This window comes from Alteromonas sp. WD8-37, from assembly GCF_055326825.1.
Genome location: NZ_JBUZOV010000007.1, coordinates 57,672 through 114,808 on the forward strand (window position 1 = coordinate 57,672; position 57,137 = coordinate 114,808).

Here is a 57,137-nt window from a genome sequence, read left to right on the forward strand (position 1 = left end):
GACCGCAACTAGTCTGGCTTGTTTACTGGCTTAGCATCAGTAACGCGCCGCCTACCATAAATAAGTTTTCAGTGAGTGACACAAAGCCTAACGGCACATTGCTATCGCCACCCACGCAGGCGCATTTGAGCGAGCGCTTATCGATATACACCGCTTTAAACACCGACACAGCCCCGATGGTCCCAATGAATAAGCCCACTGGTGCCACCAGCCAGGCTGGCCAGGCAGCTACCATGCCCAAGCCGGCGTAGGCTTCTGCAAACGGGTACACATAGCCGTATCGCACATGGCGCATGGCCAGCAAATCATAGGTGATAAACGAATTTAAAAAGCTGTCCAGGTCACGCAGTTTTTGCACGGCCAGCAGCACCATTGCCATCCCGATAAACAGCATCAGACTGCGGACGCTGATAATTGCCCCACCAATACCAAACTGCACCGCCAGGGCCAATAATAACGCCACTGCAAAGATCACCAGCACTGGCGTATAAGTGGTGCCGCTCTGGCCTGCTTGGCCTTTATTAAAATACTCGCGCAAGGCGTCGTAGCCCCCCACGCGCTCGCCATCAATAAAGGTTTGCGGCGTAGTTTTGACCCCGTGTTTTTCTTTAAAGGTGTCAACTTCGTCACGGCTGGTGAGGGTGTGATCTTCCACCGTGAAGCCGTTACGCTCAAGCAGATCCTTGGAGCGCAGCCCAAACGGGCAAATATGATCGTGCATGGACATGCGATACAGTTTTGCGGTTTTTGCCATTGTCGCCTCCTGTGCTGGGTAAGTTTTAAGCTGGGATGCTGTGTTTTAAACCAAGCCATTGTAGAATCAGATCATTACTGAGCACAGTCGGGCATAAAATGCTGTCTCAAAAGCTGTGCTCTAGCATTTTTCAATAAGGTAAAAACAACGGAATGAAAAAAGATATTGCCCCGCAAACCGTGTCGGCCACCGAGCGCCGCTTTGAGCATTTTTTATGGAGCGCCCGGCTGCTGGTGATGCTGGCGGTGGTGCCCAGCCTGTTTGGCGCATTGCTGTTATTTGTGATTGGCACCGTGGATATCATCTCGGTGATGATGACCTCGGTCAAATATTACTTTTTCGACGGCGCAATCGACATTCACGATACCGTGGTGCCTAATATTATTATCGCCATTGATATTTATCTGATTGCTGTCGTTTTGCTGATTTTTGGCACCGGCATTTACCGGCTGTTTGTGTCGCCCATTGACCAGGCGGAGGAACATGCGCCTTCACACCCGTTTAATGTGCATTCCTTTGACCAACTTAAAGACAAAATTGCCCGGGTGGTGATTTTGGCGGTGATCATCGAATTTTTCCGCGCAGTGGTTGATATCAGCTTTCAAACCCCGCTGGATGCTATCTACCTGGCTGTATCAATTTTAGCCTTGGCGGCGGGCTTATACCTGATGAGCCATGCCCATCGCAATAATGATCACTGACGGTTAAGGCCGCCTTAGCGGGTGCATTCATAACCAACTCGGTTTACAATACTGGCTATGTGTACAGGTAAGGTAAGCCCTGGTGCGTAAAATCATTCATGTGGACATGGATTGCTTCTATGCCGCGGTGGAGATGCGGGACAATCCCAAGCTGCGTGATGTGCCACTGGCCATCGGCGGCAGTTCAGACCGTCGTGGGGTGATTTCGACCTGTAATTATCCGGCGCGCCAGTATGGCGTGCGCTCAGCCATGGCCACCGCCTACGCCCTTCGCCTGTGCCCCAACCTGGTGATGGTGCGCGGGCGCATGGAACTGTATGTTAAAGAATCGCAGCGCATTCGTGAGATTTTTGCCGATTACACCGATCTGATAGAGCCGCTGTCACTGGATGAGGCCTACCTGGATGTTACTGACTCTACGCTGTTCAATGGCAGCGCGACCCTGATCGCCCAAGATATTCGCCAGCGCATCGCCCGTGAAACCGGGTTAACGGCCTCAGCGGGCGTAGCGCCGTGTAAATTTGTGGCCAAGGTGGCCAGCGATGAAAACAAGCCCGACGGGCAGTGTGTGGTCCCGCCCGATCAGGTGGATGAGTTTGTGCGCGCCATGGCGTTGGAAAAAATCCCCGGGGTCGGTAAAGTTACGCTGCAAAAGCTGCACCGGATGGGCCTGACCACTTGCCAGGAAGTGCGCGAATATCCGTTTGAGCGTATTCAAAAAGCGCTGGGCAAATTTGGCACTGTATTGTGGGACCGGGCCCACGGCATTGATGAGCGGCCGGTCAATGTAACTCGCGAGCGCAAGTCTATCGGCGTGGAACGCACCCTGCACGAAGATATTCATAGTCTTGCCGAATGCCAGGAGATATTGCCACGGCTGCTGGAAAAACTGCAGGAACGGATTGAGGCACACCAGGTCAAACACACCCAGGGCAAGCCGGTGCGGATCCGCAGCCAAGGGGTTAAACTTAAATTCAGCGATTTTCAGCTGACCACGGTCGAACATCGCCATCATCAGCTGGACAGTGCCTTTTTTGATGAGCTACTGCGCGAAGCCTTTTTACGTGCCGATGGCCGGGGGATCCGGCTGGTCGGTGTGCACATCGGGCTGGCTGAAGCCAGCCCGGTGGAACAATTACGATTACCCTTTGAGGAGTAGCTTATGACAGCGACTGTAGAGCCGGGGATTTATTTGCATTATAAAGGCCGTTATTACCATGTGTATGATGTGGCCCGTCATTCCGAGGATGAAAGCGACTATGTGGTCTACCGGCCGGACTATGGCGACCAGAGGCTATGGGTGCGGCCGGTGAGCATGTTTAGCGAAACCGTACAGGTCAATGGTGAAACATTACCCCGTTTTAAGTATATCGGCCCGCTGCCGGCAGAGCACCAAACTGATCTGAACCTTCCTAACACGCATACTGGTTAAATCGACTCTGATACAGGTACTGCGAACGTGAACAAAGGATGGGTGACGCCGCTGATAGGCGGGCTGGTAAGCATGGGCTTAAGTATCAACGTCATGGCACAGGATCGTTTTGCCGATGTGAAAATAAGCCATACCGCGCTGTCGGGCTCGGTGCACATGCTGCAAGGGCAGGGCGGTAATATCGGCGTGTCGGCGGGCGATGATGGTATTCTGATCATCGATGATCAGTTTGAGCCTCTGGCAGAAAAAATTGCTGCTGCCCTGGGCGAATTGGGCAGCAAGAAGCCTAAATTTATTATCAACACCCATTTTCACGGCGACCATACCGGCAGTAATGCCTGGTTTCACGAGCATGCCGACAGCACCATTCTGGCACATCAAAATGTCCGAGTGCGGCTGGCCGGCGATGATCAGCAGCCGGCTTCTGCACTGCCGGTAATCACCTACCAGGATGGCATCAACATTCATTTTAACGATGAAACATTGCATGTGTGGCATTTAGGCAGTGGCCATACCGATGGGGATTCGGTGGTGTGGTTTGAACAGCCAGATATTTTGCATACTGGCGATTTATTTTTTAACGAACGCTTTCCGTTTATTGACCTTCAATCCGGCGGCACGGTGGATGGCTATATCAAGGCGGTAAAAAGCTTATTGGATAAAGTCAGTGACACCACCACCATCATTCCCGGGCACGGGCCGCTGGCCAGCAAGCAGGATTATCAGGCGTTTTTGGATATGATTGAAACCACCCGCGCATTTGTGCTGGAGCATAAAAACCAGGGTAAACCGGTGGACGCCATTATCAGCCAGGGCCTGCCGGCTGAATTTAAATCCTGGAGCTGGGGCTTTATCGACGAAGCCAAGTGGATCCGTACACTGTATAACGGATAACCGCGGATGCAGTGGCTGGCCTGCCGGGGCGGTGAATGAGAGCCTTGTGGATTGTGGCACTGGTGGTGCTAAGTCTGGTCGGCGCGGGCTGGGTGCTGAATCAGTGGCTGGTGACCCCACCGAACGGCCCTTTTGAGACAGCCAATTATCAGAATGGACGCTTTGTAAACCAACCTGCAATTACCGAGCGCGCTTCTTTTATCTTTTTACGCATTGCGTACAAACGCCTGACCGACGAGCGTACCGCTGCGCGCCCGGCTCAGCCTTTGCCGGTAAAGCGGCTCAGCCGACAGGCGCTGTTAGATTTGCCCCGTCAGGGGATCTTTGTGGTCAAACTGGTGCATTCCACCGTGCTGCTTAAAGTAAACGGCGAGTTTTGGCTGGTTGACCCGATCTTCTCTGAGCGCGCCTCGCCGGTTAGCTTTGCCGGCCCTGAGCGATTTCATCCGTTGCCCCTCGACCCGGTAGATTTACCGCCCATTGACCGGGTCCTGATTTCCCACAATCATTACGATCATCTGGATAAAAACACCATTGCTCTGCTTGCCGCCCATACCCCGCAATATTATGTGCCTTTGGGCGTAACCGCGCAGCTTTCCGCCTGGGGCGTGGCGGCTGATGCCATCACCACACTAAACTGGCATGAGCAGGCTACCGCCGGGCCGGCGAAAGTAACCCTGACACCGTCTCAGCATTTTTCCGGACGCGGGTTTACCGATCGCAATAAGACGTTATGGGGCTCGTATGTGGTGGCCACCGCCAGCCAGCGGGTGTTTTTTAGTGGCGACTCGGGCTATTTTGACGGCTTCAAAAAGGTTGGCCAGCGCTACGGGCCGTTTGATTTAGCCTTTGTGGAAAGCGGCGCCTATGCCAGCCTATGGCCGCAGGTGCATATGACGCCAGCGCAAAGTGTGCAGGCTGCCAACGATTTGCAGGCTCGCTATTGGGTGCCGGTACATAACAGCAGTTTTGATTTGGCGTTTCACCCCTGGTATGCGCCATTAGAAGGCGTCAGCCAACATGTAGATAGTGGCGATGCCACACTGCTGACCCCGCAGTTTGGCCAGCTTATCAATGTGGCTAGCCCGCCTGCCACGTCGCGCTGGTGGCAGGCGGTCATGACACCTTAATCGGCGGTCTGCGAATATACCTTTTCGCCGGCCAGCCAGGTTTGTTGCACCTGGGTGCGCCAGATATCGGCTGGTTTTACCGCAAAAATATCCTGATCCACTAAAATAAAGTCCGCCCACTTGCCCGGTGTGAGAGTGCCCAGGGTGTCTTCCATATGGGCAGCATAAGCCGCATCCAGGGTAAAGCCTTTAAATGCCTGCTCAACGCTTAACGCTTCGTGCGCGTACCAGCCCTCAACCGGTTGGTTGTCCCGGTCCTGACGGGTGACCGCTGCATGAATACCATAAAATGGATTAGCGAGCTCCACCGGAAAGTCCGAGCCAAGCGGCAGTGCAATCCCTGACTCCAACAACGTCTGCCAGGCATAGGCACCTTCCATACGGGCTTTGCCTAAGCGGGCCTCGGCCATATTTTTATCGCTGGTAGCATGGGTTGGCTGCATGGAGGGCAATACCTGCAGACTGGCAAAGCGGGTCAGGTCCTTGGGCGCCACGACCTGGGCATGTTCAATCCGGTTGCGCAGATCCTGGCCGCCTACCTGTTTAAAAGTTTTCGCAAACTGGTCCAGTGCTAATCGGTTGGCCCGATCGCCAATGGCGTGGAAATTTAACTGAAAGCCAGCGCCGAGCACCTGTTCAAACAAACCCGGTAATGCCTCTGGCTGGGTCACCATTAAGCCTTGCTGATGCGGCGCATCAGCATAAGGTTCAAGCAATGCCGCGCCGCGGCTACCCAGGGCTCCGTCACCATAGGCTTTAACACTGCGAACAAACAGCATGTCCTGGTCGCCGCGCACCGGGCCATTGGCCAGCATGGCGGGCAGCTGGTCGTCGGTGGCGCTAAGCATGGCATAGATGCGCACCGGCAAGCGATTTTCTACCGCCCGGGCCAGATAAAATTGATAATCAGCATGGCTGATGCCGGCATCATGCATGGCGGTAATGCCCTGAGCCTGCAGATGCGCACCGGCAGCGGCCAGCTGGGCATCTCGCTGTGCAGTATCCGTGGTCGGCATGACCTTTTCCACCAAGGCCATGGCATTGTCAATCAGGATGCCGGTGGGCTCGCCGGCACTGTTACGCACAATTTGGCCACCCTTGGGATCCGGGGTATTTTTATCAATGCCGGCCAGCGCCAGTGCTTTGCTGTTGGCCCAGCCGGCATGGGCATCCACTCGCGTCAGCCACACCGGGCGTTGAGCAATTTTTTCATCCAGATCTGCTGCCTTGGGAAACGCTTTGTCTGACCACAGTTCCTGGTTCCAGCCACGTCCGGTGATCCATACATTGTCGCCATTGGCCAGGGCATAATCGGCGACTCGCTGCACGGCCTGGCTGGCACTGGTGGTATTACGCAGGTCTACTTCCAGCAAGTTGCTGCCCAGACCCAACATATGACCATGGGCATCAATCATGCCTGGCAGCATGGTGCGACCTTTACCATCCAGTACCCGATCCGCGCTTTGCTGACCTTGCGGGTCCAGCTCAGCCACTTTGCCATCGTCTACCAGTAAGCGGGAAAAGCGTACCAGCTCGCCCTGGTCGTTAAGCGTATAGCCATTAACATTTTGCACCAGCAGAGTGTCGGCTAGCGCGGTGCTGCTTAGCACACCAAAAACAGAGGCCGCCAGGGCCCGGGTCAGCAGGGTTTTCATTAGTCTTCTTCCTTTGCGGTGATCATGGGCGGTTGGAGTAAATAATCCTTTTGCCAGATTTTTTGCATAGTGGCCGCGCTGATGTTACCGCCGGATAACATCACCAGTGCGGTCTGGCCCGGTGGGTTTTCCACCGCCCAGGCCGCCACCGCCGCCATCGACATGGCGCTGGTGGGCTCTACATGCAGTTTCAGTAGATGTTGCAGCCACTGGGTCCAGTAGGCGATTTGAATCTCGTCCACCTCATAAAAATCATCCAGTTGCTGTAAAAAACCAAAGGTGTGCTCGCCCACACTGGGCGTCGCTGCACCATCGGCCAGGGTGTCGGGGGCCTGGGTTAACTGCTCAATCACCCCCGATTGTAATGACATCGCCGCATCGTTGGCTCGGGCTGGCTCGGCGCCAATAACCTTGGCGGTAGGGTTATAGCCGCGGGTGGCCAGCAGCGAGCCACTGAGCAAGCCACCCCCGCCACAGGGAGCAAAAACCGCATCAACCGCGTCAGCATCCTGTAAGGCTTCTAAGGTTGCTGTGCCCTGGCCGGTAATAATGTCCGGGTGATTAAATGGCGGCACCCACAAGGTCCCGGGCTGCTCGGCGGCGGCTGCCACAGCAGCATCGGCTTCCAGGCGCGTCTCGAACAGCGCCAGTTCGGCGCCGTAACTGCGAGTCGCCGCCGCTTTAATCGGGGAGATGGTATTAGCTGCAAAAATGGTGGCGGGTATCTGGTACTCGCGCGCTGCCCGCGCCACCGCCTGCGCATGGTTGCCGGAGCTGTTCGCCACCACGCGCTGCGGCAGGTTGCCAGCCTCGGCGCATTTGGCCAGCATGTTCAGCGCGCCACGAAATTTAAACGCCCCGATGTGCTGCAAACATTCGGCTTTAAAGATAATCCGATGGCCCAGCCAGCGGTTCAACAGCGACGACTCCATCAGCGGGGTACGCTGCACATGGCCGTCTAACCTGGCCTGCGCGGCCACAACATCATCATAGGTTGGTAACATCACACACTAATTATCCTAACAACTGTGTGACGTACCTTATCATCATGCTGTCGCCCGGGCGAGAGACTTAGCGTGCGTAACCGGCTGTTTATCGGGTGTGCAACAAAGACTGGCATCTGGTTGCCGAAACCGCTTATGATGAAATTTTCATCATCAGAAAATAGGATACACAGAGCATGGGATTACTGGATGCATTAATGGGCAACGCCAGCGAAGTCAGAGTTGAGGATGTGCAGGAACAACTCGCTCCAATGCTGGCTGATAACGAGCAGGTGGTGACTGCCTTTCGACTGGTGCGCGATTTAATTGTGTTTACCTCCAAGCGCATGGTACTGGTGGATAAGCAGGGCTTAAGCGGGCGCAAGGTGAATTACCACTCAATTCCGTACAAATCCATCACCCAGTTCAGCGTGGAGACTGCCGGGCATTTTGATGTGGATTCTGAATTACAGGTATGGGTGTCAGGTCAGGACGGGCCGGTGGAAATTGAGCTGAATAAAAAAGCCGCCGCCAGTGTGCAGCATACGCTGGCCAATATGTTATTTGGTTAATAAAAAAGGCCAGCACACTGCTGGCCTCTTTAGTCTACCCAGGTCTGGGATTTAGAAGGTTACACTTACGGTAGCCGAGCACACGTTGGTACCTGCTTCACACACTTGATAATCATAAGTGCCGCCACCTTTGGTGGTGATGGAGTCAGTATAGGCGCCATCATTAGCCGTGGTCACAATGACACTGCCATTGCGGAAGATATCCACATTGGTGCTGGTGGCATTGCCCCAGCTCAGGTCCGTGAACTTGGTGCCTTTTGACTTATAACCATTGGCGGATAAAGTCAGGTCACCGCCCACAGGGTCGCCGCCTGAACCGCCGCCGGCACATCCATTGGCTGTCAGGTAAGCATCAGCATCAGCCGCCTGCACAATGCCGTATCCGAAGTACACATCATTACCGCTGGCACCGGCATCGCGCGCTGTCGCTTTCAGTGCGTTACGAATATCTTCGCCGCTACATTGTGGATGATTTGACCAAACCAGGGCTGCAACACCGGCGACTGCCGGAGTGGCCATTGACGTGCCGCTCATAAAGCCGTAATCGCTGGCACCCACGTTGACAGTCATATTGGCTGCGGCCAACAAGGCACTGCGGTCTTCCTGCGCGGCACCGACGGCCGGGATGGTGGTGTCGTTGGTGGTGCCCAATGTACCGTACAGCATGCCTGGCTCATTGTTGATGATCACCGCACCGATACCGCCAGAGCTTTCACAATTGTTGACCTTGTCATAAAAGCTCACTGTACCACGGTCAATGACACACACTTTACCGGCGGCGTTAGCATCCACAGCGTCTGCTACGCCCATGAAATAGGTGGTGCCTGAAGCATTTCCACTGTTTTCCATGGCCGATGAGGCAAAACCGGTACCGTCGGCACTCAGTGATGCCATGGTCGCGCCACCGGCGGGGTAAGTAGATAATGTATCCACACCACCGGCGGTAGCTTCTACGCAAATGGTTTCATCGGTGGTGACATTTTTGCCACGGCCTGAAGTGCAGCTGGGATACTGAGAAAAATCAGCAATATTGTCGTTGGCATCATTAGCGCCAATCATCATCACTGCCGGATAGCCAGCAGGGTAGGAGCGAACATTGTTACCGTCATTACCTGCAGCTGCTACCACAAAACCGCCATTTGCTACAAAGTCGGTAAAGGCATTTTCTTCGGTGCTGTTAGCACCACCGCCACCTAAGCTCATATTGATGATATTGGCCCCGGCTTCGCTACATTTTTGCGCGGCGAACGCCAGGTCAGAGGAATAGCCCCAACCACTTTCGTTAAAGACTTTGATGATGTGCATATCGACACCGGGTGCCATGCCAATGACGCCAAAGCCATTATCGGCAGCGCCAATCGTGCCGGCAACGTGGGTACCGTGCGGCCCGCCATTGTCGAACCAGTTTCCGGTGCCCGGGTCATTGTCACCGGTGATACCTGACCACACAAAATCAGAGTTCGAGCTGTCCAGGCCCGAATCGATAACACAGACTTTCATGCCGGCACTGGCATTGAAAGGTACCTGGTTAGCTTGTGACTGATACACTGCATACGGGGTAATTTGCGTGGTGGACGGATCGCCGGCATCATCGTTATACAATGCCATGGGGCGACGTACCTGGTCGGTTTCAATGAGTTTTACATGAGGGTTGTTTAATAATCCTTTTACCTCAGCGAGGGATTTTCCGTCAAATGTCGCGGCTATAAAGCCATTGGCATCTACTTTAATCTCCCCGCCGGCCTGCCTGGCCAGTGCTTTCACAATCCCTTTACTATTGTTTTCCACCTGAATGATATAGCGATTCTCACTATTATCAGCCATTGCTGTAAAACTTAATGCAACCAATGAGGCTGCAAGGGTAGGTTTGATTGTTTTATTAAACATAAATTGTTCTTCTTCACTTGTTGAATTGCATTAAATGCTTGTGGCTTTAGCCACTATTGTTATTAAGGGCATTTAATTTCCCTGGGATTACTCCCTTATCCAACATATCTAAGTGTGAAATTTAAGCAAGGCAAAAGTGGTATTTATAGTCTAAAGGTTAAAATTGGCATAAAAAAAGGGTTGAGATAGCAAAATCTCAACCCTTTTTATTTTCCCGACGAAAGGTTTATTTCGCGGGCTTTAAATTACGGTTGAAAAAGTTCGTGATGGTTTTGTACAGGTGAATGCCGGTTTGTTTGCCGCGGATACTGTGCTTTTTGCCCGGGTAATCCATGGTTTCAAACGCGATAGCTTTGTCCTGTAAATGCTTGTACAAGCGGGTGCTGTGGGTAAACAGCACATTATCATCGGCCATGCCATGATAAATCAGCAGTGGGCCTTTGAGGTTGTCGGCATACGGGAATACCGATGACTGTGTGTAGGCGTCATCGTCGGTTTTCGGGTTGCCCATATAGCGTTCGGTATAGTGGGTGTCATACAAGCGCCAGTCGGTGACCGGGGCGCCAGAGACACCGGCTTTGAAATACTCCGGGGCTTTAAACATGGTCATCAGGGTCATGTAACCACCGTAGCTGTGGCCATGCACACCAATGCGCTCGGCATCCACATAGCCCAGGCTGCGCAAGAATTTGACTCCTTCAACCTGGTCATCCACCTCGATCGAGCCCATTTTTTTATAGATAGGATCTTCAAAGGCTTTGCCGCGATAGTTGGAGCCGCGGTTATCTACGGTAAAGACCACATAGCCCTGGTCGACCCAGTATTGCATCAACAGGCCGCGGTTGCCGCCCCAGGCATTGGTCACCATTTGCGCGTGCGGGCCGCCGTACAGATATACGATGGCGGGGTGCTTTTTGCTGGTGTCCAGATTTTCCGGTTTGTATAACCGGTAGTACAGCGTGGCCTCGTCGGCGGTGGTTAAGGTGCCAAATTCTGGCTGGGTCCAGCTATCCAGATAAGGATGCAGTGGATGATCTTCATCCAACTTATTTTGCTCCAGCCACGTTAGCTGTTCACCGCTGGCTGCATGGACGCTGACCTGGGGCGGTTGGTTGGCGGTAGAAAATTGATCCACATAGATTGAGGCATCATGGGCAAAGCTGATGTGGTGATAGCCATCGCGCGTGGATACCCGGCTGATATCGCCGCCTTTCAGACTGACCTGATACAGGTGGCTTTCCAGCGGGGTGTCTTTACGGCCGGTAAAAAACAGACGTTGATTGGCTTTGTCGATGGCCTGCACCTCATCCACCACCCAGTCACCCTCGGTGAGCTGGCGCACCAGGCTGCCATCATTGTTATACAGATAAAGATGCTTAAAGCCATCACGCTCGGAGGCCCAGATAAACTGGTCGGCATCGGCTAAAAAGTGCAGGTCATCGTGCAGATTAACCCAGGTATTGCTGGACTCGCTAAGCAGTACACGCTGTTTTTGACTGGCCAGCTGATAGGCGCGAAGCTCCAGTTGCTGCTGGTCACGGCTTTGCCACTGATAGGTGAAGGTTTGGCTGTCCGGCATCCACTGGCCGCGGGCCAGATAAATGTCGGTGTCGTCACCCAAATCAATCCACTGGCGCTGGTTGGTCTCAATATTGTGCACCGCCAGTTCCACGGTCACATTATCCGTGCCGGCCTTGGGATAACGCTGCTCAATCATCTTGATATCATCAGCGTAAATTTCTGAGCGGGTAATGATATCCACCGGGCTTTCGTCGACCTTGGTAAAAGCAATGTGGCTTTCATCCGGTGCCCACCAGTAGCCGGTCATGCGGCCCATTTCTTCCTGGGCAACAAATTCTGCCATACCCATCTTAACCGGGCCGCCACCTTCGGTGGTGATGGCTTGTTCTTTGCCGCTTTGAATGTGCTTGATATACAGATTCTGATCGCGCACAAACGAAATGTAATTGCCTTTAGGCGACAGCTTGATGTCGGTTTCAAAGGCTTCGGTGTCCAGCAATTGCTTGGCACCCTGTTGGCCCAGCTTGTGGTAATATACATCACCGCCTAACGGGAACAGCAGCGCTGAGCCGTCTTCGGACCATTCGTAACTTACGATGCCTGAGCCGGACAAACGCATCCGCTCGCGGCGTGCTTTTTCTTCATCAGATAAAGTTTGCTCGCCGGGCACCAGTTGCTCAGAATCAAACAGCATCTGGGTTTTTCCCGACTCAATGTGGTATTCCCACAAATCCAGCTGTTCATAATCTGAGGCTTTACCTTTTAAAAAGGTCACGCGCTGTCCGTCAGGGGAGACCTGAAGATTTCGCGGGGCGTTGCCGTCTAACGACGGCGATTCAAAAATCCGCTCGATAGTGAGCGAATCGGCCGAAACAGAGCTACTAAGCATAACGGCTCCAATCATTAAGGCTTTTTTCATTATTATCTACGCTATACGCTGTGAAAGAAGGGTTGATGCAATACAGGATGACACAAGGTGAGTAGCAATAAAACCGCTTTAGTACTGGGCGCAACCGGTCTGGTGGGGCAGGCGCTGGTGCGCCAGCTCTTATCCGATCCGCGTTACAGCACAGTGACCTGCATGGTGCGTCGACCGCTGCCAGCGGGATTTTTTACCGATCCTGACGACAAGCTCAGCCCGCTGGTGATCGACTTTGACCAGCTGCAGGATTATCAGGGCTATTTTTCGGTGGACCATGTGTACTGTTGCCTGGGGACTACCCTTAAAAAAGCTGGTAGTAAGGGGGCCTTTCGTAAGGTTGATTTTGAGTATGTGCACGTGGCCGCGCAACTGGCCCGGGCTCAGCGCTGCCAGAGTTTTGTGTGGATCTCATCAGTAGGCGCGGATGCCAGCAGCAGTCAGTTTTATCTGCGGGTAAAGGGCGAGCTGGAAAATGCCATCATGCGCATGCCGCAGTTGGCCCATGCCGCTGCAGTGCGCCCTTCGCTCCTGTTGGGCTCGCGTAACGAATCACGCCGGCTGGAGGACTGGGCCAAAAAGCTGGCGCCGGTGTTGCGCAAAGTGCTTATCGGGCGGTTTAAAAAATACCGTCCGGCCTATGCCAATGAGGTGGCCAGTAAAATGATCCTGTTACAGCGGTTTTAGCATGGCTGCTGGATTTCGCTGTAAGCAGTTCACCGTGGAGCATGCCCTGTGCGCCATGAAGGTCAGTACCGACAGTCTGATTCTAGGGAGCTGGCTGCCCCCGGGCAATGCCACCCGCGTACTGGATATTGGCTGTGGCAGTGGGATCCTGGCGCTGATGCAGGCCCAACACGCTCAGCCGGGCACCCATATTGATGCCATTGATGTGGATACCGGAGCAGTGGCACAAACCCGGCATAATGTGGCACATAGCCCCTGGCCGCAGCGGGTTCAGGTGCATCATAGCAGCCTGGCGCAGTGGCAGCCGGCCACCGGCTACGATGTGATCATCAGCAACCCGCCGTATTTTACCGACACCAATGTGGGCAAGCTGGCCCATCTGCAACAATCCTTGGCTCGCCAGGCTGCCCGCCAGCAACAGCAGCTGGCTCCGGCGGCGCTATTTGCCGGCGCGGCGAGGCTGGCGGGCGCCCACACCCGGTTTGGCTGTTTATACCCCACCGTGCAACTGGATGCGATCATTGCCGATGCTGCGCAGGCTGGCTGGTATTTGCAGCGCCAGTTGTGCGTGCAAAGCCAGCCGGGTAGTGCGTCGCATGTCAGTGCGCTGTTATGGCAGCGCAGCGCCACGCAGCCCGTGCGCGAAGAGCTGGTCATCCGTGATACCACCAATCAGTACACCGCGGCGTTTAAAGCGTTGTGCCAGCCGTTTTATCTGAATTTTTAAACTGAGGAATGCAGCATGCCCGAGTCGTTTAACTGGTGGGCCGAAAGCCTGGGCGCTGCCGCCCTGGTAATCAATTTTATTGGCTATCGTCAGGCGGACGCCAATCGCTACCGGGCGGTGTCGGCGGTGGCTTTATTGTGTGTTAGCTTGCATTTTTTTCTGTTGGGCGCGATGGCTGCTGGTATCGGCTGCCTGCTGGCCAGCATTCGTAATGTGATTGCCCTGCGCTATCGCAATGCGCTGGTGGTGTGGGCGTTTGTGGGTCTGAACCTGGCTTTTTTGGCGCTGGAGTGGTGGGTATTAGAGCATGGGCCATTGATTTTTATCGCCTATGCTTCTTCACTGGTATTCACGGTGGGCTCGGTGGTGCTTAATGATGCGCATCGCATTCGCCAGTGGTTTGTGCTGGCCGAAGGCCTCGGGCTTATTTATGCCCTGTTGGTGGGCAGTGTATTTGGGACGCTATTTAATTTAAGTAATTTAATCAGTATACTCACCAAGCTCGCCAGCTCTAGAAAACAATATTAACAAATTCAAACATTTGGCTATTAGTCAAAAGTCTAGTTCAGGTATTTACACCAATAAGCGAGTATCGGCGCCATCATTTAATCTGCTGTCGGCTTTTTCTACACTGGCAATAGATCCCCCAAGGAAGATTGTCGTGCACATAGAGCATCCACCCGCAAATGCCATCTATACTGATAGCCAAAGCAATGTCACTCCATTGTTTCGTCATCAGGTGGGCGCGCATCGTGCAGCGCCGGTACGCTCTGATCCCCTCGGGTCGCAAGCGCTGGAGCAACGCTGGCATGCCCGACTGCAACTGCTGCTGCGCGCAGAAGTGTCAATGCACCGGGCGAACCGGTTGCGCGCCTTCTGCTACACCATTATAGTAACAGCCGCATTATTGCTTGGGTTTTCTCTTTACCTTGCACCTGTAACAGCCCCCTGGGTATTAGGGGTTGAAGCCGGTTCGGTGCTGCTTGGCGGTGTATTGCTGCCGGTGAGTCTATTGCTGTGCCGTGAATGCCGTCGCCATCGTGATTACTTATCGCGTAAATTTTATGAAAGTAATCATGAAGTAGAATACACCGACGACGGCCTGGTTTTGATCAACCGCAGTTCTTATACTGCGGTCACACAGGTGCCATTTACGGACCTCTAGTTTGGCCACCACAATCAACCAGCGTCGTAGTTTTACACGCTTTAGTCTGTTCTTTATCTGTTGCCTGCTGATCCTAAGCAGCGTATTGCTGTTGCCGATGGATGCCATCAGCCAGATCGTGGCCTCGTTCAGTCTGGTCATGCTGATCCATTTTTGCGCCTCCGAAGCCGGCTTTTTTCACCGGCACCGGCAGTTTTTTCGTTTGCTTGCCTTATTGCTTGGCCTGGCACTCACCGTGCGGTATCTGATGTGGCGCGGTCTGTACACCATGGGTATGGCCGATATCTTTTCGCTCATAGCCATGTGGGCACTGTTTTTAGCCGAAGTGTACGCCGGGCTGACTCACATTATCAGTTGTCTGGTGAATGTGGCCCCACTGACCCGGCCGGACAAAGCACTGACCGAAGCCGATTATGCGCAGGCGCCCACCGTCGATGTGTACATTCCTACCTATAACGAGCCGCAGGACCTTGTAGAGGTGACCCTGCGCGCAGCGTTGCAGCTACATTATCCCAAAGACAAACTAAATGTGTATCTGCTGGATGATGGCGGCACGGTGCAAAAGCGCCAGCAGGCGGATCCGGCAGCGGCCCTGGCGGCGCGCCAGCGCCACCAGTCACTTACTGCGCTGTGCCAGGAGCTGGGTGCCCGTTATCTGACCCGCGAAAAAAATGAGCGTGCCAAAGCCGGCAATATCAATAGCGCACTGGCACATACAAACGGCGAGCTGGTGGTCATTCTGGATGCCGACCATGTGCCCACCGCTGACTTTCTGACCTACACCGTGCCCTGGATGCAGCACAACCCAAAAGTCTTTTTGGTTCAGACTCCGCATTTTATGGCCAATCCCGATCCGGTGGAGCGCAATTATTTTTCAGCTTTTACCCGCATGCCGTCGGAAAATGACATGTTCTACGGCACCATCCAAAAGGGCCTGGATTTTTGGAATGCGTCGTTTTTTTGTGGCTCTGCGGCAGTGTTGCGGCGCGCCCATCTGATGAAGGTTGATGGCCTGTCCGGCGACTCGGTCACCGAAGATGCTGAAACTGCGTTTGATTTGCATGCTCGTGGCTATGAGTCAGTGTATGTGAACCGGCCGATGGTAAGCGGGCTGGCCCCGGAAACTTTAAATGCGTTTATTCAGCAGCGCATGCGCTGGGCCCAGGGCATGACCCAGATCCTATTATTAAAAAAGCCGCACAATGCAACTGGGTTAAGCTGGTTTCAGCGCTTTGGCTATCTAAGCTCGATTTTATTCTGGTTGTTTCCGTTTGCCCGGATTATTTTTCTGCTAATGCCACTGGCTTATTTGGTATTTGGTTTGCAGGTTTACCGCGCCTCCCTGTTGGAAATTGTGGCCTACACCATTCCCCATGTGATAGCCACTTATCAGCTGTCCACCTTACTGTTCGGGAGAACCCGCTGGCCGCTGGTGTCTGAGCTATACGAAATTTTACAATGTGTGTTTACCCTGCGGGCGCTGCTCAAGGTGTTTAAAAATGCCCGGGCGCCATCGTTTGTGGTTACCCCGAAAGGCGAAAGTCTCGCCCAGCATTTTATATCGCCGTTATCCGGGGTGTTTTATGCGCTTATCGCATTAACTCTGGCTGGCACTGTGACCGGGCTGGAAAAACTGGTCAACGACCCCCTGACCCGTGAGCTGACGGTGGTGGTGCTGGCCTGGAATGTATTTAACCTGCTGTTGCTACTCAGTGTACTCAGTGTGCTGGTTGAGCGGCGGCAGATCCGCGAACAGGCGCGTTTGCCGGCAAGCGACGAAATCACCCTGCGCAGTGACGATGGTCGCAGTTGGGGCGGGCATATTGAAGATATGTCACTGGGCGGCGCCCGCGCCCGTATTCGTACCTTTCGCCAGGCACTGCCTGCCAACGTCACCTTGTCGGCCTGGTCAGAATCGGCCGGGCGCCATGTGCAGTTGCCCTGTGCGGTGTTATTTCATAATCCCAAAAGCGGCGTGGTTCGCTTTCGCTTTGAGCGCGCCGACAGCAAGGTGTGGGATGAAGTGATTGGGTTTACCATGGGCGATAGCCGCCGCTGGCAAAGTTTTCAGCGCCGCCGTATGCGTCGAATTACGTATTGGTACGGGGTGCGCCACGTGTTAAAAGTAAGTGTCAAACCGGTTGTGCAGCATGCACTGATGCAACTTACGCGTCTGTGGTCACCCAGACGCCAGGTCAAGGAATAATAATGAATATACGACGGGCAGCCATCGGGCTTATCTTATCACTGCTCAGCATGGCGACACTGGCACAGACCAGCCGTGAGCCGCTGGCCACCTATCATGCCGGCGAACCGGTATTACGCTTGCAGGGCAAACAGGCCGATGCCAGCCTGGCTATCCCACTGGCGGCCGGTCAGCGGGTCACTGCGGCAACCCTGCAATTAGATGTGGTCAGCTCGCGGGCGCTGGTCAAGCCCCGGTCTATTTTAAATGTTCGCTTTAACAATGCCACTGTGGGCCAGATCATGTTTGACCCCGACCGGCCACATTTACGCTCCAGCGTGGAATTGCCCGCACGGCTGTGGCGCGCCGGATTTAATGAGCTCACCTTCGCGGTGAGCCAGCATTATGCTAATCAGTGCGTAGAAAGCAGTGCGCCGGAATTATGGAGCGAACTGGACTTAAGCCAGTCAACGCTGGCGGTGACCACCGAGCCGGGCGAGCAGCTGGCTGGCTTACAAAGCTTATCCGGTTATTTTTCGCCAGGTATCGGTAGTCAGGCACAGGTGACGCTGGTGTCAGTAGACGAGCAGGACGCCACCCTATACAGCCAGGCATTGCCCCTGGTCGCCCAGGCACTGGCATTACGCAACCAGTACAAGCCGTTAAGCATCAATCATCAGGCGATTAACCCACTGGCTGAGTTGCCGCAAATCGTCACCCAGAGCGAGCAGGTTGAGGCGCTGGTGGACCGTTATCAGCGCAGTAGCTGGTATCTGGCCAAGGATGAAACTGCCGGTACCCCAGACCCGGCTGAGACGCCGCGCCGCGCATTGCATGTGCTTATCGGTACTAAGGACAAGCTGGCACCACTGCTGGATGCTGCCACTCGTGAACAGATTAACGGCCCGTTTCTAACCGTCCAGGCGACGCCAGCCGTACAGGTGCAAGACACTGTGGTGGTTCACCAATACCAACGATTGGTGGTGTCTGGCCGCACGGCTGCTGAAGTGCGTACCGCAGCGCTGACTTTGGGGCTGATGGATGATGCCTTAAACCCGGATGCCTCCTTAGTGGTAGCCGGGCAGACCAGCCCGACTGCGGCCTTTCTGGCAGCAGATATTGCCCAGCCGGGTGAAGACTATTCGTTTGCGCAGCTCGGTCAGTCGCACATTTTACTGCGCGGCGAGGATGCTTTTTCTAAAGATGTGAATCTGACCCTGCCGGCAGATTTTTATGTACCGGAAAACGCCAGTGTGCGGCTTAATCTGGATTTTGGCTATGGCGCGGCGCTGGGTGCCGGCTCTATGATGAATCTGTTGATTAATGATGAACTGGTGCATGGCCTGACCCTGTCTAATCCGGGTGGTCAGGCGTTTCGAGACTACCAGCTGGTGATCCCGGCGCGCCATTTTCAGGGCGGGGTAAATACCCTGACCTTTGATGTGACGCTGCGCGCGCCCATCACCGGCCAACAGTGCGACGAAATTGGCGGCTCCCACCTGATGTTTCAGGTGAGAAATACGTCTTCCATCGAATTGCCTGAAGCCGGGCAGGTGGCCAGCCAGCCAGATCTGGCATTGTTCCGCGATACCGGCTTCCCATTTGCCACCCAATCCGAAGAGCCGGTGGCTATCTATTTAACCGATCCGGCCATGACTGGCGCGGCGCTGACGCTAGCCGGCAAACTGGCGCAAACTGCCGGTACCATGCTGGCCAGTGTGCAAATTGTTGATACCCTTAGCCCGCAGGTCACTGCCAATGCGGTGGTATTAGCCACCCCGGATACCTTGCCAGCTGAGCTGTCAGCCGATTATGCCACGTCGCTGGCGGCGACTAAGCGCTGGCCCTACCGGTTGCAAAATGATTTACATAACCGCATCCGCGAGGCGGTGGATGACAAAGGGCATACTCCGCTGCAAATGCGCGGCACCACCGAACAGGTCAGCGGCTTAGACACCATGGCTGTGCTCATCGCCCAGCAAAATCCGCGTAGCCAGGAAACCGGCAATATGTATATTATCGCGGCGCAAACCCCGGCCCTGTTAAGCGCCCGCATCAATGATCTGGTTAGCCTGTCGTTGTGGGGGCAGCTGGCCGGGGACTTTTTCAGCTGGCGCGATGCCCGTCAGCCGCTGATGGCCATGCAGGTCGCCGAGACCTTTGAGCTTGGCGAGCCGGCCAGTGGCTGGTTGCGCCTGCGTCTGTGGATGTCCAATAACCCCTGGTACTGGCTGATAGCAGTGGCTGTAGTGGTCTTGCTTAGCGCCTGGCTGGCCATGGTGCTGCTTAAACGCCGCAACAAGGCAGTGACCGAGCAATGGTAAGGTTGGCGCGCCGCGGCCTGCTGCTGGCAGGCGTACTGTTACTGGTCAGTTGCAGTGAAAAAGCCAACACACCGTTTGGTCAGGACTGGCAAACCTTTGTGCAGCGTTTTTATGACAATGGCCGGATTGTAGATACCGGCAATGACGGGGTGTCACACAGCGAAGGACAGGGCTATGGTATGTTGTTTGCCGCTGTGGCTGGCGACAAAACCCGCTTTGATGCCCTGTGGCGCTGGACCCGGCAAACTCTGCAACGGGATGATGGATTATTCAGCTGGCGCTACCGGCCCTGCCCGGAACACAATACCGCCTGCGTGGATGATCCAAACAATGCCAGCGACGGCGATATTTTGATTGCCTGGGCGCTGTTGCGCGCGGCGCAGGTCTGGGACAGCCAGACCTATCGGCAACAGGCGGTGACCATTCTCAATGCCATTGAAGATAAACTGATTGTGGAGCGTCAGGGACTCACAGTGTTATTACCCGGCGCTGAGGGGTTTGTGCGCAACGGGTCGGTGCAACTGAATCTGTCCTACTGGATCTTTCCGGCCTTTAACGCATTTTATACCCAAACCCATCAGCCGGTATGGTCTGCCTTAAGTGAATCAGGCAAAACTTTACTGGCACAGGCGCAGTGGGGCGACTATGGCTTGCCGGCCGACTGGATGTGGCTGCAGCATGACGGCCTGTCGCTGGCCGATACCGTGAGCCCGGAATATGGCTTTAATGCCGTGCGGATCCCCTTGCATCTGGCCTGGCAGCGCTATCCGGATGACACTTTGTTAGCCCCCTTTATTAAATGGTACGCACAACCCACCGTGCCGGCCACGCTTAATCTGGACAGCGGTGAATCCGCCGACTACCAGTGGTCAGCGGGCATGCAGGCGATTGCCGAGGTGGTACGCTACCGGGCCAAGCTGGATGAGCGCCAGCCGCAATTGCGCCTGGGCAATGAGCAGGACTATTATGCCGCCAGTCTGATCATGCTCAGCCAACTGGTGCTAATGGATACCAGCTCTTGAAGGCGCGGAGGTCCTCGCGCCGGCGCCGGCTGGCACTGGCGATCAGTGTGTGTTTTGCCGCTCCCGGCACCGCGCAGGTAAGCACTGACTATCGCGATGACGCAGCGCCACTCATGCAAGATGACACTACGCCGGATACCACCGGGCTGTGGTATCACATCGAGCAGCACCAGCCAGAGCTGGCCAACCAAACTTATCAGCGTCTGCGCGCCCGTCATCCTGGCTGGCAGCCTGCTGCCGAGCTGCTTGCGGCGTTGAATCAGCTCAATCAACCTGCGGCTGAACCTATGAGTGCCGCACCGACGCAGGCAGCACCTTCTGCTTTTGAGCGCCTGGCCGAGCTGTCTGTAATACAGCGCCGTCAGGCACCGGCTGCACTCATCCGCCAGGCGCAGGCCCAGGCGGACGAGCAGCAACAGCCAGAGCAGCATCTGCTATTAGGCTGGGCATTGCACAGCCGGCAGTCCTATCCCGCGGCGCTGGACGCATTTGCCGCAGCAGCGCAAACCGGGCAGCCTCAGGGCGCGGCGACCGGGCGCGCAGCCGTGATTGACAGCTGGCTGCACCAGGCACTGGAACAGCGCGATACCACTACCTTACACCGCTTGATGGCACTGCCAGAGCGCATGCTGGTGGCCGAGCGTATTGATGGTGCCGGCTGGCAGTCGCTGGAAGACCAGGACTATCCGCTGGCAGAGCGGTATTTCAAGCTGGCCGATGATACCTATGGTCAGGCGTTAAGTCTGCGCCGGCAAGGAAAAAACGAGGCCGCGGCAACATTAGCCTGCGCCTCGCAGCAAAGCTTGCCCTTAACTACCTTATGCGCGGATATTTATGCCGAGCGCCAGCTGCTTGCCTATGAGCAGGCACGTTATGCCGATAGCCTGGCCGCCGCCGATGAAGTGGCCACCCAACGTCCATTGACTGCCAGCGAACAGGAACTGGTGGGCTGGGCGGCGTATCAGTTGCCGGATCCTGAGCGCGCACGCCAAGCTCTGGCTGCGGTATTGAAAGCCCAACCCAACCGTGAGGATATTGCCCAGGCACTATGGGCTATCACCCCGGAGGCCGGGCAGCACAAACTGGCCAGCCGCTTTGACGCAGTAGCCAAACTTCGCCAGCAACAAACCAGCCGCGCCGCCTGGCAACGCCAGCAGTTTGTGCTGGCTAAAGCAGACCAACATCCTAGTGCGCCGCAGCCGGATAATGCCTTTACTGTCTACACCGGCATGCATGGCTTACAGCGTTCGGGCGAAGCCGGGCAGGGCAATCTGGACATACTTAATGGCTATGTAGGCATAAGCGATACCCAGCAACGCTGGCAGTGGGATGTACGCCTGGATTATGAACAGGTGTACAGTGGCGCTGTGCCTGCCCAGCGCTGGTTTGGCCGTGGCCAAACCGGAGACACCTTTACCGGAATTACCGGCCTTGAGGATACCGGCATGCATGCCAGTGTGATGCATCAGCAAGCCAACACCAATGTGTATGCCGAAATCAATTACCGCTTGTTTGACCAGCCAGCGCCCAGCCGCTGGACCGGGCAACTGGGGGGCAGCTGGTTTGGCGACAATCATCTGCTGGCCTTGACCGCTTACCGCGAGCGGATGGCCGACAGTATGTTAAGCCTGACCGGGACCTTTTTTGAAAGGCCGGCCAGTGGCGAAACAGGCCCGCCCGAGGCTTGGGGGGGCGTACTGGCCAATGGGTTACGTAGCTTGTATGTCTACAATTTAGGCGAGCGCTGGGCGGCGGCGGTCAGCCTGGATCAGGCCTGGCTCGACGGCCTGTTGGTAGAAGATAATAAGCGTAGCCGGGTTCGCCTGGATCTTAGCCACAGTGTCGATGTATCAGCGTCTGAGGTACTTGACTACTGGCGCATTGGCCCGTATATCATTTGGGGCAGGTTTGGCCATAATGCTGCCGGCTTTACCCAATCCCAGGGTGGCTATTTTAGCCCACAGCGCGCGCTGGGCGGCGGGCTGTATACCGAAGTGCTCACCCACCAGGCGCAGCGCTGGCAACTAAAGGCGCGGTTAAATCTTGGCTACAATCACCTGCACGAAGACGCTGTAGCGCGTTTTGCCGGGCAAGTCGACAGTCCGGTACTGGCCGGCCAGACCCAGGCCGGGCTAGGCGGCCAGCTAGGCGTAGAAGGGCAGTATCTGATTACGCCTCGGCTGAGCGTGGCGGCGTTTATACAACAGGATTTTGCGGTGGATTATCGCGCCACCTGGGGTGGGGTGCAGCTGCGCTGGCAGGCCGGGCGTGCCCGGGGCCTGACCAGCGACAGGTTGATCTTAAGCGATCCGGCGTTACGCGGCTTTGCCTTGTAAGCGACGACGCTGCCAGCCAAGCAGGCCAATCAGGCCGGCTACCACCGTGATGCCGGTGGCCGGCTCATCAATCTGGCTAAAACCATTAAACTGATAATTATTGACCTGGCCGGTAAACTCACCGTCAGGTGAGCCTAAGCTGCGTACAAACAGGTTGCCGTCGATGTGGCCATTATAAAAGGTGGTCTCTGCCAATGGTGCCAGAATGCTGCCTTTAAAGCCGATGCCGTGCATGACCAGTGAAGTCGCATCCACAAAATTAAACAGCACATTGTTGGTGTAGCGGCCATCGTGGCGGCCGGCTGGACCGTCCTCGGGGCGATTATCAGATACTTTATCACCACTGGGTAATTCAAAGCCGGTTTCAAACAGGCTCACCATTTCGCCATACACATTAACAATCGTCAGGCTGTCTTCAGGCACATCAAACCGAATATGCTTACCCGGGTCGGACAGGGCAGCGGCATCCAGTGAAAAAATATTCAGCGCATCAGAGGCGGCAAAGGTTAAGCCCCAGATATCGCCATCATTGTGGCCAACCTGTACATCGGCGGTGTGATTTAAGCTGCCCCACAAGGCCGACTTGTGCATCAGCAGGCTGTTGACGGCGGCAAAATCAAAGCTGCTGTCCTGATAAAAATGATGGGTGTTGTTAAACGCCCCATCGCTGTACAGACCAACCGTTTCATCAATATCAATCTGACCGGCGGCTACGGCATCCCCATGGTAGATGCGTGAATTGCGCATGGTCACATCATTGCCGGCGACCACTACCGGCTTGGTATTATCAGCGGGTACTTGCAGACCCAGGCCGTAATCTTGCAGTGTCAGGTTGCCACCTACTGCTAAGCGGCCTTCCACATCGGAATTAGCGCCTTGCATATCTTCAAGTACATAGGCATTGAAGTCGGCCATGTCACCTAAATAAAAGGGCCCGGCCAGGGCAGAGACAGAGCACAGCATTAACGTGGCAGAAATAATCCCTTTCTTACATGCATGCATGGCAGATTCCTTGATCATTAAAAGCGCTGCACCCCCAACCAGGGTGCAAAAAACTGATGTAATTTTAATCGCTTGAAAAATTAAGTCTAGTCATACTTTAGAACAGGCAAAAAAAAACGTAGCCTGCGCTACGTTTTTATCAGCTTGCTGACGGAAAGGTTCCGTCAGGTATTAACCTTGTTTAACCAGCACAGATACCTTGTCGATACCGGCGATTTTCACCTGGTTCATTACCTCTACCACAGTACCTTCTTCGGTATCTTCGTGAGCCTGGATGGCAGCAGTATCGGTGTTGTTTTCAGCCAGAAACGTCTGCGCGTTCGCCACAACCCGACGAATATCCACTTCACGGCCACCCATAAAGATCTGACCATTGGCATCGATGCGAATCGACAATGCTTTTGACGGCTGATTGGTCTTGGACTGGTTATCTTCTGGACGGTTTACGTCAAGGCTTTTTTCTTTTACGAAAGACGTAGTAACAATGAAGAAGATCAGCATGATGAACACTATGTCCAACATGGGCGTCATGTCTACCTGAGCCTCGTCTTCAACAGAAGTATGCTTTTTTCTTTTCATCTTGAATTCTTTCTTCTCTACAGTTTAAGCCCAATAGTATACGCCTTGTGACAAAGATTTTTAACCTTTTTGTCGTAACTATTGCGCCTGATTAACACTTGTTGCTGGCGCACCGCTTGTTATTTGACCATTATGTTGCGCCGCAGGTTCTCTGATAGCAACCATTTTTTGCTGCTCACGAATGCTGCACAGCCATGGCGTTGCCAGCATATAGGACAATTCTATTAACTGCTGGTTAACCTGAGCATGCAAATTACCATGAGGATTCATGCCAAGTCTAGCCTCGGCGAATATTTTGTCGCTGGGGTCAAGGCTCCATGGCATTGGTTCAGGCGTTCACAACACACCGTGAGCGCCTGGTAGAGCCATGCAACAGCGGGATGGTGTTAAATATTTTCCAGGGCCTTACCCAGAGTGGCAAAGTACGTGGCAAAGTGGTGGCCAATACGTTGTCGTTCTGCCCCGGCGGGGTAGATACCCAGCTTGGCTTCCGTCGATTGTTTAGTGCCTTTGACCAGAAATTCGTTTTTGATCCGGTGATCCTGTACATAGGCTTCAAAGGCCCTCGCACAAAGTTCCTCGGGCATCGCGTAGTAGTAAGTGCCCAAAGCTTTGTCGGCCTGCATACTTTGTTGCAGCACCTGGCTGGGCGTGTCGGCATCCTGTTCAAGAAAAATATGCTGGTAGCACAATTCCAGTAAATGATTTAACGGGTGTTCAATAATGGTTTGGCGCTTTAACCACAACGCCGACGCAAAATCTTTAGGGCTGCTGCGGGTAAGAAAGCGTCGGGTGATAAAATGGTCAAACGCGTGAAAATATTCATGGGCCAGCGCGCCGGCCCCGGCATTTTTGGCCAGCGCCAGCGTGCGCGTCGCCGAATTATAATGCGCCGAGCTATGCCGGTTGCCGCCCTTGCCAAACGCGATGGACAAAGTGCCGCGTAACGAGATGACCTGCTCGTTGACCTGCAAAATAGACATCAGGTCACATAAGGCATCAAAAAATAAGTTGGCGGCGATTTGTTGCTCGGCTTTGCTAACCCAGGCACCCACAGTAGCGCCTTTGAAACCAAAAATTTTGACGATGTCGCCAAAGGTGACATCGGCGCCGTCCCGGTGACTGGGACCGTTGCGATAAAAGTCTCGCTGCAACCGCCCTGGCATGGCTGCCGGCGCGCTCATTCTTAGGCCAGCTCTTCTAACAGCTGAGCGCACCAGGTTTCGATACGCTGGTCGGTTAGATCATATTGGTTTTCATCATCCAGACTTAAGCCCACAAATTCGGTTTGCGCTTCGTTAAGTGCTTTGGATGCAGCAAACTCATAACCCTGATTGGGCCAGCGACCGATGATGCGACAGCCTGACGGGACAATGGCATCGTGCAACATGCCCAGGGCATCCTGAAACCAGTCAGCATAGCCAATTTGATCACCCATCCCATATAAGGCGATGATTTTGTCACCCAGTGGCAGCTGATGGACCTCGTCCCAGTGGGACTCCCAATCTTCCTGCAACTCGCCAAAATCCCAGGTGGAGATCCCGAAAATCAGAATGTCATACTGGGCGGTCTGGCTTAAGCTGACCTCCGCGATGTTATGCATTGAAACCACATCATCTTCAAAAAGGCTGTTCAGCTGGGCCTGGATTTTTTCTGCCGCCATCTCGGTGTAGCAGGTAGTGGAGCCATAAAACAGGCCGATGCTCAGTGCCGAATCACTCATGATAAAACCCTTGTCGATTACTCGTCGTGCGCAATGGGCGGAAATTCTACCGTGTCCTGGTCGCCGCACAAAGCTTTGCACGTGACAGTATGGTCATTTTGCCGCAAGACAAGCTGGCCCAGTGCGCTGTGATTAAGCAAAGTATGGCCGGCTTTGGCGCTGGCCGGACGGGCCTGCACCGACATGTTACGGCGCCGGGTGAACAAATTCAGCGGTGAGGTGGCCCCATACAGCGCCCGGTTGATGCGCTCTAAGTGGCGCAGCAGTGAGTTGGGGAACGTATTTTTCAGCCCGCTGCAGGTAAACTGGGTGATGTGCGGGCTGTTGCGGCGAAAACGCAGGCGTACATCGTAGACAAACGAATAATGCACATCCCCGGATAAAATTATAAAGTCCGGTGGGGTACGCACATGGCGAAAAATATTCAGCATCACCTGGGCGGTACCGCGATGGGCCATCCAGTTTTCGGCATCTACAGTGAGCGCCTTGCCCATAAAGGTAAACACTTTTTGAATGGTCTCAATTAGCTTGACCCCGTAAATAGGCGCAGCGGACACTACTATCACCGATTCTTTGCCGATGATCTGCTGCTGAAATTCGCACAGAGCTTCCCAGTCCATTAAGCCTGAAGGTTTGTTTTTGTTGGATTCCGAACGCCAGCGATGAGTGCGGGTGTCCAGCACACATACTGGCGGGGTGGTCTCCAGGGTAAAGTGCCAGTGGTCCACTTCAAACAGGCGATCCACCAGTGCATCATGCTCAACCAGGCCCTGGTTGGTAAAGCACGGCTGGCTAGCCTCATACAATTCATCAAAGGTCTGCGGGGCATTACCCCAGCCCTGGCACAGCCAGTAGCCGATCAGCGCGTTGCCCACCATGCGCCGCGACAGCGGGTGGTTATACACGGCTTCTTCCCAACCGCGGGTCAGGTTCCAGTCGTCGGTCACATCATGATCATCAAAAATCATATACACCGGCACATGGGCCAGCGCCCGCCGGATGGTACCCAACTGCGCGGCAAAGGCTTCTATTTCGGGTTGCTCAGCAGCAAACTGCTCCTGATAGGCGGCGCCGACCTTGCTGGCATCAAATACAATCTCGTCCCACAATGTGTCGGACCACACCAACATGTACATCGCCAGCACTTCTGACAAAGATATCAGATGGTTATGCGCATTGACTGAGGTGAATACCGGCTTCTTTTTGGCGCCGAAAAATGTCTTGGATAAAGCTGTGTTGAGCTCTACCTGGGGCAGGATCTGTTCGCGCTCATAATAATTGTGCGGGTGGTCGGCCAGCTCAGCACTGGAGCTGACCACCGCGCCTTCCAGCGGCTCGGCAAATAAGCCTAAGCGCGCGATCACCTGTTCAATGGCCTGCAACATCGGCCCGGCCACATCGTCACAATATACCTGGTCGCCGGTCATCAGCAGCATCTGCGGACGCTGGGCAGGTGCATCCAGGGTAGCGGCGATCTCACCGTCAGCGCGCAGTAGCGCATCTTCCACCGGATGATGGGGTTTGCGGCAGGAGCCATGCAACACATTGGTCAGGGTTGGCTGAAACACAAAATTCAGGCTGTGCTGGCCCGGATACAGCAGCGCCTCACGCTCCTGCTGCCACTGGTGGGACAGGGATTCTGGTGCAAACTGCAACGCATACTCGTAAACATGCCCGGCGCTTAGCGCGGTATCGGGGGTAAACACCGCCAGCTGAATAAACGCCTTTTCGCCCACCTGCACACAGTGGGTGTTTGTGTTACCCGGGCACGGCGCCTGGGCGGTGGCATCGGTCAGGCTGACTGACACCGGCTCTGCGCTGGAGGTCACCAGCCACACTGTTTGTTGACGGGCGCTGACCTGGCGCAACATAGGGCCGGCAATAACACATGGCAGAGGGGCGATAAGACAGGCTCCTTTCACAGCAAATAAATCTCAGCGGGTAAGCTTACTCTGTTGGGTTGGCTGCTGTCACCTGCCAAGAAGGGTTTGATTGTTACGAAATTTTTAATCCCGGGTCAGCCACCCGCGCCGGCGACTAAGGTTGCAGGCAAGACTTGTGTCGGTAAGGCAAGTACGCCATGATCGGGGCAATTATTATTGCGCATTGATATTGTTTGGTATGACTCACTCTTTGTTTGCCCGTTGGATGGTTGCCGGCCTGGCCGGGGTGTTATGTTTAGCCGGTTGCAGCGAGCCGTCTGTGGAATCTGCTGCGGCCGAGCCGGCACAGACGGATGTTATTGACGTGTCCGGACAGTGGATCACCGAAGCTGATGGCAGCATCATGCAAGATCCGCAACCCTCCGGCCTGACTGTCTGGCAGGGGCAACTGGTGTCTATCTCCGATGGCAGTGCCCAGGCTGACCAGCAGCGCCGCTTACATATGCTAAACCCGGCCACTGCGCGACTGGCGCCAAAAACCGAAGAGATGCGTCTGGGCAGCCGGGTTCGCCGCAGTTGTTTTTCTAATTATCTGGCCAATAAGCCGGATCTTGAAGCGCTAGTGGCCGATCCCCAACAACCCGGGGTGTTTTATACCGTCACCGAAGATGCTACTCGTACCGGGGCGTTGTCGGCGCGCTGCCAAAAACGCTACCGCCAAACCGGCTCCACCGATTACCCCACCTTGCTGGTCCGCCTGGAAGTGACCGACGATGGTAGCGTCTATATGTCGCGGGTGCGGCCGCTGCAATTTGATGCGGCTCTACAGGTGGGCGATTTTCCCAATGATGGTATTGAAGGCATGGCACTGGGCGCGGATCGCACCTTGTATCTGGCGCTGGAAAAAGACATGGCCGGCAAGCCGCGGATCTTTTCCGTGCAGCTGGATGACAGCTTTTGGGACAGCACTGATTTTGCACCAGTGAATGAACCGCCACTACAAATGCCACAATGGTCTGGCGGTAATCATCCGTTTAATGCACTGGCGGTGTACCAGCCGGTGGTCGACCAGCCAGGGATGTTATTGGCCATGGCCCGTAATGATGATGAACTATGGATATTGGATCTAAGCGCACAGCAGCCAGCGCGCAGCATTAAGATGCGCTTTTTAGCCCCGGAAGTGGGTGAGGACTGCCCGGCCTATACCGCCATGGACAATGCCTCTATCGAAGGGTTGGCGGTGCTGGGTGATACCTTGTATCTGGTGAACGACCCGTGGAAGGTCAACTATCTGAAAAATGTGCAGTGCCCGGCCACGCAAGCGCGGTATGCGGCCATGGCACCGCTGTTGTTTGCTACGCCGCTGCGCAGCGACTGGTTTGACGCTGCGCCGGTAGCTAAGCCCGCGGATTAACTGCGCAGGCGGCTGGCAAAGGTTTTTTTGAACTTGGCCAGCTTGGGGGCCACCACCATGGCGCAATACTGATTTTCAGGGTTATTTTTAAAGTAATCCTGATGATAGTCTTCGGCCTGATAATAATTATTCAGCTCGGTAACTTCTGTGACAATCGGATCCGGCCAGATTTCCTCGCGGGTCATTTCTTCAATGATGGCCTCGGCCGCGGCTTTTTGCTCGGCATCATGATAAAACACCGCGCTGCGGTACTGTGGCCCCACATCATTTCCCTGGCGGTTCACCTGGGTCGGATTGTGCAATGCAAAAAAGATTTCTAAAATTTCACGATAGCTGATTTTATCGGCATCAAAGTTCACCCGGACCACCTCAGCATGACCGGTATCCGCCTTGCAAACATCCTGATAAGTGGGGTTGTCCATATGCCCGCCGGCATAGCCGGAGACCGCGCGCTCAACGCCTTCGACACTGTTAAATGCTGACTCGATACACCAGAAGCAGCCGCCGCCTAAGGTAGCTTGTTGAATATTTGCCATAGTAGCTCTCCAAAACACAATATTGCACTATTTGGAGATTACGCTACGCCTTCTCAAGTCATCCAGCCAAATAATTAAATCGTATATCATGGTTCATCAAACGCTACCCGAGGTGAGTTTTATGATCATCTTTTACGATGGCCATTGTCCGCTGTGCCGAGCCGAAATGCGCCATCTAGAGAAGCATGACACTGAACAGCTGATCCAGTTTGAAGATATTCAGCAAGATGATTTTAGTCAGCGTTATCCGCAGCTGGATTGGGAGGCGCTGAATAACCGGATTCATGTGCAACAATCCGACGGTACCCTCATTAGCGGGCTGGATGCCACCCATGCCGCCTGGAAACGGGTGGGCAAGGGCTGGCTGTATGCGCCGCTGCGCTGGCCGCTGATCCGGCATGTGGCTGATGTTGCTTATAAAGGCTTCGCCCGCCATCGTTATACCTTGTCATACTGGTTGACCGGCCAAAAACGCGGCCCGCAATGCGACACCAGTTGCGCCCGCCCAGCGTCACAATCAAGTAATAAGAAAAAGCAATCATGAGTCAGGTGGATGTGGTAATTGGTGCCAATGGCGGCATCGGCCGGGAAGTGGTGGCGCAGCTGGCCAAACGTAATCCCGAGCGCAAAATTTATGCGCTGGCGCGCCAGCATGGCAGCCAGGACGGGCCGGACAATGTGGAAAAAATCGATTTACGTACCGACGATGCCACAGCCATCAGCACGTTTTGCCAGCAGCTGCGCGACGCCGATGAGCAGGTGGTTACCGCGATTTGCACCGTGGGCATTTTGCATGGTGAGGTGGACGGATACGAACTACAGCCGGAAAAAAAGCTGGAAGATTTAAACTCAGAGCAACTGCACCGGTACTTTCAGGTCAACAGCATCATCCCGGCCTTGTGGCTTAAACATCTGGTGGAGCTGATGAGCGATGAACCGTCGCAACTGGTGTGTTTTAGTGCCCGGGTCGGCAGCATCAGTGATAACCGTATTGGTGGCTGGTATGGCTATCGCGCGTCCAAGGCAGCGCTCAACATGCTGATGAAAACCGCGGCGGTAGAATATGGACGGCGCGCCAAGCAAACCACCTTGCTGTGTTACCACCCCGGCACGGTGGATACCGGTTTATCCGAGCCATTCCAGCGCAATGTCAAAGCCGAAAAGCTGTTCTCGCCAGAGTTTACTGTATCCCAGTTAATGGCGGCGCTGCCCATCCTCAAGCCAGACCAAAGCCCGTATTTTCTTGATTGGGATCATGAAGTGGTAAGTTGGTGATACGCTTTGCCCGGCGTATTTGCCACTTTAACTCAAGACATTTTGTGACACTGCTGTTACCATTTTGACAAACCTGGCCAAAAAGCACTCGCTAACGCGCTGAAACGCACGGCTGACGGGGGCTACAACAATAATCGGCCAGAGACTAACAATAAATAACAATAACGTTGAAGGGGAAAGCTGCGTATGAGCGGGGGCAGAGAACAGTTCGGATCGCGCATCGGGTTTATTCTTGCAGCAGCCGGTTCGGCTGTGGGTATCGGCAACCTGGTGGGGTTTCCGGTTGGCGCAGCCAAAAATGGTGGCGGCGCTTTTTTATTGATGTACGCCATCTTTGTGTTTGCCATTTGCTTGCCGGTGATGCTGGCCGAGATGACCGTAGGCCGGCAGGCGCGCAAAGATCCGCTGGGTAGCTACAATGCATTGAGCAACAATGCGTCGGGCTGGAAGGTGGCCGGGTGGTTATCTATTCTGACCCCGTTTATGATTGCGGTGTTTTATCTGGTGATCACGGTATGGATCTTTGGCTATCTGTATGAGGCGGTGACCGGCGATTTGGCGGTTCTGGCCGAACCCGACACCTTTGGTCTGTTTATCAATTCCGGGCACATCTTTATCTACATGGCCGCAGTGGCGGCGATTGTATATCTGATTTTGCAGGGCGGGGTGCGTCAGGGCATCGAAAAAGCCGCCAAGCTGCTGATGCCATCGTTATTCGTCATGCTAATACTGCTGGTGATTTTTGTCCTGACCCGCGAAAATGCCATGGCCGGGGTGAAGTTTTATCTGATACCGGACTTTGACAAAATTAATGCTTCGGTAATCAATGGGGCGCTGGCTCAGGCCTTTTTCTCGCTGTCGCTGGGTATGGGGATCATGATCACCTACGGTAGTTATATTTCCAAAGATGCCGATGTACCTAACTCCGCCAAGCTGGTGGCTATCACCGACACCGCGGTGGCGTTTACCGCTGGTCTGATGATTTTACCCGCCATCTTTTCGTTTAATCCCAATACCAACCCGGCGGAGCTAAGCGAATCTTCCATTGGCATGATTTTCACTTTCTTGCCGAAAATTTTCTTAGCGCTGCAAACCAGTATTGGCTATGTGGGCGCGTCAGTGGTGGCCAGTGTGTTCTTTTTGCTGGTGTTTTTTGCTGCTATTACCTCGTTGGTATCTATCTTTGAGGTGCCGGTGGCTGCCTTGATGGATGAAAAAGGCGTTAGTCGCAAAAAAGCGTTGAGCATCTTAGGTGTGTTGCTCATTGCACTGGGCTGTTTTTGTGCCTTGTCGTTTGGCTTTGTGGACTTTTTCACGTCATTCACCAGCTATGCCGGGGCCAGCAAGTCATTTTTTGATGTGATTTATGATGTGTTTTACGACACCATTTTGCCGCTCAATGGCTTTTTGATTTGTATCTTTGTGATCTATCGGTGGAAAAAACACAACTTCAATGCTGCTCTGCAGGAGGGCGCGCCCAACTACAAAGACAGTTGGTTTGAGCGCTATGTGGATTTATCCTTAAGCACCTTCATTCCGGTTATTCTGCTGCTGATCTTTATTAATACGGTCAGCCTGAAATATTTTGGCGTGTCATTGTTTGCCAATATTGCTGCGGCATTTTAACCCCTGCCTGCACACCCACGCCGCCCGGCGTGGGTGTTTTTTGTTCTAATTCCTCTTTAATTTTCAACCGTGCACATGTCATACGGGTCGGCATAACGCGGCTCAATACCCAGCATTGCCCAGCTGGCACGCGCATCAATCTGCTTGCCGGCCGGCGCTTGTTGTTCAAAGCCTGGCGCAAAGTGCGGAGCTTCCAGGCCCATCTGCTCGGCGCAATACGGATAATAATAGCCACGCTTCGGATGGCGCAGACTGCATAGATGCAATGTCTGGCCGGGCCGGGGCTGACGGATTAGGGTCAGCAATGCCTGGCAGATATCGGCGCTGTGCACCAGATTGACCACCTGCTCACCCTGCTCCAGCGAGCGCCCGGCCAGATACCGCGCCGGGTGACGCCCGGGGCCCACCAGCCCGGCCAGGCGCACCACACACGCACGCTCTGGATAGCGGCGCAACAAATGCTGTTCAATGGCCACATGCGCTTTTCCCGAGGCGGTTACCGGCGCGGGGGGTGTTTTTTCGGTGACAACTCCCGGCTGGTTGCCATACACCGAGGTGGTGCTCAAAAAAATTAGCTGGGTGGTCGGATGGGCGGCAAAGGCCTCGATCAGTGCCAGCATCTGCGGCAGGTAGGCCGGGTCTAGCGGGCCTTTACGGGCGCCCGGCGGAATATTTAGAATGACCGTGCTGCCCGCTGCTGCCGCTGCCAGAGCGGTGGCTGACTGGCCCAGGCTAAAACGCATCGGCGTGATGCCTGCTGCAGCTAGCGTGGCGGCTTTTTCTGCGCTTTTTTCGGTAAGGCGGCTGGTGCCCAGTACATGGTAGATCGGGTGGGCCAGTTGGGCTACTTGCTGGCCCAGCCAGCCGCAGCCACATAAGGTAATATCTGGTTTCATCGCATGCTCTTACAATTACAGGTTAAATTATCCTAGCATGCTTTAAACGCCGGCCTGGCCGGCATCGGATTATTTTAGATTTTTATGCCGATGCGACTGCAGCTCAATCAGGTTAAGTGTTTGCAACTCGGTCACAGACTCTGACAGCTGCTGCTCAGCATCATCGGCTTCGTGTAACACTTCACATAAGTCCTCGGCTTTATCTTCAATGCCTTCGGCCTGACGCTCGATGCGCTGCTCAAGATTTTCGCCAAAGCTTTCCATACGCTGTTCAAAATCGCTCATGTCACCATCACCGGATAGCATTTCTTTGCCTACTACCATGAGTAATTTACCGGTGGCTTCGCTGACCATGTCTTCGATGGTTTGCTCGAATTTTTGTTCCCACTGCGACTCCATCCAGCCATTGTCGCCGAAATCATCGCGGCGCACCCGCACCGAGCCGTCTTCGGCATAAAAATGCTGATCGACTTCCTGCTGCATCTGGGTCAGGGTTTGCTGAAAATCGGTGACCAGAGGGTCGTCGGCCCCCAGCAATTGGCCGAAGACTTCTGTAATGGCGGTGCCAGCCAGCTCAAAACCTTCGGCTACCAGCCCTAAGCTCATGGGCACAGCTTCGTTAATGGCAGCCCGGTAATCTTCCACCAAAGCCTGCTGGTCATCATTCAGGCTAAGGGTGTCGCCGTCCACGCTGACCCGGTTATCATTAAAAAATGTCACCTGCTGGTCGTTTTGCATAGTGATAGTGAATTGCTGTTCGGTAAAATCCAGATCACCCTGTAAATCAATGTCGCAATTGTTGTCGTGCGCCAGGACCGGGGTGGCGGCCAAACCCGCGCAGACACTGACAGCTACTAATAAACGTTTCATGCAGATTCCTTATTTTATAATGATGCACAGACACAGCAAGCAGGGTAGCAACCTGCGCGCCAAGTTTTTACTGCTTATTTTTCAATTGCTTAGTGCTTTCTGAGCATATAGTTAGTGTGTGGTCTAACTAAAATATAGCTAATCTGGCCAATTACTGCGCACTTTGTGTACGTCGGCTAACATTGTCAGGCTGGTAAGCCGGGCAGAATAATGCATAATAAACATACAGATACTCAGCACAGTTTGGCAGCTAAGGGCGTATGATGAATGAATGGTTTGGCGCGATAGGATTTGGCATTGGCCTGTTGGCCTTTGTGATAGGCGTAACCTGCCTGATCATGGGAATCACCGGCGCACGCACCGCCGGCATTCAGCAAAAAATTGAGTATGGTTTTTTTGGTGTAGCCGGGCTGGTGGTGTGCGGACTAATCACTTACGCGCTGAGTTGACCGGTCAGAGATTACCGGTCTGTCTCAGCGGCTCCCGGCTGACTGGCTTCCGGCTGCAATTTTGCCGGTACTGCCCGCTCGGAGCTCCAGGCCAGTAAATGGCTGTCACGCTGGTAAGCGCGCAAATCAAAAATATCCAGCATGGCCATCACATGGTCAAAAATATCCGCCTGTACCGCTTCGTATTTTACCCAGGCTTTTTCGGTAGCAAAACAATACAACTCCAGCGGCAGACCCAGTTCATTGGGCGGCAACTGGCGAACCATCACCGGCATGGTCTGGTTGATGTCCGGGTGCTTAGCTAAATAAGCATTGAGGTAAGCCCGAAAGGTACCGATATTGGTCAGCTTACGGCTGTTCAGCAAATCGGTTTCATCAATGTTGGCATCTTTGTGAAAGGCGCGCAGCGCTTCCAGTTTTTCTTCGATATACGAGCTGATATGGCGGATCTTGCCAAACCGTTCCAGCATCTCAGGATCGCACAAGTGAATGGAATGAATATCGATATACACCGCCCGCTTGATACGCCGGCCGCCAGATTCCTGCATGCCGCGCCAGTTTTTCACCGCTTCATTGGTCAGCGAATAGGTCGGCAGGGTCGAAATGGTCATGTCCCAGTTTTGCACTTTGACATTGGTCAGGCCAATCTCGCGAATCTCACCATCCACTTCAAACTTAGTGATTTGGATCCAGTCGCCGTTTTTAAACATCCGGTTGGCGGCAATCTGTATTCCCGCCACAAAACCCAGGATGGTATCGCGAAAAATCAGCAACAACACGGCCGCCAGAGCGGTGACCCCCGACAATAACAACATGGGATTGCGCTCGACCAAAATCGAGATACACAGCAGCACCACTATGATGGTGAAAATCAGCTTAGCGACTTGCACAAAACCGGTGATGGGCGTGCGATTGCCCATGTACGAGGCGTTGTACATCTCTTCTAAGGTCGATAACACAGCAAAGATGGTCAGCAGCGCGATAAACATCATCAACAGCAGAGACACCTTAACCAGTACATTGTGCGCCCAGGTATCCGGCGGCAACAGCACCGGAGTGGCGAGGTAAATCACCAGCGCCGGCACCAGGTGAGTCAGGCGGCGAAAAAAGCCATGCGCAAGCAGCGCATCATCCCAGCCGCTGCGGGTGCGTTTAACCAGCCGACCGATGTATAGGCGGGTAATTACCCGTACCGGCAAATACACCACCACTGCTGCGATAGCGATGGCACACACCGCCAGCAAAATAAAAATGGCATCGTCTGAGCCTACGCCGGGCAGCAATTTTTGCACGGCGGCTAAAAACAGATCGCGGGCTGATTCGCTCACATCCATCTAATTCTCCAACATGGTTTTAATGCGCTGGTCTTTATCGCGCCACAATTGGTTCAGCCAATGCTGAAATTGCTGGCGAAACTGCTCATCCTGAAAATAATCTCCGCGCGCTTGTTCAGGCAATGCCAGGATATTGACATCAATGATGACCTGGCGCATCTGCCCGCTGAGCATAGCCATCATGGGGTGCGTGCGGTTTTGCGGGTACAGCAGTGAAATATCGAGAATATTGGTAAACAGATCACCCATGGTGGCCATGGTAAAGGCAATACCACCGGCTTTGGGCGGCAGTAAACTGGTGAAGTCGCCACCTTTGGTGGCATGTTTGGCCGGGGTAAAGCGGGTGCCTTCGACAAAATTAATCACAGTAGTGGGGGTCTGGGTGAAACGCTGACAATAGCGTTTGGTGGTTTCAATATCTTTACCGGCCAGATGCGGGTGCTTGGCCACAAAGGCACGTGAATAACGTTTCATAAACGGCATATCCAGCGCCCAGGCGCCTAAGCCCACAAAGGGCAACCAAATCAGCTCCTGCTTTAAAAAAAACTTGGGCGGCGGAATGCGTCCGGCAGCCAGTTCAATTAACAAGATGATATCCAGATAACTTAAATGGTTGGCAATGATCAGATACCAGCCATCCGGAGCCACCGGAGCGGAAAAGCGCCGCTTGATGGTGATGGGGTTAAACAGGTAAATCATGCCGACACTGCATTTGCCAAAGGCAAACAAGCAGGCGTGCATAATACTGGCCAGCCCGCGGCGGATAATCGCCACCGGTAATACCAGCTTGAACAGGCCAAAGCCTATAATGAGCGAGCCCCATAGGGCTAAATTGGCGATTTGCAGCGCGGTATGCAACACAAAAATAAACGGCGCAAACAACAATCTCATCATGCCACCTGACGATTGTTCATGGTGGCCAGCTTGGCATCTTTTTGGCTCCAGCGGGCATTTAGCCATTCCTGGAAGCGTGCGCGCTGTTCCGGATCAGAAAAATAGGTATCGCTGAAAAAGCCACCCTGCATGATCTCACAAATGGGGGTGACCATGATGTCCACCCGAATGTTATCTACCCGGCCACTGACAAAATCCCAAAAGGTGGGCACCCCGGACGGATAATCGATGGTCACATCAATGAGTTTGTGCAACTGATCGCCCATGGCTGAAAGCACAAAGGCGACGCCGCCGGCACGCGGTTTGAGTAAATGATTAAACGGGCTTTGCTGGGCATTGTGTTTGCCCGGGGTATACCGGGTGCCTTCCACAAAATTCATAATGGAGACCGGCTTAGATTTGAATTTTTCGCAGGCGCGCCGGGTGGTTTCCAGATCTTTGCCTTTCATGTGCGGGTTCTTGGCCAGGTAGGTTTTGCTGTAACGGCGCATAAACGGAAAGTCCAGCGCCCACCAGGCCAGGCCCAGAATCGGTACCCAAATCAGCTCTTTTTTCAAAAAAAACTTTAAAAACGGTATCTTGCGGTTGAATACCCGTTGTAGTACCAAGATATCTACCCAAGACTGATGATTGGCAATCACCAGATACCAATCTTTTCGGCTGAGCTGGTCCAGACCGTTCACTTGCCAGTGGGTATTGCTCAACAGCCGCTGATTGAGATTGTTGAGGCCAATCCACGCAGTGGCGCAGCTATCCAGTAATACGGTGATCAGTCGGCGCCAGGGGCTGAAGGGCACCAGTTTGCATACCGACAATAATAAAATTGGGGTGGCCCACAGTACGGTGTTCACAAAATACAGTGTTACCGAAATTGCCCCAAGTAAATGATGGCCAAGGGTTTTAAGCATGGCGTTTACCTCGTTTATTTGGCGCTTAGTGTAATCGAACTTGAACCAAAAGCCGATAGCCCCTTTACTGTTAATACACATTTGCCAACCAATACCGGAGATTTCAATGCAAGGTCAAACCATATCCTGTAAAGCCGCTGTCGCCTGGGCAGCCGGCGACCCCCTGACCATTGAGCAAGTCGACGTCGCGCCCCCCAAAGCGGGCGAAGTGCGTATCAAAGTACTGGCCAGTGGGGTGTGCCACACTGATGCATTTACCTTGTCCGGTGACGATCCTGAAGGGGTCTTTCCGGCCATCTTAGGCCACGAAGGCGGTGGCGTGGTGGAATCGGTGGGCGAGGGCGTCACCTCGGTGCAGCCCGGCGATCATGTGATCCCGCTGTACACCCCCGAATGCGGGGAATGTAAATTCTGCAAATCCGGCAAAACCAACCTGTGCGGAAAAATCCGCGAGACCCAGGGTAAGGGCCTGATGCCCGATGGCACCAGCCGGTTTAGCCAAAATGGCAAGCCCATTTACCATTATATGGGTACCTCAACCTTTGCCGAATACACGGTACTGCCAGAAATTTCGCTGGCCAAGGTAAACAAAGAAGCGCCACTGGAAGAAGTGTGCCTGTTGGGCTGCGGAGTGACCACCGGCATCGGTGCGGTGCTCAATACCGCAAAAGTCGAAGCCGGCGCCACCATTGCGGTGTTTGGCTTAGGCGGCATCGGTCTGTCGGCCATCATTGGCGCGACCATGGCCAAAGCGGGCCGGATTCTGGCCATCGATATCAATGAAGATAAATTCGAGCTGGCCAAACAGCTGGGCGCCACCGATGTGATCAATCCCAAAGATTATGACAAGCCCATCCAACAGGTGATTGTAGAGATGACCGACGGCGGCGTGGATTACTCGTTTGAGTGTATCGGCAATGTAGATGTGATGCGCTCAGCATTGGAATGCTGCCACAAAGGCTGGGGCGAGTCGGTGGTGATCGGGGTTGCCGGCGCAGGCCAGGAAATCTCAACCCGGCCGTTTCAGCTGGTCACCGGACGGGTGTGGCGCGGTTCGGCCTTCGGTGGCGTGAAAGGACGCTCTGAGCTACCGGGCATGGTCGAGCAGTATTTAAACGGTGAAATACCGCTGAAAACCTTTATTACTCACACCATGTCACTGGAAGAAATCAACGATGCGTTTGATTTGATGCATGAAGGCAAGAGTATCCGCAGCGTGGTGCATTTTGATGCTGCTAAGGCCAGTGCATGAAGTGCATAGCCAAAAATAAAGCTTTTGGCGGCCATCATGGCCGCTATACCCATACAAGTCAGACGGTTAACTGTGAAATGACCTTTGCGGTTTTTTTGCCGCCTTTTGCCAGCCAGGATAACCCGGTACCGGTGTTGTACTGGTTGTCGGGCCTAACCTGTACCGATGAAAACTTTATGCAAAAAGCCGGCGCCATGAAGTTGGCGGCTGAGCTGGGCATGGCCATCGTGGCACCGGATACCAGCCCGCGGGGGGATGATGTGCCTGATGATGCCGACGGTGCTTATGACATGGGTAAGGGGGCCGGCTTTTATGTCAATGCCACCCAGGCGCCCTGGGACACCCACTATCAGATGTATGACTACATCACTCAGGAGTTGCCGGCGCTGGTGGAAAAGGAATTTCCGGTTACCTCAGAACGGGCCATCAGTGGTCATTCCATGGGCGGCCATGGCGCGCTGGTTATTGGGTTGCGCGAGCCACAGCGGTATGTGTCGGTATCGGCATTTTCTCCGGTGTCCAACCCCAGTCAGTGCCCGTGGGGCAAAAAAGCCTTCAGCCAGTATTTAGGCGAGGATACCGAGCAGTGGGCGCAATATGATGCTGCGCGGCTGTTAGCCGCCAAACAACATTATGTGCCGCTGTTGGTAGAGCAGGGCCGTGCGGATCAGTTTTTAACTGAGCAGTTGCAGCCTGAAGCGCTGGTCAATGCGGCGCAGCAATCCGATACGCCGCTAACCCTGAATATGCATGAAGGGTATGACCACAGCTACTTTTTCATCGCGTCATTTATCGATGACCATCTGCAATTTCATGCCAATCATTTAGGCCTGATTTAGCCTTTCAGCATGGCTTAACCAAGCCGGCCTAATGGCCGGCTTTTTCAATGGAGCGGCTCAGTGCAATCCAGCCTGCACGGTGGCGGGCAATAGCCCGGGCAATCGGGCGGGCCAGGCTGGCAAAATGAAAGGTTTTGACCTTGGCCAGACGGTCCATGGAATAATCCTCCGGCAGGCCGGCGGCATGCAAAAAGCTGTGCTTGAGCGGGCCGTCATCGGCCTGGCGACGGGCAAAGGTGGGCGTCATCATCAAGCTATATGCCTTGAGGCTGACGGTTTGACTGGCACGGCGGACCCGCGCCACTGCCGCCACATTGATCAAAATCAAACACAACGCACCAAACACATTAGGCAGGGTGGCAATGGCACTGGTGGCCGGATACACACTGCGCTGCTGGGCGTACAACACATCAAAATTGGCATAGGTATGCGCTGCTACCGCTGCGGTGATCAGCATCGTGGCTATCACGCAGATCAGTAATGCCCGGTTGGCTTTTTCACGCTGCTCCAGAGCAGCTTCCAGTTCTGTCATAATCATTCACTCAACACTATGAACACTCTATGGTAACGGCTGGCGCCGGGTGACTTCAAATTACAAACTAAAAATACAAGCCCACAAAGGCGCCGCGGTTACGCTTAGCCACTGCCTGCATAAAGGCAGCAAACTGCTGGGCATTGCCATTTTTGGGCCGGTTGAAGCCGATGCCATGAATGCGCACCCGAGCTTTGCCATCGGCGCGGCGATTTTTTTGTGTGATCTGGCTGACCACCTGATCTAAGTCAGCCGGCCGATAATCATCGCCAAATACATACAGGCTGACAGTACCTTGGGTATTACCGTACAGATCCAGCGCTTCATTGATCCCTACTTCCGGGGCACTGGCGCCGCCGCGAAAGCCGGCTAAGCGAGAGATAGCACGGTCACGCATACTTTGGCTATCGCTGAGCCACTTGCCTTCCTGACCCGGGTACAAATGACTGCCATCGGCGGCCATAATTTGAAAGCCCTTCATTTGCGGGTGCGAGCGAATGATGTCTTTAACCACATCGGTGACTCGGTTCCAGCTAAACCCAGAAGACATTGAGCCGGAATTATCAATCACAAACACCACATAGTCGGCGTCGGTGGGGATGCCGCCCACCTCATCATCCGGCTTGGCCGATGGGGTGGCAGCCTTGAGCCGGGCGTTGGCCTGGCGGATCTGCTCGCGTAGCGATTTGGCTTTATCCTGTAGCTGCGCCAGGGTTTGCTGAGCGCGGGGAATGGAGGTTTGCAGATTTTGTTGTTGTTCGGTGACCGCTGCCGAGCGCGCCTGGGCGGCGGCCAGCTCGGCTTGTTTGGCTGCCACCTGGCCGGACAGGCTTTCAACCGCGGCCTGCGCCTGCAGTACTTCCTTAATCATCACTGACACATCGGCCGGGCCGCGCTCGCTATCCTGCTCGCCATTTTTAGCCAGCAGCACCAACATTACCACTGCGCCAAATGCACAGGAAATAATGTCCAGAAACGATAAGTTGAACACTTCGATAGGGGGGCGCTTAATTCGTCGCATCAGGGCCACTCCGGTGCCGGCGACAAGAAGGTGCCGTTATTGCTGTTGGTCCAGCTCCAGTACAATGACGGAGCGTACGGGTCGCCTTCGATGGGCAGCAGGATGACATTGACAGTGACGCCGCGGGGGCCACGTTTGACCGTTTCTAAAAACAACAGCTGGCGGCACTCTGACGAGATGGATTTACTTTTTTTGATATAGCCGGTGCATTTGCGCGGTAAGCCATCGCCCAGGGTTGGCAGGCCATCGGTGATCACATACAAGTCAGTCAGGTTGGGATTAGCCGCCATCATGGCCTCTAAGCCTTTTTGCAAGTTGGTGCCGCCGCCGGGCACCACGCTCGCCAGATCGGTGACGATACGTTGCAAAGAACCGCTGGCCACGGTGTTAACCGCGCGCTGCCCCAGTACCTGGGTGTCTTCGGAAAAGGCCAGCATGGCCACCTTACTGGCTTGCGGCAGGCGGGCCAGTAACCATTTGGCTACCCGCACGGTGCGCTGCCACTTGGCCGAGGCTTGTTTTTGCCCATCCGTCAGGGCCAGTTTGCCCAGTACATCCAGCAGATTATCGCCCATCATAGAAGCGCTTTTATCCACTAAGATACCGATGTGGGCGCCTTCTACTTTGAGCCCGGTGATATAATTTTGCTCACCACTGCCGGCCAGCGCAATATTGGCATCGGGCGTGGGGATTTTGGCCACAGCAGCCAACTGCTTTTCCAGGTCAGCCACCACGGCCAGTTGAGTGGAAATATCCTGCAGCACTTTTTGTTGAGCTGAAGTGGTTTCGGCTTTGCCTTGTTGCGCATCCTGTTGGGTGGCGGCTTCTTGCGCCAGCTGCCGGGTAAGGCTGTCCAGCGACTGCTGTAATTGTTGCTGCGCCTGTTCGGCTGCCGCCAGTTCGGCTTCCAGCATGTTTTGTTCTGCCGCCGGGGTATCGGTAAATGCCTGAAAATCGATGAGAATAAAAATCAGGATCACCGCACCCAGCCCACAGGCCATCACGTCTAAAAAAGACATGCTAAAACCGTCTTCGGTGCGCCGTAGTCGTTTCATCAGGTAGGCAGGCGCTTAATGATGCAGGTGCGACAGCAGATGCTTTTCGCAGGATTCCTGAGTGCGCAGCACCATGGCATCCTGGCGGGCATTGAGCAGATGCATAAAAAACATCAGGATCAACGAGATAAACAGCGCCACCAGGGTCGAGTTAAACGCTACCCCCAGTGAAGCGGTCATGCCCGAGATATCGCCGGCCAGCGCCGCATCGGCCTGGGCCAGCGCCTGGCCAATCCCGCGCACCGTGCCTACAAAGCCGATGGAGGGAATGGCCCAGATGATATAGCGGATCATGTTGTTGCCACTTTCCAGCTGGGCTGCCAGGTTGTCCACCGACGACTCGATGGCATCGGCAGCGTGTTGCACATTGTGGGTATTGCGAAAGCGGCGGATGCAGTTAATCCAGGTGGCCATGGCCGGGTTTTCGCTGTACGAGGAGGCATTGAGTTCGCTTAAGGCTTCGTCCACATCCAGTGGCTGGCTCTTGTCATGCTCGTTTAAAAAGTCTCGGGTGTATAAGGGCTCTTCATCCACCAGGCGCCACAGCTTGAAGCCCATCAAAAAGATGCAAAAAAACATCAGCGACAAACAGATCTGTTGTTCTAAATCTTTCAGGATCACCCACAACGACATCAGTGACGCTGTACCCTGGCTGGCGATCACCGCTTCGGCAGCCGGGCGCACCACGCCGGCATAAAACAGATGGACCAGGGTAAAACAGGTCAGCAACACCAGGGTGCTGACCACCAGTTTGGGGTTCATTGAGGCATCGTTATTTTTTGTCATGAGGCGTTGTTCGGTTACCGGTTAAATATTGACAGGAAAATCCTGCGGCGCATCCAGCGACACAAAATAGGCGGTGGCGGCGCCGGTCAGCGCCAGTAATACAACAAGCAATAGCAGCTTTTTTTTCATCAGACTCTCCACACATCACTGATCGTATCGGGCGATACGAAAACCAATGTCATCCTGCGGCTCGGCTTCCCCGGTGCGCATGCCGGCGCGAATTCGCTTAAGCCGGCCAGTTTTAAATGAGGCGCCTTTTACCACATGGCTGGCGCTGGGCGCACTGCCGGTATAGTCGGTGTGCGTCTGGCTCAAATCCGGCGGTACTACAGTATAAAAATCGTGGACCCATTCCCGCACATTGCCGTCTAAATCGTAAAAGCCGCCGCGGTCAGCTTTAAAGCTGCCCACCGGTGCTTTATCGGCAAAGCCGTCTTCGTATTTGTCCAGCACAAAGGTTTGCTGGCCTTTGCGCGCGCTGTCGGCAAAATTACCCTGTTTGGGCTGCAGGCGATCCTGGCTGCCCCACACATAAGTGGTGGTCTGCGCCCGGCGGTACTGGCGCGCAACATATTCCCATTCGGCCTCAGTGGGCAGACGGTAACCGCGGGAGGCGGGGTTAAAGCCACGCAACCGACCTTGCTGAATAATATAAAACGGCGCCAGGCCCTCCTGAACACTCAGCCAGTTGGTAAACTCGGCCGCCTGTAGCCAGCTGATGCCTGTCACCGGTTGCTTGGTACCGCCTTGCTTGCCCTGAAACCGGGCAAACTGGGCTTCGGTTATCTCATGCCTGGACACCCAGACTGCGCGGGTAAACTCCACCTTGATTTGATGTTCGTTGCGCTGCCGGCCGGCTTCGTTCGGCGGTGAGCCCATGGTAAAGGCCTCAGGCTTCAGGCGGATGAGTTGGATCCCTAAGGTTTCAGCAAATAACGGCTTACCTTCGGCGCGGCGCGCATCAAACTCGGTGAGCAAAGTGGCATTGACGCTGCGCGTTTGGTCGGGTGAAGGGGTAACCTTGCGCGAGACCGTGCGATAGCCTTCTTTTTGCACTTCGATGACATGGGGCAGCGCCTGCAGCTGGGTGGTTAGCGGGGTGCTGCCGGCGGGTTTGCCATCAATCAGCACGGTGGCTGGCAGGTTCGCGGTGACAGTGACCTGGCCGGTTACCGGGCTTAAGGCAAATTCGAGGCTGTCCTGGCCACCCGGGGCCAGGGTTACTGTCTGGGTTGCCGTTGCATAGCCCGGTGCCTGGTAGGTCAGGGTATGGCGGCGGTTGGCTTCCACACTTAAGGTGCCGGCCTGAACCGGTTTGCTGTTTAAGGTCAAAATGCCGCCCACCGGCTGCACCGACACGGTCAGCGCCGCCTGTTCGGGTGCCAGTTGATAGTTGCGTTGCGGCGTTTTGTTGCTGGCAGTGATCTCAATGGTGTCGCGCAATTGTGCAAAACCGGCATGCTGAATTTCAATGTTATAAGTGCCGCCAGGGCGCGCCACCGTCAGTGGCGTGGTGCCGGCCTGCTGGCCATTGATATGCACTGTGGCACCGGCCGGGGTGGAGGCGATTTGCAGACTGCCTTGCACCGGCGTCATCGGCAGGCTACGGGAAATAGTCTCGGCGATCTCGGTTTGCAACGTCAACTGGGCGGGTTCATAGGCCGGGTGCTGGGCGCTGATGGTATGCTGCCCGGCGGGCAGGGCTAGACTCACGCTATCGCCCGTACTATGGGGGGCGCCGTTGACCGACCATTGCACATCGGCAATCTGTGGTTCGGGCGTGACAGTGACCTGTGCCGGTAACGGTTGCAGGGTAATGGTTTGGGTACTGGCTGAAGATGTATCCAGCGTGACATTGGCCGGCTGGTATTTATCGGCGCCTACTTGCACATCTACCGGTAAACCCAGCACATACAACTTGTTATCGATAAACAGGCCGCTGCCGGATTGCACGGAAAACCTGGCGCTGGCTGCTGCCTGGCTCGGATTAACAGTGAAGGTAAAGCCCTGGATCACAAACAGCCAGGCCAGATAGCTGACCAGTAGGACAGTCAGCAATACCGCACTGGCGATGACCACCAGACGATTTTTACTCTTATCAGATTCGATGGATGCATCGATACGGCTCAATGTAGCACTCCTTTACAACGTGTTGCCTTAAACCTGCTCGTCACACACCAGTGACACCACCAGGTCGGTCTGGCCAGCCGGCACTTCCACCGACACAATCTTTGACCGGTAGCCTTCTCGGCTTCCTTCAAACTGATAGGTGCCGGGTTTTAATGAGATTTGTTTTTCATCGACGGTGCCGACAATGCCCACTCCTAACACCCGGATATGGGTGCGGGTATCGGAGCGCACTGTTACCGGAACCGGGGCATTGTACTTATCAATGGCCTGCTCCAACTGATCTACTTGAGCCTGCAGCGACGGGCTTAGATGCGTGATGCTGTGAGTCTGGCTGATGGCGTTGACCGCTTTTTGGCGAATGTTGGCATCGGCCAGCCGATCAGGGCGCTGCAGATAACCGGTGAGTTGCTGGTGACTGGCCAGGATCCGGTCGCTGTTGCGCAGCGCATTTTGCAGCACCTCACTGGCCGGGTAAGCTGCCAGCCCTTTACCAGCCAGCAGTTTAACAGTTTGCCACTCGTCGGCCTGCGCGAAGGTAGTGACCTGTTGTTCGGTTTTAGCCAGCCCCTGGGCAGCCTGGGCCTGTTCAATCTGGCGACGCAGGGCGCTAAGTTCAGCACGTTGTGGGAACAGGCTGGCGGCTTCGGCGGCCAAACTGCTGGCCTGGGCCAACCGGCCTTGTTCCATGGCGTTGATAGCCTGAGCCAGCGCGCGGCTAAACGCGGCCTCTTTGCGCTGTGTTTGCAACGCCGTTAGCTGGTCTCGCGCAGCCGGCTGGGCCGGGTCCAGGTCCAGCAGTTGGGTCAATGCAGCGATTTGTTTATCCGGGTTGTTTTCCACTTTGGCGATGCGGGCTGCTTCATACAAGCGGGCCACCTTTGGGTACGCCGCGATGCGTGGTGCCAGCGCCAGGGCCGGCGCATAATCGCTGCGAATGGCCAGCGCACGGTGATTGTGGGCTTGGGCATTGTGCATATCTTGTTGTACAAAGGCAGCTTTGGCCGCCGCAAAGGCTTGTTCGTAGGCTTTTGTATAGTCTTGTTCAAAGCCATCCAGGTCACTATGCAACCTGCGCACAGCTTGCTGCGCCTTGGCGTAGTCGCTGTGGCTGTAAGCCCGAAACGCGGCATCACGATCGGCCTGCAGGCTGGCCAGGCGCGCGGGCTGCCAACCTGCCTGGTCGGCGTTTTGTTCAATCGCCTGCAACCATTGCTCGGCGTCATTGAGCTGCTGTTGCAACTGTTGCCGGCCGGCTTCACCCAGCACTGGCACCTTGGCGGTGGCGGGTGTTGCGGGTGCTGGCGGCGCGGCGGGGCCGGAAAAGTGAGGCACCAGCCAGATTGCTGCTACGGCTACCACCGCCAGCACCCCCGCACTGGCCAACAGTTTAACGATTCTGGCCTGGCGGGCCTGTTTGGCTTGGGCGATGGATTTATCCAGCTCGGTCACCGGCCTGGCTCCTGTTTATAGCTGTTGATCAGGGGTGGCTTCCAGCTGATAAATTTCGTACAGGCGCTGGCGAAGCTGCGCGTGCTGTTCGGTGGCAGTACCACTAAGCTCGATGTTCTGGTCATTAAACTCCACCACTTTTGGGGTCACTTTGATGTCCAGGTTTTCGCCTTTTTCTTCTAAGATATCGCGCACTGCATGCAGCTCTTTGTTGGTTTTCACTGCATCGACCAGCGACACTGCAGCGGCTACACCGGCTACCGCCGCGCCCACCTGGCCAGCGGTGGAGCCTGAGTTTTTACCCAGCAGCACAGCCGCTACTAAGCCAATGCCGGCAATGGCTTGGGCTTTAGTGCGTTCTTCTTTTTTACGTCGGATATCGGCGGCCAGCGGCAAGGTCTCGCGCTGATAGGTGCGATACTCTTCATGGGTTTCGGCATAAAAGGTTTCGTAGCTATCCTGCAGCGAGTCCACAAATTGATGATCTTTGGCCTGGATACGCTGGATGCGCTGGAACATAGGGTCCTGGGTCGACGGTGCGCCGGTCAGCTCAAAATGGGCTTGTGAGGAACCCCAGCTTTTTTTCTGTTCCAGGTAGGGGCCAAATGCCTCAGGCGAATACATTGCTGCGTAGCGCAGGTCGGCTATCTGTTCGATCTTGCGCTTTTCGCTTTCGGATTTTTTCATCAGTACGTCATAAACATGGGCAGCGATATTGTCAAAAATCGGCGCATATGGATTGCCATCTTTACGCAGCGCATCGCGATAAAAGCCTTCGCTGACCTGGTATTCAAATTCCTCTTCGCTCCAGATCTTATTGCTGGCATCCATGATGCGCACGCCAATCTCCACAATTTCGGTATCGGAATGATTGATCTTGCCCAGAATATAGACATCGGCACTGGCATTGGCATCCGGCGTCACATTGATAGAGCCAAAAGCATTAGTTTTTTCCAGCGCTTTTTTGGTATTGATGGCAAACCGGTTGGCTTCTAAGCGGCGCACCTGAGGCCAAATATCCTGCTCAACCACTTCTTCATCATCAATATGGCCGTACTTGTCTTTGGGGATACCCGGGTCGAAAACCGGAATAGCCACATCCAGATAAATATTGGAGGTGTAGGCATATTTTCGCTTATCGTTGCCGAGTGCTTTACCCGATGCCGGCCCGCCAATACTGGGGCCCACACTGGTCACCCTGGTTTGGGTACTGCTACAGCCGGCCAGAACCAGAGTGGCGGTAGCCAGTGCGATCCCTGCCTTAACGGAAAGTCCTTTCACAAATGTTGTTAGTTTCACCGGTATATCCTCATTGTGATCTGGTTAACTGCATCCATACTCTGTCTGCAACGCTTCAAAATGTTGTTTTTCGGCATCAGTGGTGGCCGAAGCCAGGCCTTGATTCACCGCATCGCACACTGCCGAACTGCCGGGGCCGCTCTGGCCGCCCTGGTGCGTTTTCGACGGATCGGCGGCTGCCTGTTGCTGGCTTTGTTGCTGGGTTTGTTCTTGGGCTTGGGCAGTTTGTGCCTCGGTGGGATCAGCACTGCCATTACCCTGACCAGCACTACCGCTGGCACCGCTTTGTGCTAAGCGCCCGGCACTAACCGACACCGCCTCATCCATGCATTGTTCGCTGGCGTTCAGGCTTTTTTCAAAGTCGGCATCCATGGCGGCTAACTGCTCGGCGCGGGTCATATGGGAGCTATCGATCTGTTCAAATTCGATATAGGCACAGTCACTGTAATACACCGGCCCCCGATCACCGCCGACCGTGGGCGAACTGATATTGAGAAGGAAGAGCCCTGTTACAGCGATAGATACTTGCTTCAACATAATAATTCCCTACTTCGATAAGATGAACATGCAGCGACACAGGTCAGATACCAGTAGAGTGTGCCACAGCAGCTTAACCTGACCTGAATGAAAGGTCAGGCATGTGGTGTTATCCATTATTGCAAGCTAAAGTTGGCGCCTAAGCGGCTGATTATTCTCATTTTCATGCGCTCTCAATAGCGCGTATGGCGCAGTTATACACTACTGATAAGAAAAATCAAAGCGCCGGTGAAAATCTTAGTCAGCCTCGCTAAGTAGCAGCTACATTGAGTAAAAGCAGCCGCAGGCACTTATCTGAACGAGCTTTCTGGCCGCCTGACTCTGAATAAGCTGGCAATCATAGACAGGCGTTCGGGGGGCACTTCGTTGGGCAGCCTGCCGGCTAACATTTCATGGAATCATCATGGGCAATGTTTATTGGGGACTGATGTTCTCAGCTAGTCTGGTGGCGCTGGCATCCTAGAACGGCCTGCCCGCAATCGTGATTTTGCCAGGTTGTACCCTGGTACCAATTGCCGCCGTTCGTTCAATAAGCTGTCAATGACAGCGCTGCGTCAATCTCTGCCTGCGTCGGTGGCGTTTGCACCCTATATTGCTGTTTACCTTCGTCAAAAGTGACCCAATGGCGTTCACAGAATGCATCTAACCATTTTCGCATGGGGAAATAGCCGTGTTTGCGGTAAAAGTAATTCGCATTGGTACAGATGTCCCCGATATAGTTAACCGGTGGCAGGTATTTGGTGTGGTACTGGTGCAGCACTTCATCATCGCACAATAAAAACTTTATGCCTGCCTGATGAAAGCGTTCTGCAAAATCGGTATCTTCGCCGCCATAGCCGGCGAATTCCTCATCGAACCCTTCAATTTGATCAAAGGTTTGCTTGCAAACAGCAAAAACCAGCGACCAAAACATCCGGTGCGGTAAAGCAACAGAATGCTCTAGCTGGGCGCGCCGTGGATGAGAAATGGCTTGTGAACAATGTTGGCTATACTCTCCAGTCAAGGGTAAATAGGGCAAATAACGTACCGCAGCAGACACGATGGTGCTCGGCGTAAGCTGGTTTAACATCTGTTCGCACACCGTGGGGCTACATATACAGTCCACGTCCAAAAATATCACTGTATCGGTTGAGGCTTCAGCAAACCCTTTATTTCGGGCGGCGGCCAGCGGCAGCGCTTCGCCTTCCATATACACCTGATGTACCACAAGCTGCGGGTGGGTGACTATGCTGTGAGGGCTTTCGGGCTCCATCCAAACGATGATCACTTCATGAGGCAAAAGGGTACTGTCAGCCAGACTGGCCAGCAGATTTTGCACCTGTTTTTTGCGCCCTTTAACCAATGTGACAACAGAATATGACATTACATTGCCTTATGTATCAGATGGGCAAATGACTCAGCCCAGTGGCTTAGTCTGGGCGTTGTGGTATTAGCCCGTGCCTTTTCGATTTTTGCGTGCACCCGGTCAGAGTACTGTAAGTCTGTCGCGTCCAGGTATTGCGCCCATCCCGCTCTGGCCAGACCTGCTGCTTTTGCCAGTTGTTCGTCGTAAGGGCGGGGTTCGGGCAATACCAACAGAGATTTGCCCAACATCATTAACTCTGAGATAAGGTTGTTCCCCCCACTACAGATCACGACTTTCGAAGTGATAGCTGCGGCGACATCCGCCACTTTGCCAAGCCACCTTACACCTTCAAGTGAAGGGCCTTCACAGCCAATCACAGTAATCTGAACAGACTGGGGATTGAGCAGTTCACACAGTTTTCTGACTAAACTGGCATCAGGGTGCACGATAGTGATGCCATTATCCATTGACGCTGTCAGCCGTGCGGACGAGGCGATGAAGCCCAGATAGCAGGTCTTATCAGCAAAAACAAAATCCGGGGCTTCGATTTCCTGAGGAAACGGCGCAAATAAAAACTCCGCACACTGATAAGCAAAAACCTGGGTTGGATCGGCGCCGATGTCGCCTGAATGGCGCTGCATCAAACACTGTACGCCGGCAGAACGGGCCTGAATGGTTAACTCGGCTGAAACATCACTGAGAAAATGGGTAATATTTCGCTCATGCAAAATTGCCGCAAACGAAGCCGCGCGCTGGCGGGCATTGCGGGTAAAGGGCATGCCTTCAAAAGCGGCATCAAAAGTGCGTTGCCCCTGAGTAGGCTGATCATCCCATTTGGAATTAAGCCGGTGAATAACGATATCAGGAAAGGCGGCCGCTACTGCTGGGTAAAAGGCCTCGCTGGCGATAACAATCTCTACCGTACAAGTATGTTGAACAATCGGTACCAGGAAGGTAGCGCGTTGCAGATGGCCATTACCGTGATGGTGGATATAGTACAGCAGAGTGTTAGCCGATTTGGGCATAAATCGCCTCATACGCGCTGATAGTGTTGGTTAAAGACAGGTGAGCGACCTGCGCTCGGCACTCCCCAGGAGAAATGCGCGCCACCGCCTGTACTGCTGCGGTTATCGCCTCGGGATGGTCGATATCAATGACGTGCGTACAAGGCGGAAAGCGCAACTCTGGGGGGATGGCAGTGGCCAGCCCGATAACCGGTATATCGCTGGCCAACGCTTCCACTGTGGCCAGGCCGAAGGGCTCTTGCCATAACGAGGTCATCAATAATGCGGTGCTGGCGGCAATCTCCGCGTGAAGCTGAGACTGAGTGAGCGCTCCTTTATATTGAATATCGCTATTTAAATAAGGTGCTACACGCTGTGCAAAGTAATTTTCATCTGTGATCTGGCCACACAACACCAGCGGCATGTTAACCAGTTCTGCGATCCTTATCGCCAGATGCGGTGCTTTATCCGGGCATAATCGCCCCGCCCATATCAGGCGAGCTTGCCGTGAAGACCTCGGACAATATTTGCTAAGCTCAATACCATTTGAAATAACCTTGACCGGATGATTCAAATACGGCTGCCATTCTTCCTGTAAGCGCTGGGACACAGCAACATAGATATCATCGCAACGGCTGCTATTAAGACGGTGGGTCAGACCTAATCGTTCGGTATAGGGGCTGTGCAGGGTAATCACATTGCGACGCTGATGTAAAAATGAAAATTCATACATGCAGTGGTAGTAGCTATGATAATGAATAATATCGTACGAACTGGAATCGAACAGCCCGAACTGTGCGGCCTGATACAGCTTTTGACCGTCACTTTCGCTCGTCACGCTATCTTCCATACGAAACGCAGACTCCTGAAGCATGAGCGTATTGAACGCATTATCCTCATCCGCATCTTTACACAATACATCAACCTGATGGCCACGTTGACATAGGCCATTTGCCAGAGCGACCACAAAGGCCTCTGTGCCACCGGCAAAAGGCTGGCGTAAACTAACGACGGGGCTGGTGACTAATAAAATCTTCATATGATCGCCGAGAGTTTTTGTAAATAGTCCTCACACATACGGTGCAACGGAAACTCGGCCGCTCTGGCGGTAACGTCATCGGCGTGGCAGTTGAAGGATTGTTCCAGCGCCACCGCCAGACTGTTTACATTATTGCCGGTAGCCAGACTACCTCCTGCCTCAGCCACAATTTCTGAAAATGCTCCGCGATTAAAGGCGGCCACCGGGGTGCCGGAAGCCATTGCTTCGACAGTAGAAAGGCCAAAAGGCTCATCCCAGCGGGGGGCGAAAATAGCGGCTTTGGCCTGGCGCAATTCAGCCTGTAATTGCTGATGAGATAAATGCCCCAGGTAGGATACGTGCTTGCCAAGAAGCGGCGCTATGACTGTTTCAAAATACTTATGATCGTAAATTGGCCCGGCGATTTTCAATGGAATATTGAGTTGAATAGCCGCTTTGGCTGCCAAATCAAAGCCTTTGGAAGGTAAGATCCGGCCGAATGAAAAAACGCACGACTGCTTGGTTTTGACGCACTGCCACTGGTGCAAATCGATGCCATTATAAATAACATCTATGCTGTCGTTGATGTAAGGCTGCCACGCGTCAGCCACAGATTGTGAGACCGCAACATAATGCACCCACGGTGACAGGGAGGCGAGCTCTGCTGAAGCTTTAAGGCGGCTATAGGGCGGGGTGTGCAAGGTGGTCAATAACGGCAGTTGATACTTGCAGGCCCATACCGGAGGAATAGGGCTGATAGCATTGTTATGCACTACATCAAATTTTTTACTGGAAATATCCTGCATAACTTTTAGTAGAAAATCGTTTTCTACTAACTCGGGATACTTTTTGTAAGCTTCCTCATCAATAGGAAAAGACACTAGATATTCGTGGAAATCAGATTCGGGGTGCGCGTACAAGGTGACTTCCCAATGCCTGGCATAGTGCGGAATCACAGAAGCGATAAACGCTTCCAGTCCGCCGGCAAAAGGGCTTTTTATAGGAAAACGCGGGTGGGCAATAATGGCTATTTTCATCTGTATTTATGCCTTTGCGTTTCGACCATGCCCGGCTTTATGGAGCACAGGCTCAGTGAAGTAGGCAGGAGGTGTAATCCCATAGGCCCGTTCGAGTAATTGCCAGTCGGCTGCCGGCATATCAGCAAAAGGCAGCAGGGAGGTTAAAAATGCTTTGGTAAAAATTGCTGTTTCAAGCGGTCTACAATGATCGCGGGGGTATTGAATGCTGTTGTTAAAATAGTGCGGGGTGACAGCCCAGCGCGCTGTTTTTTGGCGTAGCATTCCGGCGGTATTTTGCTCATTGAAGTAGTCATCATCGGTGCGAAAAAGCACATTGTCAGCATCCACCGCTGCCATGCCTGCGTTGTAGGCAGCAAAGCGAGAGTTGAGGTGATGATCAATGTACGTTATTCGGGCGTGCTGTTTGTCGGCAAGCCTGTAAAGAGCCTGGGATAGTCGGTAAACACGTTTGTAATGTTCAGAAGAATTATCTACAACAATAATTTGCGCGTCGGGAAGATAGCGAAGCAATTGAGTGACATTTTTAAGTAAGCCGATATTCATTTCATAAGTCACAAATATCGCTGCCAGTTTGGCTGAACCCCTCAAGAAAGCTGCCCCGACAGTTTTTTCAACTTTTTCAGCTTCAACTCATTTTTCATCACTTCCGAGACTTTCCAATAGGGCAGTCGCTGCAACACACTTTCTGTTTTTCGGATTTCGTACACTAATTGTTTACGGTCAAATAAGATCATAGAAAGCACCAGGAAATAAAGCAGCCATTTGGGAAAATAGTTGATAACAAAGCGAGACAAGACGGTGTGAAGACCCTTACGTCTTGTCAGATGAAAATGGTACGCAAGCTGAGACTTTCCAGTTTATTAATTTTGTGGTTCACATTTACAGGTTGCTAGTCACCTGAAATATGACCACGCGCATTGGCCGCGGGCTATTGAACTAACTTGCGTTAGATTTTGATAAGTTAATTACACAATTTTAATGTTGCACTGTTTACTTATAAGCAAATGTGAACCTCTGAGATTTTTTGCAGCGGGGGAATTTGGTATACTGCGCACCCTTTGCGCTAGCTGTAGCGTGAGTCATTGTTTTATTTGGCATAGAGGTTTGTGTTGTGTCCATCGCCCCGTTGAATCGAAAATTTTCTGTCGCCCCCATGCTGGATTGGACCGACCGCCATTGCCGCTACTTTTTGCGGCTGATGTCGCGCCATGCCCTGCTGTATACCGAAATGGTGACCACCGGGGCACTGATTTACGGGAAGGGCGATTACCTGGCCTATAACGATGAGGAGCACCCGCTGGCACTGCAACTGGGCGGCTGCGATCCAGCGGATATGGCCCGCTGTGCCGAAATGGCGCAGGCGCGTGGGTATGATGAGGTCAACATCAATGTAGGTTGCCCATCGGATCGGGTTAAAAACGGCAGCTTTGGCGCCAGCCTGATGGCCCGGCCCGAAGAGGTGGCTGCCTGTATCAAAGCCATGCAGGCAGTGGTGGATATTCCGGTAACCGTTAAATGCCGGATTGGCATTGATGATATGGATGAATACGCCGATTTTTCGCATTTTATCGAGGTGGTGGCCGATGCTGGCTGCGATACATTTATCGTGCACGCGCGCAAAGCCTGGCTGCAAGGATTAAGCCCCAAAGAAAACCGCGAAGTGCCGCCGCTTAACTATGCACGGGTGCATCAGTTAAAAGCTGCCCGACCAGACTTACACATTAGCATTAATGGCGGGATCAAAACCTTTGACGATGTAGCCACCCAACTGGTTGAGGTCGATGGAGTGATGATGGGCCGTGAGGTATATGCCAATCCGTTTATCATGACCCAGGTGGACACCCAGGTGGCTGGCGCTGCGCCATCCACATTAAGCCGTCGCGATATTGTGCTGGCCATGCAAAGCTACATCAGTCAGCAAACCGATCCGGGCTTTAAGCCCTGGCATGCCGCCCGGCATATGCTGGGGTTATATGCCGGCCAGGCCGGCGGCCGTATCTGGCGCCGTTATCTCAGCCAGAACGGCACCGGTAAAAACCCTGACCCGGATTTATTGATCAATGCGCTGGCTGCGGTGGAAGACGCTCAACGGGAGGTGCGTAGCTTTAACCAGCAGCAAGTTGGTTAATTCGGCTACTTACATCGTCAATATGACTAAAATTTAATCTGGCATATATCGCGCGGTCTGTTCGTAGGCCAGCGCGATTTTTTTATCGGTATGAAATAAAAGGGTTTTTCGATTTTTTCAGCGACTGGCACGCGCTTCGCAATAGGTTAAAAGCCAAGCGTAAACGCGACCGACAGGCCGCCTCTGATTAAATTAAGGAACCCTAGTATGAAAGCGCCAGTTGTTGTTTCCAGTCTTTTTGCCGCCGCCCTTGTTGCCACCCCGGTCTCTGCCCAGCAGTTACCCATCGAACAGGCTGTTGAAAATATGGTGAGCCAGCTTGCCGCTGCCACCACCTATGAATTAAAAGCCGAACTCGACCAGGCCATCGCCAACACGGTGTATTTTTTCCAGCCGGTGGATAGCGAAACCCGCACTGGCAAGATCAGTGTGACCGATTTGACCGCCTCGCGTGATACCGCCGGCGAGGTCGAAACCGCTGTTCAATAATCTTCTTTGTTGCTCCCTGAAACACCTTTTGCAGCGCCTCGGCGCTGCTTTTTTGTGCCTGCCATAACACGGTGGTCAAAACAGCGAAAAAGATTGGTCAAATTGACCAAGGCTTCTCAAGGTTGTTAATGCGCCGCGACTGAAAAAACAAAAAAGTCATAAATAACAACGTATTAAATTTTGGTACGCCATTTGTAATACCCAAAGGGTAGAGGCAGTTTTCCCCCGGTCCGCCGGGTAAGAGTACTGACACCAAGCCGGCTTGCCAGGCCAGGATTTTATCAGGAGAACAGAATGAATGTGTTAACCCGTATCAGCGATATTATTCATGCCAATCTGCACAGCATGGTGGACCGCGCGCAAGATCCGCATAAGCTGGTGCAATTGATGATGCAGCAAATTGATGAGGCGCTGGCGGAAGGCCGCACGGTTTGTGCTCAGCACCTGGCTGAACAAAAACATATCAGCCGGCAGCAACGCAATCTCACCACGCAAATGCAGCGCTGGCAGGAAAAAGCCGAGTTGGCGCTAAGTCACCATAACGAAGCACTGGCCCGCTCAGCACTGGCCCATAAACTTGGTTTGTCACAGCGCTACGAGCAATTGCGCCAGCAACATACCCATCATGCCGGCCAGTTGGCGGTGCTGGATACTGACCTTAGCCAGCTGCAACAAAAACGCAGTGAAGCGATGGCCAAAGCCCGTCAGTTAGCCAGCCGCGAACAGGTAGCATTGACCCGGCTGAAAGCGCGCACCACCGAGCATACTGTGCATACCCAGCAGGCCCAGGCCCGCTTTGATGCCTACCAACAGCGGATCGAGCGCCTGGAGGCGCAGGCTGACAGCCAGTATATGGGAACTGACGCTTCACTGAACGTGCAGTTCGCCGAGCTGGCCCGAGAAGCATCGGTCGAGCAGGAATTGGCCAAA

Annotated in this window: 55 protein-coding genes (2 of these 55 cut by a window edge); 25 read left to right on the forward strand and 30 right to left on the reverse strand. The window is 54.0% G+C overall.

Annotation, left to right across the window (positions count from 1 at the left end):
- Positions 1-12, forward strand: partial view of a GAF domain-containing protein gene (locus tag ACTUJZ_RS13885; protein WP_463636934.1) — the final stretch only. The gene continues 492 nt to the left of window position 1, outside the view; only the last 12 of its 504 coding nucleotides appear in the window; the start codon falls outside the window, past its left edge; it ends in the stop codon at positions 10-12.
- A gap of 10 nt (positions 13-22) precedes the next feature.
- On the opposite strand, the gene ACTUJZ_RS13890 is transcribed toward ACTUJZ_RS13885, so the two are convergent.
- Positions 23-754, reverse strand: coding sequence for a MauE/DoxX family redox-associated membrane protein (locus ACTUJZ_RS13890; RefSeq protein WP_463636935.1), 732 nt, complete (start codon positions 752-754; stop codon positions 23-25).
- A gap of 152 nt (positions 755-906) precedes the next feature.
- Here ACTUJZ_RS13890 and ACTUJZ_RS13895 point away from each other — a divergent pair, with 152 nt between their 5' ends.
- The 5 genes from ACTUJZ_RS13895 (at position 907) to ACTUJZ_RS13915 (ending at position 4,911) form a co-directional block, all read left to right on the forward strand.
- Positions 907-1,455, forward strand: coding sequence for a YqhA family protein (locus tag ACTUJZ_RS13895; protein ID WP_463636936.1), 549 nt, complete (start codon positions 907-909; stop codon positions 1,453-1,455).
- 82 nt (positions 1,456-1,537) lie between these two features.
- Positions 1,538-2,614 (forward strand): DNA polymerase IV, encoded by a 1,077-nt coding sequence (gene dinB, locus ACTUJZ_RS13900; protein WP_463636937.1) that lies wholly within the window; start codon positions 1,538-1,540, stop codon positions 2,612-2,614.
- Between the two features lie 3 nt (positions 2,615-2,617).
- On the forward strand, positions 2,618-2,887 hold the full coding sequence (locus ACTUJZ_RS13905; protein ID WP_463636938.1) for a DUF1653 domain-containing protein: 270 nt from the start codon (positions 2,618-2,620) through the stop codon (positions 2,885-2,887).
- 72 nt (positions 2,888-2,959) lie between these two features.
- The gene (locus tag ACTUJZ_RS13910; RefSeq protein ID WP_463637004.1) at positions 2,960-3,781 is read left to right on the forward strand and encodes an MBL fold metallo-hydrolase; all 822 of its coding nucleotides are present in this window, start codon (positions 2,960-2,962) and stop codon (positions 3,779-3,781) included.
- A gap of 35 nt (positions 3,782-3,816) precedes the next feature.
- Positions 3,817-4,911, forward strand: coding sequence for an MBL fold metallo-hydrolase (locus tag ACTUJZ_RS13915; protein ID WP_463636939.1), 1,095 nt, complete (start codon positions 3,817-3,819; stop codon positions 4,909-4,911).
- Here ACTUJZ_RS13915 and ACTUJZ_RS13920 read toward each other — a convergent pair.
- Positions 4,908-6,566: an amidohydrolase gene (locus tag ACTUJZ_RS13920; RefSeq protein WP_463636940.1), complete on the reverse strand. Its 1,659-nt coding sequence runs from the start codon at positions 6,564-6,566 to the stop codon at positions 4,908-4,910. The two genes, ACTUJZ_RS13915 and ACTUJZ_RS13920, sit on opposite strands and share 4 nt — an antisense overlap.
- Positions 6,566-7,570: a serine/threonine dehydratase gene (locus ACTUJZ_RS13925; RefSeq protein ID WP_463637005.1), complete on the reverse strand. Its 1,005-nt coding sequence runs from the start codon at positions 7,568-7,570 to the stop codon at positions 6,566-6,568. Before ACTUJZ_RS13925 ends, ACTUJZ_RS13920 begins: the two co-directional genes overlap by 1 nt.
- Positions 7,571-7,746: 176 nt before the next feature.
- Between ACTUJZ_RS13925 and ACTUJZ_RS13930 the strand changes: the two genes are divergently transcribed.
- Positions 7,747-8,121: a PH domain-containing protein gene (locus ACTUJZ_RS13930; protein ID WP_463636941.1), complete on the forward strand. Its 375-nt coding sequence runs from the start codon at positions 7,747-7,749 to the stop codon at positions 8,119-8,121.
- Positions 8,122-8,172: 51 nt separating this feature from the next.
- Here ACTUJZ_RS13930 and ACTUJZ_RS13935 read toward each other — a convergent pair whose 3' ends face one another.
- Complete coding sequence (locus tag ACTUJZ_RS13935) at positions 8,173-10,008, reverse strand: S8 family serine peptidase (RefSeq protein WP_463636942.1); 1,836 nt, start codon at positions 10,006-10,008, stop codon at positions 8,173-8,175.
- 226 nt (positions 10,009-10,234) lie between these two features.
- Positions 10,235-12,448, reverse strand: coding sequence for a S9 family peptidase (locus tag ACTUJZ_RS13940; protein WP_463636943.1), 2,214 nt, complete (start codon positions 12,446-12,448; stop codon positions 10,235-10,237).
- A 57-nt stretch (positions 12,449-12,505) separates the two neighbouring features.
- Here ACTUJZ_RS13940 and ACTUJZ_RS13945 point away from each other — a divergent pair, with 57 nt between their 5' ends.
- The 8 genes from ACTUJZ_RS13945 (at position 12,506) to ACTUJZ_RS13980 (ending at position 22,894) form a co-directional block, all read left to right on the forward strand.
- A complete protein-coding gene (locus ACTUJZ_RS13945; RefSeq protein WP_463636944.1) occupies positions 12,506-13,135 on the forward strand; it encodes an NAD(P)H-binding protein in 630 nt (209 codons plus the stop codon).
- Between the two features lies 1 nt (position 13,136).
- Positions 13,137-13,862 carry a tRNA1(Val) (adenine(37)-N6)-methyltransferase gene (locus ACTUJZ_RS13950; protein ID WP_463636945.1) on the forward strand — a complete coding sequence of 242 codons (726 nt, stop codon included), beginning with the start codon at positions 13,137-13,139 and terminating at the stop codon, positions 13,860-13,862.
- A gap of 15 nt (positions 13,863-13,877) precedes the next feature.
- The gene (locus ACTUJZ_RS13955; protein WP_463636946.1) at positions 13,878-14,390 is read left to right on the forward strand and encodes a YgjV family protein; all 513 of its coding nucleotides are present in this window, start codon (positions 13,878-13,880) and stop codon (positions 14,388-14,390) included.
- 133 nt (positions 14,391-14,523) lie between these two features.
- Positions 14,524-15,027, forward strand: coding sequence for a hypothetical protein (locus ACTUJZ_RS13960; protein ID WP_463636947.1), 504 nt, complete (start codon positions 14,524-14,526; stop codon positions 15,025-15,027).
- A 1-nt stretch (position 15,028) separates the two neighbouring features.
- Complete coding sequence (gene bcsA, locus ACTUJZ_RS13965; protein WP_463636948.1) at positions 15,029-17,233, forward strand: UDP-forming cellulose synthase catalytic subunit; 2,205 nt, start codon at positions 15,029-15,031, stop codon at positions 17,231-17,233.
- 2 nt (positions 17,234-17,235) lie between these two features.
- Positions 17,236-19,536, forward strand: coding sequence for a cellulose biosynthesis cyclic di-GMP-binding regulatory protein BcsB (locus ACTUJZ_RS13970; RefSeq protein ID WP_463636949.1), 2,301 nt, complete (start codon positions 17,236-17,238; stop codon positions 19,534-19,536).
- The gene (locus ACTUJZ_RS13975) at positions 19,530-20,558 is read left to right on the forward strand and encodes a glycosyl hydrolase family 8 (protein WP_463636950.1); all 1,029 of its coding nucleotides are present in this window, start codon (positions 19,530-19,532) and stop codon (positions 20,556-20,558) included. Before ACTUJZ_RS13970 ends, ACTUJZ_RS13975 begins: the two co-directional genes overlap by 7 nt.
- Positions 20,555-22,894 carry a cellulose synthase subunit BcsC-related outer membrane protein gene (locus ACTUJZ_RS13980; protein ID WP_463636951.1) on the forward strand — a complete coding sequence of 780 codons (2,340 nt, stop codon included), beginning with the start codon at positions 20,555-20,557 and terminating at the stop codon, positions 22,892-22,894. Before ACTUJZ_RS13975 ends, ACTUJZ_RS13980 begins: the two co-directional genes overlap by 4 nt.
- Here ACTUJZ_RS13980 and ACTUJZ_RS13985 read toward each other — a convergent pair.
- The 6 genes from ACTUJZ_RS13985 to ACTUJZ_RS14010 form a co-directional block, all read right to left on the reverse strand.
- On the reverse strand, positions 22,874-23,896 hold the full coding sequence (locus tag ACTUJZ_RS13985; RefSeq protein ID WP_463636952.1) for a choice-of-anchor A family protein: 1,023 nt from the start codon (positions 23,894-23,896) through the stop codon (positions 22,874-22,876). The two genes, ACTUJZ_RS13980 and ACTUJZ_RS13985, sit on opposite strands and share 21 nt — an antisense overlap.
- Positions 23,897-24,067: 171 nt before the next feature.
- Positions 24,068-24,475: an ExbD/TolR family protein gene (locus tag ACTUJZ_RS13990; RefSeq protein WP_463636953.1), complete on the reverse strand. Its 408-nt coding sequence runs from the start codon at positions 24,473-24,475 to the stop codon at positions 24,068-24,070.
- 78 nt (positions 24,476-24,553) lie between these two features.
- Positions 24,554-24,745: a hypothetical protein gene (locus ACTUJZ_RS13995; RefSeq protein WP_463636954.1), complete on the reverse strand. Its 192-nt coding sequence runs from the start codon at positions 24,743-24,745 to the stop codon at positions 24,554-24,556.
- Between the two features lie 116 nt (positions 24,746-24,861).
- Entirely contained in the window at positions 24,862-25,659 is a 798-nt protein-coding gene (locus ACTUJZ_RS14000) for a CLCA_X family protein (protein WP_463636955.1), read from the reverse strand.
- Between the two features lie 2 nt (positions 25,660-25,661).
- The gene (gene fldB / locus ACTUJZ_RS14005; RefSeq protein ID WP_463636956.1) at positions 25,662-26,198 is read right to left on the reverse strand and encodes a flavodoxin FldB; all 537 of its coding nucleotides are present in this window, start codon (positions 26,196-26,198) and stop codon (positions 25,662-25,664) included.
- Positions 26,199-26,215: 17 nt separating this feature from the next.
- On the reverse strand, positions 26,216-28,069 hold the full coding sequence (locus ACTUJZ_RS14010; protein ID WP_463637006.1) for a metallophosphoesterase family protein: 1,854 nt from the start codon (positions 28,067-28,069) through the stop codon (positions 26,216-26,218).
- A 187-nt stretch (positions 28,070-28,256) separates the two neighbouring features.
- Between ACTUJZ_RS14010 and ACTUJZ_RS14015 the strand changes: the two genes are divergently transcribed.
- On the forward strand, positions 28,257-29,495 hold the full coding sequence (locus tag ACTUJZ_RS14015) for a hypothetical protein (protein ID WP_463636957.1): 1,239 nt from the start codon (positions 28,257-28,259) through the stop codon (positions 29,493-29,495).
- Here the strand turns inward: ACTUJZ_RS14015 and msrA are convergent.
- Positions 29,492-30,031 carry a peptide-methionine (S)-S-oxide reductase MsrA gene (msrA, locus tag ACTUJZ_RS14020; RefSeq protein ID WP_463636958.1) on the reverse strand — a complete coding sequence of 180 codons (540 nt, stop codon included), beginning with the start codon at positions 30,029-30,031 and terminating at the stop codon, positions 29,492-29,494. The genes ACTUJZ_RS14015 and msrA overlap by 4 nt on opposite strands.
- Before the next feature lie 121 nt (positions 30,032-30,152).
- Between msrA and ACTUJZ_RS14025 the strand changes: the two genes are divergently transcribed.
- The 3 genes from ACTUJZ_RS14025 (at position 30,153) to ACTUJZ_RS14035 (ending at position 32,932) form a co-directional block, all read left to right on the forward strand.
- Positions 30,153-30,575, forward strand: a complete 423-nt coding sequence (locus ACTUJZ_RS14025) for a thiol-disulfide oxidoreductase DCC family protein (RefSeq protein ID WP_463636959.1) — start codon at positions 30,153-30,155, stop codon at positions 30,573-30,575.
- Positions 30,572-31,306 (forward strand): SDR family NAD(P)-dependent oxidoreductase, encoded by a 735-nt coding sequence (locus tag ACTUJZ_RS14030; RefSeq protein ID WP_463636960.1) that lies wholly within the window; start codon positions 30,572-30,574, stop codon positions 31,304-31,306. The genes ACTUJZ_RS14025 and ACTUJZ_RS14030 overlap by 4 nt, the downstream gene beginning before the upstream one ends.
- 186 nt (positions 31,307-31,492) lie before the next feature.
- On the forward strand, positions 31,493-32,932 hold the full coding sequence (locus tag ACTUJZ_RS14035) for a sodium-dependent transporter (RefSeq protein ID WP_463636961.1): 1,440 nt from the start codon (positions 31,493-31,495) through the stop codon (positions 32,930-32,932).
- Between the two features lie 56 nt (positions 32,933-32,988).
- On the opposite strand, the gene ACTUJZ_RS14040 is transcribed toward ACTUJZ_RS14035, so the two are convergent.
- Both ACTUJZ_RS14040 and ACTUJZ_RS14045 read right to left on the reverse strand, forming a co-directional pair.
- Positions 32,989-33,828 carry an NAD-dependent epimerase/dehydratase family protein gene (locus ACTUJZ_RS14040; RefSeq protein ID WP_463636962.1) on the reverse strand — a complete coding sequence of 280 codons (840 nt, stop codon included), beginning with the start codon at positions 33,826-33,828 and terminating at the stop codon, positions 32,989-32,991.
- A 69-nt stretch (positions 33,829-33,897) separates the two neighbouring features.
- Positions 33,898-34,698, reverse strand: coding sequence for a DUF2884 family protein (locus ACTUJZ_RS14045; protein ID WP_463636963.1), 801 nt, complete (start codon positions 34,696-34,698; stop codon positions 33,898-33,900).
- A gap of 263 nt (positions 34,699-34,961) precedes the next feature.
- On the opposite strand from ACTUJZ_RS14045, the gene ACTUJZ_RS14050 reads away from it, so the two are divergent.
- Entirely contained in the window at positions 34,962-35,147 is a 186-nt protein-coding gene (locus ACTUJZ_RS14050) for a hypothetical protein (RefSeq protein WP_463636964.1), read from the forward strand.
- Between the two features lie 11 nt (positions 35,148-35,158).
- Here the strand turns inward: ACTUJZ_RS14050 and ACTUJZ_RS14055 are convergent, their stop codons facing one another.
- Genes ACTUJZ_RS14055 through ACTUJZ_RS14065 form a run of 3 tightly spaced genes read right to left on the reverse strand, consistent with a single transcriptional unit; the run spans position 35,159 to position 38,283 of the window.
- Entirely contained in the window at positions 35,159-36,481 is a 1,323-nt protein-coding gene (locus ACTUJZ_RS14055) for a mechanosensitive ion channel family protein (protein WP_463636965.1), read from the reverse strand.
- Positions 36,482-37,375 (reverse strand): acyltransferase, encoded by an 894-nt coding sequence (locus tag ACTUJZ_RS14060; RefSeq protein WP_463636966.1) that lies wholly within the window; start codon positions 37,373-37,375, stop codon positions 36,482-36,484.
- A complete protein-coding gene (locus ACTUJZ_RS14065) occupies positions 37,372-38,283 on the reverse strand; it encodes an acyltransferase (protein ID WP_463636967.1) in 912 nt (303 codons plus the stop codon). The genes ACTUJZ_RS14060 and ACTUJZ_RS14065 overlap by 4 nt, the downstream gene beginning before the upstream one ends.
- A gap of 106 nt (positions 38,284-38,389) precedes the next feature.
- Between ACTUJZ_RS14065 and ACTUJZ_RS14070 the strand changes: the two genes are divergently transcribed.
- Positions 38,390-39,535 carry an S-(hydroxymethyl)glutathione dehydrogenase/class III alcohol dehydrogenase gene (locus tag ACTUJZ_RS14070; protein ID WP_463636968.1) on the forward strand — a complete coding sequence of 382 codons (1,146 nt, stop codon included), beginning with the start codon at positions 38,390-38,392 and terminating at the stop codon, positions 39,533-39,535.
- On the forward strand, positions 39,532-40,374 hold the full coding sequence (gene fghA / locus ACTUJZ_RS14075) for an S-formylglutathione hydrolase (protein WP_463636969.1): 843 nt from the start codon (positions 39,532-39,534) through the stop codon (positions 40,372-40,374). The genes ACTUJZ_RS14070 and fghA overlap by 4 nt, the downstream gene beginning before the upstream one ends.
- 28 nt (positions 40,375-40,402) lie before the next feature.
- On the opposite strand, the gene ACTUJZ_RS14080 is transcribed toward fghA, so the two are convergent.
- The 13 genes from ACTUJZ_RS14080 to ACTUJZ_RS14140 all read right to left on the reverse strand — a co-directional run bounded on the left by ACTUJZ_RS14080 (position 40,403) and on the right by ACTUJZ_RS14140 (position 54,178).
- Positions 40,403-40,906 carry a hypothetical protein gene (locus tag ACTUJZ_RS14080; protein ID WP_463636970.1) on the reverse strand — a complete coding sequence of 168 codons (504 nt, stop codon included), beginning with the start codon at positions 40,904-40,906 and terminating at the stop codon, positions 40,403-40,405.
- Between the two features lie 67 nt (positions 40,907-40,973).
- A complete protein-coding gene (locus tag ACTUJZ_RS14085; protein WP_463636971.1) occupies positions 40,974-41,927 on the reverse strand; it encodes a VWA domain-containing protein in 954 nt (317 codons plus the stop codon).
- Complete coding sequence (locus ACTUJZ_RS14090; protein ID WP_463636972.1) at positions 41,927-42,946, reverse strand: VWA domain-containing protein; 1,020 nt, start codon at positions 42,944-42,946, stop codon at positions 41,927-41,929. Before ACTUJZ_RS14090 ends, ACTUJZ_RS14085 begins: the two co-directional genes overlap by 1 nt.
- A 51-nt stretch (positions 42,947-42,997) precedes the next feature.
- On the reverse strand, positions 42,998-43,768 hold the full coding sequence (locus ACTUJZ_RS14095; RefSeq protein WP_463636973.1) for a MotA/TolQ/ExbB proton channel family protein: 771 nt from the start codon (positions 43,766-43,768) through the stop codon (positions 42,998-43,000).
- A 144-nt stretch (positions 43,769-43,912) separates the two neighbouring features.
- Positions 43,913-45,898: a PEGA domain-containing protein gene (locus ACTUJZ_RS14100; RefSeq protein ID WP_463636974.1), complete on the reverse strand. Its 1,986-nt coding sequence runs from the start codon at positions 45,896-45,898 to the stop codon at positions 43,913-43,915.
- Between the two features lie 27 nt (positions 45,899-45,925).
- Complete coding sequence (locus ACTUJZ_RS14105) at positions 45,926-47,347, reverse strand: hypothetical protein (protein WP_463636975.1); 1,422 nt, start codon at positions 47,345-47,347, stop codon at positions 45,926-45,928.
- 15 nt (positions 47,348-47,362) lie between these two features.
- Entirely contained in the window at positions 47,363-48,646 is a 1,284-nt protein-coding gene (locus ACTUJZ_RS14110; RefSeq protein WP_463636976.1) for a hypothetical protein, read from the reverse strand.
- Positions 48,647-48,670: 24 nt separating this feature from the next.
- The gene (locus tag ACTUJZ_RS14115) at positions 48,671-49,183 is read right to left on the reverse strand and encodes a hypothetical protein (protein WP_463636977.1); all 513 of its coding nucleotides are present in this window, start codon (positions 49,181-49,183) and stop codon (positions 48,671-48,673) included.
- A 526-nt stretch (positions 49,184-49,709) separates the two neighbouring features.
- Positions 49,710-50,546 (reverse strand): glycosyltransferase family 2 protein, encoded by an 837-nt coding sequence (locus ACTUJZ_RS14120; RefSeq protein ID WP_463636978.1) that lies wholly within the window; start codon positions 50,544-50,546, stop codon positions 49,710-49,712.
- On the reverse strand, positions 50,546-51,553 hold the full coding sequence (locus tag ACTUJZ_RS14125; RefSeq protein WP_463636979.1) for a glycosyltransferase: 1,008 nt from the start codon (positions 51,551-51,553) through the stop codon (positions 50,546-50,548). The genes ACTUJZ_RS14120 and ACTUJZ_RS14125 overlap by 1 nt, the downstream gene beginning before the upstream one ends.
- Positions 51,537-52,571, reverse strand: a complete 1,035-nt coding sequence (locus tag ACTUJZ_RS14130) for a glycosyltransferase (protein ID WP_463636980.1) — start codon at positions 52,569-52,571, stop codon at positions 51,537-51,539. Before ACTUJZ_RS14130 ends, ACTUJZ_RS14125 begins: the two co-directional genes overlap by 17 nt.
- Entirely contained in the window at positions 52,568-53,587 is a 1,020-nt protein-coding gene (locus ACTUJZ_RS14135; RefSeq protein ID WP_463636981.1) for a glycosyltransferase, read from the reverse strand. Before ACTUJZ_RS14135 ends, ACTUJZ_RS14130 begins: the two co-directional genes overlap by 4 nt.
- A gap of 6 nt (positions 53,588-53,593) precedes the next feature.
- Entirely contained in the window at positions 53,594-54,178 is a 585-nt protein-coding gene (locus ACTUJZ_RS14140; protein WP_463636982.1) for a glycosyltransferase family 2 protein, read from the reverse strand.
- 523 nt (positions 54,179-54,701) lie between these two features.
- Here ACTUJZ_RS14140 and dusA point away from each other — a divergent pair.
- From dusA to ACTUJZ_RS14155, 3 genes are all read left to right on the forward strand, one after another.
- Positions 54,702-55,718 carry a tRNA dihydrouridine(20/20a) synthase DusA gene (dusA, locus tag ACTUJZ_RS14145; RefSeq protein ID WP_463636983.1) on the forward strand — a complete coding sequence of 339 codons (1,017 nt, stop codon included), beginning with the start codon at positions 54,702-54,704 and terminating at the stop codon, positions 55,716-55,718.
- A 207-nt stretch (positions 55,719-55,925) separates the two neighbouring features.
- Entirely contained in the window at positions 55,926-56,207 is a 282-nt protein-coding gene (locus ACTUJZ_RS14150; protein ID WP_463636984.1) for a hypothetical protein, read from the forward strand.
- Positions 56,208-56,501: 294 nt separating this feature from the next.
- Positions 56,502-57,137 carry the 5' portion of a PspA/IM30 family protein gene (locus ACTUJZ_RS14155; RefSeq protein WP_463636985.1) on the forward strand. It continues 24 nt past the right edge of the window, so only the first 636 of its 660 coding nucleotides appear in the window; its start codon is at positions 56,502-56,504; its stop codon lies beyond the right edge, outside the window.

Excerpts from the sequence above, each read along its gene's own strand:
- ACTUJZ_RS13930 (WP_463636941.1), top strand. The coding sequence starts at position 7,747 with ATGGGATTACTGGATGCATTAATGGGCAACGCCAGCGAAGTCAGAGTT.
- ACTUJZ_RS14050 (WP_463636964.1), top strand. The coding sequence starts at position 34,962 with ATGAATGAATGGTTTGGCGCGATAGGATTTGGCATTGGCCTGTTGGCC.
- ACTUJZ_RS13995 (WP_463636954.1), bottom strand. The coding sequence starts at position 24,745 with ATGAATCCTCATGGTAATTTGCATGCTCAGGTTAACCAGCAGTTAATA.
- ACTUJZ_RS13915 (WP_463636939.1), top strand. The coding sequence starts at position 3,817 with ATGAGAGCCTTGTGGATTGTGGCACTGGTGGTGCTAAGTCTGGTCGGC.
- ACTUJZ_RS13890 (WP_463636935.1), bottom strand. The coding sequence starts at position 754 with ATGGCAAAAACCGCAAAACTGTATCGCATGTCCATGCACGATCATATT.
- ACTUJZ_RS14030 (WP_463636960.1), top strand. The coding sequence starts at position 30,572 with ATGAGTCAGGTGGATGTGGTAATTGGTGCCAATGGCGGCATCGGCCGG.
- ACTUJZ_RS13940 (WP_463636943.1), bottom strand. The coding sequence starts at position 12,448 with ATGAAAAAAGCCTTAATGATTGGAGCCGTTATGCTTAGTAGCTCTGTT.
- ACTUJZ_RS14010 (WP_463637006.1), bottom strand. The coding sequence starts at position 28,069 with ATGTTGCGCCAGGTCAGCGCCCGTCAACAAACAGTGTGGCTGGTGACC.
- ACTUJZ_RS14150 (WP_463636984.1), top strand. The coding sequence starts at position 55,926 with ATGAAAGCGCCAGTTGTTGTTTCCAGTCTTTTTGCCGCCGCCCTTGTT.
- ACTUJZ_RS14125 (WP_463636979.1), bottom strand. The coding sequence starts at position 51,553 with ATGCCCAAATCGGCTAACACTCTGCTGTACTATATCCACCATCACGGT.
- msrA (WP_463636958.1), bottom strand. The coding sequence starts at position 30,031 with ATGGCAAATATTCAACAAGCTACCTTAGGCGGCGGCTGCTTCTGGTGT.
- ACTUJZ_RS14085 (WP_463636971.1), bottom strand. The coding sequence starts at position 41,927 with ATGCGACGAATTAAGCGCCCCCCTATCGAAGTGTTCAACTTATCGTTT.
- ACTUJZ_RS14045 (WP_463636963.1), bottom strand. The coding sequence starts at position 34,698 with ATGAAACGTTTATTAGTAGCTGTCAGTGTCTGCGCGGGTTTGGCCGCC.
- fldB (WP_463636956.1), bottom strand. The coding sequence starts at position 26,198 with ATGAGTGATTCGGCACTGAGCATCGGCCTGTTTTATGGCTCCACTACC.
- ACTUJZ_RS14135 (WP_463636981.1), bottom strand. The coding sequence starts at position 53,587 with ATGAAAATAGCCATTATTGCCCACCCGCGTTTTCCTATAAAAAGCCCT.
- ACTUJZ_RS13895 (WP_463636936.1), top strand. The coding sequence starts at position 907 with ATGAAAAAAGATATTGCCCCGCAAACCGTGTCGGCCACCGAGCGCCGC.
- ACTUJZ_RS13990 (WP_463636953.1), bottom strand. The coding sequence starts at position 24,475 with ATGAAAAGAAAAAAGCATACTTCTGTTGAAGACGAGGCTCAGGTAGAC.
- ACTUJZ_RS13935 (WP_463636942.1), bottom strand. The coding sequence starts at position 10,008 with ATGTTTAATAAAACAATCAAACCTACCCTTGCAGCCTCATTGGTTGCA.
- ACTUJZ_RS14070 (WP_463636968.1), top strand. The coding sequence starts at position 38,390 with ATGCAAGGTCAAACCATATCCTGTAAAGCCGCTGTCGCCTGGGCAGCC.
- ACTUJZ_RS14060 (WP_463636966.1), bottom strand. The coding sequence starts at position 37,375 with ATGATGAGATTGTTGTTTGCGCCGTTTATTTTTGTGTTGCATACCGCG.
- ACTUJZ_RS13905 (WP_463636938.1), top strand. The coding sequence starts at position 2,618 with ATGACAGCGACTGTAGAGCCGGGGATTTATTTGCATTATAAAGGCCGT.
- ACTUJZ_RS14095 (WP_463636973.1), bottom strand. The coding sequence starts at position 43,768 with ATGACAAAAAATAACGATGCCTCAATGAACCCCAAACTGGTGGTCAGC.
- ACTUJZ_RS14000 (WP_463636955.1), bottom strand. The coding sequence starts at position 25,659 with ATGAGCGCGCCGGCAGCCATGCCAGGGCGGTTGCAGCGAGACTTTTAT.
- ACTUJZ_RS14080 (WP_463636970.1), bottom strand. The coding sequence starts at position 40,906 with ATGACAGAACTGGAAGCTGCTCTGGAGCAGCGTGAAAAAGCCAACCGG.
- ACTUJZ_RS14035 (WP_463636961.1), top strand. The coding sequence starts at position 31,493 with ATGAGCGGGGGCAGAGAACAGTTCGGATCGCGCATCGGGTTTATTCTT.
- ACTUJZ_RS14065 (WP_463636967.1), bottom strand. The coding sequence starts at position 38,283 with ATGCTTAAAACCCTTGGCCATCATTTACTTGGGGCAATTTCGGTAACA.
- fghA (WP_463636969.1), top strand. The coding sequence starts at position 39,532 with ATGAAGTGCATAGCCAAAAATAAAGCTTTTGGCGGCCATCATGGCCGC.
- ACTUJZ_RS14115 (WP_463636977.1), bottom strand. The coding sequence starts at position 49,183 with ATGTTGAAGCAAGTATCTATCGCTGTAACAGGGCTCTTCCTTCTCAAT.
- ACTUJZ_RS13910 (WP_463637004.1), top strand. The coding sequence starts at position 2,960 with ATGGGCTTAAGTATCAACGTCATGGCACAGGATCGTTTTGCCGATGTG.
- ACTUJZ_RS13920 (WP_463636940.1), bottom strand. The coding sequence starts at position 6,566 with ATGAAAACCCTGCTGACCCGGGCCCTGGCGGCCTCTGTTTTTGGTGTG.
- ACTUJZ_RS13950 (WP_463636945.1), top strand. The coding sequence starts at position 13,137 with ATGGCTGCTGGATTTCGCTGTAAGCAGTTCACCGTGGAGCATGCCCTG.
- ACTUJZ_RS14040 (WP_463636962.1), bottom strand. The coding sequence starts at position 33,828 with ATGAAACCAGATATTACCTTATGTGGCTGCGGCTGGCTGGGCCAGCAA.
- ACTUJZ_RS13925 (WP_463637005.1), bottom strand. The coding sequence starts at position 7,570 with ATGTTACCAACCTATGATGATGTTGTGGCCGCGCAGGCCAGGTTAGAC.
- ACTUJZ_RS13975 (WP_463636950.1), top strand. The coding sequence starts at position 19,530 with ATGGTAAGGTTGGCGCGCCGCGGCCTGCTGCTGGCAGGCGTACTGTTA.
- ACTUJZ_RS14025 (WP_463636959.1), top strand. The coding sequence starts at position 30,153 with ATGATCATCTTTTACGATGGCCATTGTCCGCTGTGCCGAGCCGAAATG.
- ACTUJZ_RS14090 (WP_463636972.1), bottom strand. The coding sequence starts at position 42,946 with ATGTCTTTTTTAGACGTGATGGCCTGTGGGCTGGGTGCGGTGATCCTG.
- ACTUJZ_RS14130 (WP_463636980.1), bottom strand. The coding sequence starts at position 52,571 with ATGAAGATTTTATTAGTCACCAGCCCCGTCGTTAGTTTACGCCAGCCT.
- ACTUJZ_RS13970 (WP_463636949.1), top strand. The coding sequence starts at position 17,236 with ATGAATATACGACGGGCAGCCATCGGGCTTATCTTATCACTGCTCAGC.
- ACTUJZ_RS14055 (WP_463636965.1), bottom strand. The coding sequence starts at position 36,481 with ATGGATGTGAGCGAATCAGCCCGCGATCTGTTTTTAGCCGCCGTGCAA.
- ACTUJZ_RS13955 (WP_463636946.1), top strand. The coding sequence starts at position 13,878 with ATGCCCGAGTCGTTTAACTGGTGGGCCGAAAGCCTGGGCGCTGCCGCC.
- ACTUJZ_RS14120 (WP_463636978.1), bottom strand. The coding sequence starts at position 50,546 with ATGTCATATTCTGTTGTCACATTGGTTAAAGGGCGCAAAAAACAGGTG.
- ACTUJZ_RS13985 (WP_463636952.1), bottom strand. The coding sequence starts at position 23,896 with ATGCATGCATGTAAGAAAGGGATTATTTCTGCCACGTTAATGCTGTGC.